The organism is Streptomyces europaeiscabiei, assembly GCF_001550375.1.
In the GTDB taxonomy this organism is placed as follows: domain Bacteria; phylum Actinomycetota; class Actinomycetes; order Streptomycetales; family Streptomycetaceae; genus Streptomyces; species Streptomyces europaeiscabiei.
In genome coordinates, this window is the sequence record NZ_LRTR01000167.1 from 1 (window position 1) to 50,148 (window position 50,148).

53 protein-coding genes, 1 tRNA gene, 1 pseudogene and 1 riboswitch are annotated in these 50,148 nt (G+C 70.2%); of the genes and pseudogenes, 25 read left to right on the forward strand and 30 right to left on the reverse strand.

The annotated features are described in order from the left end of the window. The 4 genes from AWZ10_RS07795 to AWZ10_RS07805 form a co-directional block, all read right to left on the reverse strand. The coding region (locus AWZ10_RS07795) for a sigma factor (RefSeq protein ID WP_279616618.1) at positions 1-237 on the reverse strand (237 nt) is incomplete at its 3' end. Positions 238-286: 49 nt separating this feature from the next. Next, positions 287-700, reverse strand: coding sequence for a YciI family protein (locus tag AWZ10_RS07800; RefSeq protein WP_046706336.1), 414 nt, complete (start codon positions 698-700; stop codon positions 287-289). 176 nt (positions 701-876) lie between these two features. After that, on the reverse strand, positions 877-1,233 hold the full coding sequence (locus tag AWZ10_RS55050; protein ID WP_078935477.1) for a hypothetical protein: 357 nt from the start codon (positions 1,231-1,233) through the stop codon (positions 877-879). Between the two features lie 105 nt (positions 1,234-1,338). Further along, on the reverse strand, positions 1,339-1,923 hold the full coding sequence (locus AWZ10_RS07805) for a dihydrofolate reductase family protein (protein ID WP_046706337.1): 585 nt from the start codon (positions 1,921-1,923) through the stop codon (positions 1,339-1,341). A gap of 143 nt (positions 1,924-2,066) precedes the next feature. Between AWZ10_RS07805 and AWZ10_RS07810 the strand changes: the two genes are divergently transcribed. Continuing rightward, entirely contained in the window at positions 2,067-2,657 is a 591-nt protein-coding gene (locus AWZ10_RS07810) for a TetR/AcrR family transcriptional regulator (RefSeq protein WP_046706338.1), read from the forward strand. A 292-nt stretch (positions 2,658-2,949) separates the two neighbouring features. Here the strand turns inward: AWZ10_RS07810 and AWZ10_RS07815 are convergent, their stop codons facing one another. Further along, positions 2,950-4,119 carry a family 2 encapsulin nanocompartment cargo protein polyprenyl transferase gene (locus AWZ10_RS07815; protein WP_408996569.1) on the reverse strand — a complete coding sequence of 390 codons (1,170 nt, stop codon included), beginning with the start codon at positions 4,117-4,119 and terminating at the stop codon, positions 2,950-2,952. Between the two features lie 489 nt (positions 4,120-4,608). After that, on the reverse strand, positions 4,609-6,015 hold the full coding sequence (locus AWZ10_RS07820) for a family 2B encapsulin nanocompartment shell protein (RefSeq protein ID WP_046706339.1): 1,407 nt from the start codon (positions 6,013-6,015) through the stop codon (positions 4,609-4,611). A 294-nt stretch (positions 6,016-6,309) separates the two neighbouring features. Between AWZ10_RS07820 and AWZ10_RS07825 the strand changes: the two genes are divergently transcribed. Both AWZ10_RS07825 and AWZ10_RS07830 read left to right on the forward strand, forming a co-directional pair. Beyond that, positions 6,310-6,900 carry an N-acetylmuramoyl-L-alanine amidase gene (locus AWZ10_RS07825; RefSeq protein WP_173531562.1) on the forward strand — a complete coding sequence of 197 codons (591 nt, stop codon included), beginning with the start codon at positions 6,310-6,312 and terminating at the stop codon, positions 6,898-6,900. A gap of 59 nt (positions 6,901-6,959) precedes the next feature. Further along, positions 6,960-7,907, forward strand: a complete 948-nt coding sequence (locus AWZ10_RS07830) for a 1-aminocyclopropane-1-carboxylate deaminase/D-cysteine desulfhydrase (RefSeq protein WP_060890757.1) — start codon at positions 6,960-6,962, stop codon at positions 7,905-7,907. Between the two features lie 10 nt (positions 7,908-7,917). Here AWZ10_RS07830 and AWZ10_RS07835 read toward each other — a convergent pair whose 3' ends face one another. Further along, on the reverse strand, positions 7,918-9,513 hold the full coding sequence (locus tag AWZ10_RS07835; RefSeq protein WP_046706893.1) for a Na+/H+ antiporter: 1,596 nt from the start codon (positions 9,511-9,513) through the stop codon (positions 7,918-7,920). A 59-nt stretch (positions 9,514-9,572) separates the two neighbouring features. Here AWZ10_RS07835 and AWZ10_RS07840 point away from each other — a divergent pair, with 59 nt between their 5' ends. From AWZ10_RS07840 to AWZ10_RS07850, 3 genes are all read left to right on the forward strand, one after another. Then, on the forward strand, positions 9,573-9,833 hold the full coding sequence (locus AWZ10_RS07840) for a UBP-type zinc finger domain-containing protein (protein ID WP_037695152.1): 261 nt from the start codon (positions 9,573-9,575) through the stop codon (positions 9,831-9,833). A 335-nt stretch (positions 9,834-10,168) separates the two neighbouring features. Continuing rightward, positions 10,169-10,582, forward strand: coding sequence for an ATP-binding protein (locus AWZ10_RS07845; RefSeq protein ID WP_037695150.1), 414 nt, complete (start codon positions 10,169-10,171; stop codon positions 10,580-10,582). After that, complete coding sequence (locus tag AWZ10_RS07850; RefSeq protein WP_078935517.1) at positions 10,579-11,745, forward strand: SigB/SigF/SigG family RNA polymerase sigma factor; 1,167 nt, start codon at positions 10,579-10,581, stop codon at positions 11,743-11,745. The genes AWZ10_RS07845 and AWZ10_RS07850 overlap by 4 nt, the downstream gene beginning before the upstream one ends. Positions 11,746-11,854: 109 nt before the next feature. On the opposite strand, the gene AWZ10_RS07855 is transcribed toward AWZ10_RS07850, so the two are convergent. Next, positions 11,855-12,307, reverse strand: a complete 453-nt coding sequence (locus tag AWZ10_RS07855; RefSeq protein ID WP_046706894.1) for a hypothetical protein — start codon at positions 12,305-12,307, stop codon at positions 11,855-11,857. Between the two features lie 121 nt (positions 12,308-12,428). On the opposite strand from AWZ10_RS07855, the gene AWZ10_RS07860 reads away from it, so the two are divergent. Both AWZ10_RS07860 and AWZ10_RS07865 read left to right on the forward strand, forming a co-directional pair. After that, positions 12,429-13,400 (forward strand): diacylglycerol/lipid kinase family protein, encoded by a 972-nt coding sequence (locus tag AWZ10_RS07860; RefSeq protein ID WP_037695143.1) that lies wholly within the window; start codon positions 12,429-12,431, stop codon positions 13,398-13,400. A gap of 318 nt (positions 13,401-13,718) precedes the next feature. Continuing rightward, positions 13,719-13,976, forward strand: a complete 258-nt coding sequence (locus AWZ10_RS07865; RefSeq protein ID WP_003992873.1) for a WhiB family transcriptional regulator — start codon at positions 13,719-13,721, stop codon at positions 13,974-13,976. Positions 13,977-14,209: 233 nt separating this feature from the next. Here AWZ10_RS07865 and AWZ10_RS07870 read toward each other — a convergent pair whose 3' ends face one another. After that, positions 14,210-15,685, reverse strand: a complete 1,476-nt coding sequence (locus AWZ10_RS07870) for a sensor histidine kinase (protein WP_078935518.1) — start codon at positions 15,683-15,685, stop codon at positions 14,210-14,212. Between the two features lie 807 nt (positions 15,686-16,492). On the opposite strand from AWZ10_RS07870, the gene nagB reads away from it, so the two are divergent. Next, the gene (gene nagB, locus AWZ10_RS07875) at positions 16,493-17,278 is read left to right on the forward strand and encodes a glucosamine-6-phosphate deaminase (protein WP_046706897.1); all 786 of its coding nucleotides are present in this window, start codon (positions 16,493-16,495) and stop codon (positions 17,276-17,278) included. Between the two features lie 205 nt (positions 17,279-17,483). On the opposite strand, the gene AWZ10_RS07880 is transcribed toward nagB, so the two are convergent. The 4 genes from AWZ10_RS07880 to AWZ10_RS07895 form a co-directional block, all read right to left on the reverse strand. Further along, positions 17,484-19,031, reverse strand: a complete 1,548-nt coding sequence (locus tag AWZ10_RS07880) for a glycoside hydrolase family 3 protein (protein ID WP_060890748.1) — start codon at positions 19,029-19,031, stop codon at positions 17,484-17,486. A gap of 8 nt (positions 19,032-19,039) precedes the next feature. Further along, positions 19,040-19,903, reverse strand: coding sequence for a carbohydrate ABC transporter permease (locus AWZ10_RS07885; protein WP_046706899.1), 864 nt, complete (start codon positions 19,901-19,903; stop codon positions 19,040-19,042). Continuing rightward, positions 19,900-20,892, reverse strand: coding sequence for a carbohydrate ABC transporter permease (locus AWZ10_RS07890; protein WP_046706900.1), 993 nt, complete (start codon positions 20,890-20,892; stop codon positions 19,900-19,902). Before AWZ10_RS07890 ends, AWZ10_RS07885 begins: the two co-directional genes overlap by 4 nt. A 244-nt stretch (positions 20,893-21,136) precedes the next feature. Beyond that, on the reverse strand, positions 21,137-22,417 hold the full coding sequence (locus tag AWZ10_RS07895; RefSeq protein WP_046706901.1) for an extracellular solute-binding protein: 1,281 nt from the start codon (positions 22,415-22,417) through the stop codon (positions 21,137-21,139). 368 nt (positions 22,418-22,785) lie between these two features. Here AWZ10_RS07895 and AWZ10_RS07900 point away from each other — a divergent pair, with 368 nt between their 5' ends. Next, positions 22,786-23,550: a GntR family transcriptional regulator gene (locus tag AWZ10_RS07900; protein WP_037695123.1), complete on the forward strand. Its 765-nt coding sequence runs from the start codon at positions 22,786-22,788 to the stop codon at positions 23,548-23,550. 242 nt (positions 23,551-23,792) lie between these two features. Here AWZ10_RS07900 and AWZ10_RS55715 read toward each other — a convergent pair whose 3' ends face one another. Beyond that, positions 23,793-24,056 carry a hypothetical protein gene (locus AWZ10_RS55715; protein ID WP_046706902.1) on the reverse strand — a complete coding sequence of 88 codons (264 nt, stop codon included), beginning with the start codon at positions 24,054-24,056 and terminating at the stop codon, positions 23,793-23,795. A gap of 124 nt (positions 24,057-24,180) precedes the next feature. Here AWZ10_RS55715 and AWZ10_RS07910 point away from each other — a divergent pair, with 124 nt between their 5' ends. From AWZ10_RS07910 to AWZ10_RS07935, 6 genes are all read left to right on the forward strand, one after another. Then, a complete protein-coding gene (locus tag AWZ10_RS07910) occupies positions 24,181-24,450 on the forward strand; it encodes a DUF3311 domain-containing protein (protein WP_078935519.1) in 270 nt (89 codons plus the stop codon). After that, on the forward strand, positions 24,447-26,072 hold the full coding sequence (gene mctP / locus AWZ10_RS07915) for a monocarboxylate uptake permease MctP (protein ID WP_060890749.1): 1,626 nt from the start codon (positions 24,447-24,449) through the stop codon (positions 26,070-26,072). The genes AWZ10_RS07910 and mctP overlap by 4 nt, the downstream gene beginning before the upstream one ends. A gap of 233 nt (positions 26,073-26,305) precedes the next feature. Beyond that, a complete protein-coding gene (locus AWZ10_RS07920; protein ID WP_060890750.1) occupies positions 26,306-27,295 on the forward strand; it encodes a nucleoside hydrolase in 990 nt (329 codons plus the stop codon). Between the two features lie 207 nt (positions 27,296-27,502). Continuing rightward, positions 27,503-28,009: a GNAT family N-acetyltransferase gene (locus tag AWZ10_RS07925; protein WP_060890751.1), complete on the forward strand. Its 507-nt coding sequence runs from the start codon at positions 27,503-27,505 to the stop codon at positions 28,007-28,009. A gap of 63 nt (positions 28,010-28,072) precedes the next feature. After that, positions 28,073-28,208: riboswitch (cobalamin riboswitch) on the forward strand. Positions 28,209-28,332: 124 nt separating this feature from the next. Continuing rightward, positions 28,333-30,759 carry a ribonucleoside-diphosphate reductase subunit alpha gene (locus tag AWZ10_RS07930; RefSeq protein ID WP_060890752.1) on the forward strand — a complete coding sequence of 809 codons (2,427 nt, stop codon included), beginning with the start codon at positions 28,333-28,335 and terminating at the stop codon, positions 30,757-30,759. Then, positions 30,759-31,769: a ribonucleotide-diphosphate reductase subunit beta gene (locus tag AWZ10_RS07935; protein WP_046707269.1), complete on the forward strand. Its 1,011-nt coding sequence runs from the start codon at positions 30,759-30,761 to the stop codon at positions 31,767-31,769. Before AWZ10_RS07930 ends, AWZ10_RS07935 begins: the two co-directional genes overlap by 1 nt. A gap of 19 nt (positions 31,770-31,788) precedes the next feature. Here the strand turns inward: AWZ10_RS07935 and AWZ10_RS07940 are convergent, their stop codons facing one another. Both AWZ10_RS07940 and AWZ10_RS52270 read right to left on the reverse strand, forming a co-directional pair. Beyond that, entirely contained in the window at positions 31,789-32,586 is a 798-nt protein-coding gene (locus tag AWZ10_RS07940; RefSeq protein WP_208618463.1) for a hypothetical protein, read from the reverse strand. A gap of 64 nt (positions 32,587-32,650) precedes the next feature. Next, entirely contained in the window at positions 32,651-32,821 is a 171-nt protein-coding gene (locus AWZ10_RS52270) for a hypothetical protein (RefSeq protein WP_162948290.1), read from the reverse strand. Between the two features lie 93 nt (positions 32,822-32,914). Here AWZ10_RS52270 and AWZ10_RS07945 point away from each other — a divergent pair, with 93 nt between their 5' ends. Then, positions 32,915-33,877 (forward strand): GlxA family transcriptional regulator, encoded by a 963-nt coding sequence (locus AWZ10_RS07945; RefSeq protein ID WP_046707266.1) that lies wholly within the window; start codon positions 32,915-32,917, stop codon positions 33,875-33,877. Positions 33,878-33,895: 18 nt separating this feature from the next. On the opposite strand, the gene def is transcribed toward AWZ10_RS07945, so the two are convergent. The 7 genes and pseudogenes from def to AWZ10_RS07970 form a co-directional block, all read right to left on the reverse strand. Next, positions 33,896-34,546, reverse strand: a complete 651-nt coding sequence (gene def, locus AWZ10_RS07950) for a peptide deformylase (protein ID WP_037695097.1) — start codon at positions 34,544-34,546, stop codon at positions 33,896-33,898. A gap of 153 nt (positions 34,547-34,699) precedes the next feature. After that, positions 34,700-35,707, reverse strand: a complete 1,008-nt coding sequence (locus tag AWZ10_RS07955; protein WP_046707265.1) for a tetratricopeptide repeat protein — start codon at positions 35,705-35,707, stop codon at positions 34,700-34,702. Positions 35,708-35,836: 129 nt separating this feature from the next. After that, a pseudogene (locus AWZ10_RS53535) lies at positions 35,837-36,389 on the reverse strand (metal-dependent phosphohydrolase); the annotation flags it as partial. Positions 36,390-36,644: 255 nt separating this feature from the next. Continuing rightward, entirely contained in the window at positions 36,645-37,034 is a 390-nt protein-coding gene (locus tag AWZ10_RS07960) for a roadblock/LC7 domain-containing protein (protein ID WP_046707264.1), read from the reverse strand. A gap of 219 nt (positions 37,035-37,253) precedes the next feature. Next, on the reverse strand, positions 37,254-37,739 hold the full coding sequence (locus AWZ10_RS51415) for a hypothetical protein (protein ID WP_159058231.1): 486 nt from the start codon (positions 37,737-37,739) through the stop codon (positions 37,254-37,256). Continuing rightward, positions 37,736-38,575: a DUF4388 domain-containing protein gene (locus AWZ10_RS07965; protein WP_060890754.1), complete on the reverse strand. Its 840-nt coding sequence runs from the start codon at positions 38,573-38,575 to the stop codon at positions 37,736-37,738. Before AWZ10_RS07965 ends, AWZ10_RS51415 begins: the two co-directional genes overlap by 4 nt. After that, positions 38,572-38,913, reverse strand: a complete 342-nt coding sequence (locus AWZ10_RS07970; protein ID WP_046703923.1) for a hypothetical protein — start codon at positions 38,911-38,913, stop codon at positions 38,572-38,574. Before AWZ10_RS07970 ends, AWZ10_RS07965 begins: the two co-directional genes overlap by 4 nt. A 187-nt stretch (positions 38,914-39,100) precedes the next feature. Here AWZ10_RS07970 and AWZ10_RS07975 point away from each other — a divergent pair, with 187 nt between their 5' ends. Then, positions 39,101-39,466, forward strand: coding sequence for a hypothetical protein (locus AWZ10_RS07975; protein WP_037695087.1), 366 nt, complete (start codon positions 39,101-39,103; stop codon positions 39,464-39,466). Between the two features lie 82 nt (positions 39,467-39,548). Here the strand turns inward: AWZ10_RS07975 and rsrA are convergent, their stop codons facing one another. The 4 genes from rsrA to AWZ10_RS07995 form a co-directional block, all read right to left on the reverse strand. Further along, positions 39,549-39,860, reverse strand: a complete 312-nt coding sequence (gene rsrA, locus AWZ10_RS07980) for a mycothiol system anti-sigma-R factor (protein WP_037695085.1) — start codon at positions 39,858-39,860, stop codon at positions 39,549-39,551. Beyond that, positions 39,857-40,528 (reverse strand): RNA polymerase sigma factor SigR, encoded by a 672-nt coding sequence (gene sigR, locus AWZ10_RS07985; protein WP_046703918.1) that lies wholly within the window; start codon positions 40,526-40,528, stop codon positions 39,857-39,859. Before sigR ends, rsrA begins: the two co-directional genes overlap by 4 nt. A gap of 269 nt (positions 40,529-40,797) precedes the next feature. Further along, positions 40,798-41,424 carry an alpha/beta hydrolase family protein gene (locus tag AWZ10_RS07990; protein ID WP_046703924.1) on the reverse strand — a complete coding sequence of 209 codons (627 nt, stop codon included), beginning with the start codon at positions 41,422-41,424 and terminating at the stop codon, positions 40,798-40,800. A gap of 37 nt (positions 41,425-41,461) precedes the next feature. Continuing rightward, on the reverse strand, positions 41,462-42,277 hold the full coding sequence (locus AWZ10_RS07995; protein ID WP_078935262.1) for an SOS response-associated peptidase: 816 nt from the start codon (positions 42,275-42,277) through the stop codon (positions 41,462-41,464). A 106-nt stretch (positions 42,278-42,383) separates the two neighbouring features. Between AWZ10_RS07995 and AWZ10_RS08000 the strand changes: the two genes are divergently transcribed. The 4 genes from AWZ10_RS08000 (at position 42,384) to AWZ10_RS08015 (ending at position 46,068) form a co-directional block, all read left to right on the forward strand. Next, positions 42,384-43,106, forward strand: coding sequence for a M50 family metallopeptidase (locus tag AWZ10_RS08000; RefSeq protein ID WP_046703920.1), 723 nt, complete (start codon positions 42,384-42,386; stop codon positions 43,104-43,106). Between the two features lie 157 nt (positions 43,107-43,263). Next, positions 43,264-44,595: a 3-phosphoshikimate 1-carboxyvinyltransferase gene (gene aroA, locus AWZ10_RS08005; protein ID WP_046703921.1), complete on the forward strand. Its 1,332-nt coding sequence runs from the start codon at positions 43,264-43,266 to the stop codon at positions 44,593-44,595. 16 nt (positions 44,596-44,611) lie between these two features. Next, positions 44,612-45,625 (forward strand): ribosome small subunit-dependent GTPase A, encoded by a 1,014-nt coding sequence (gene rsgA, locus AWZ10_RS08010; RefSeq protein ID WP_046703922.1) that lies wholly within the window; start codon positions 44,612-44,614, stop codon positions 45,623-45,625. Positions 45,626-45,744: 119 nt separating this feature from the next. Then, complete coding sequence (locus tag AWZ10_RS08015; protein WP_037695074.1) at positions 45,745-46,068, forward strand: DMT family transporter; 324 nt, start codon at positions 45,745-45,747, stop codon at positions 46,066-46,068. A gap of 42 nt (positions 46,069-46,110) precedes the next feature. Here AWZ10_RS08015 and AWZ10_RS08020 read toward each other — a convergent pair whose 3' ends face one another. After that, positions 46,111-46,734 carry a TetR/AcrR family transcriptional regulator gene (locus tag AWZ10_RS08020; RefSeq protein WP_046703925.1) on the reverse strand — a complete coding sequence of 208 codons (624 nt, stop codon included), beginning with the start codon at positions 46,732-46,734 and terminating at the stop codon, positions 46,111-46,113. Between the two features lie 392 nt (positions 46,735-47,126). On the opposite strand from AWZ10_RS08020, the gene hisN reads away from it, so the two are divergent. The 3 genes from hisN (at position 47,127) to AWZ10_RS08035 (ending at position 49,221) form a co-directional block, all read left to right on the forward strand. Continuing rightward, entirely contained in the window at positions 47,127-47,927 is an 801-nt protein-coding gene (gene hisN / locus AWZ10_RS08025; protein WP_037695072.1) for a histidinol-phosphatase, read from the forward strand. 233 nt (positions 47,928-48,160) lie between these two features. Further along, positions 48,161-48,553, forward strand: coding sequence for a CBS domain-containing protein (locus AWZ10_RS08030; protein ID WP_060890755.1), 393 nt, complete (start codon positions 48,161-48,163; stop codon positions 48,551-48,553). Positions 48,554-48,804: 251 nt separating this feature from the next. Beyond that, a complete protein-coding gene (locus tag AWZ10_RS08035; RefSeq protein ID WP_046706261.1) occupies positions 48,805-49,221 on the forward strand; it encodes a Fur family transcriptional regulator in 417 nt (138 codons plus the stop codon). A gap of 141 nt (positions 49,222-49,362) precedes the next feature. Here the strand turns inward: AWZ10_RS08035 and AWZ10_RS08040 are convergent. Beyond that, a tRNA-Met gene (locus AWZ10_RS08040) sits at positions 49,363-49,436 on the reverse strand. Positions 49,437-49,672: 236 nt separating this feature from the next. After that, positions 49,673-50,148 (reverse strand): SEL1-like repeat protein (locus tag AWZ10_RS08045; RefSeq protein WP_167365927.1); only part of this gene is annotated, 476 nt, incomplete at its 5' end.

The window sequence follows — 50,148 nt, forward strand, 5'->3', positions numbered from 1 at the left end:
CTCCCGCTGCCGCCGCGCGTCCTCACTGCGCAACGCGTCCGTCAGCCGCCGCGAGGCCACCTTGATCAGCCACCCGCGCGGGTTGTCGGGCACCCCGTTCGACGGCCACTGCCCGGCCGCCGCGAGCAACGCCTCCTGCACGGCGTCCTCGGCGGCGTCGAAATGCCCGTACCGCCGCACGAGCGCGCCGAGGACCTGCGGCGCGCAACGGCGCAACAGGCCCTCGACCTCGCTCATCCGACCTTCCGATGCTCTCCGGCGGAGGTTGCGGCCCCCTCCGACCGGCTCAGATGTCCCCCGCGCCGTCCAGTACCGGCCGGATGACCACCGGGTACTCCGCGAGCCCCTCGGGGCCCGGGCACCGGGCGACGCGGGCCGCGATCTCCGTGACCCGGTCCAGGCTCGCGCAGTCCAGGAGCCAGTAGCCGGCGAGCAGTTCCTTGGTCTCCGGGTACGGCCCGTCCGTGATCACCGGCTTGCCGTCGGCGTCGGCGGTGACGAACCGGGTCCGCGCCGGCTCGGCCAGCCCCTGCCCGTCGATCATCTCTCCGGTCTCGGCGAGGTCGTCGTTGATCGCGCCCATGTGGGCGTACATGGCCTGCAGTTGTTCCCGCGTCCAGGCCGGGGAGTGCTCGGACGCCTCGCCGCGCATGCCCGCGTAGTCCGCCTGCGTGCCCAGGACCATCATCAGGTACTTCATGAGTCCGCTCCTTCGCCTTCCTCGGGTCGAACCGCCCGTGGTGGGCAGCTCTCACAGGAGACGTCGGAGCCGCCCCGCGCTTCTCGACACAGCCGCGCGCCAGTTCCCCGAGTTCTTCTCCGGAGCCGCGGGACCACGGCTCGGGCCGCAGGCCGAACCTCCCCGGCGGGGGCCGGTCAGGCCTTCTCCTCGGTCCTCACCTCAGGGGTCCCAGGGGTCTCAGGGGCCTCCGTCGTCGCAGGCGGCACCCCGACCCGTGGATCGGCCTCGCCCACGCCCGTGTCAGGACCACCATGCGCTCCGTCACCACCATGCGCGCCGTGGCTCCCCTGCGTCCGCCGGGCCACCGCCCGGGGCTTCTTCGCGGCGGCCTCCGCGGCCTCGACGGCCTCGTCGACGTACGCCGCACACTCGTGATTCCTGCACGGACCCGGACTCCATACGGGTACCCACGCGCCCAGCGTCTTGTGCCGCCGTACGACCGTGGCCACAGGCTGTCCGCAGACCGGGCAGACATGCTCGTCGATGCCCATGCCTTCAGGGTATGACCGACGGGGTCGGGGCGCTCCCCGCCGTACCCGAACGAGCGGCGGCCGGCCACACCGGCGCGACGGCTCGACCGCGCGCCGAACCGCCCGTCAGCGCTTCCTGCTGTACGTCCGCACCAGCACCCCGTTGTCGAAACTCCGCACCTCGTCGAGCGTGAACTCGGAGACGGCGAAGCCTGAGCCGAACATCGGCATGCCGCTGCCCTGCACGACCGGATACGTCTTGATGATCAGCTCGTCGATCTCGTCGATCAGCGCCCCCGCGACGGCCGAGCCGCCGCAGAGGTAGATACCGAGTTCACCGTCCTCCGCCTTGAGCTCGCGGACCTTGCCGACCAGGTCGTCCGAGATGATCTCGACGTTCGGGTCGGGCGACTCCTTCAGCGTGCGCGAGGCGACGTACTCGCGCAGATGGGCGTACGGGCTGGTGATGCCCTCCTTCAGCGCCACGTCGTAGCTGGCACGGCCCTGGACGACCGTGTCGTACTTCTTGTTCGGCACGCCGTCGGTGCCGATGAGGCGACGCACATGGCTCGGGTTGATGTCCGGGTGCTCCGAATTGAGGTACTCGGCGAAGTCCCCGACGACGAAGGGGTACATGAACGACGCGTCGCCGTCCTGGTCCCCGATGAAGCCGTCGATCGAACAGGCGATGGCGTACGTGAGCTTGCGCAAACCGGTCTCTTTTCCTCGTCCGACAGGTGGTCACCACGTGACCACCACGCAACCACGGCAGTTATAGTACTTCAAACGTAGTGGTTGCAAGCCTTTTGTCATGCGGGCATCAGGCGTCAGGTACCAGGCATCAGGGAGCGCGGATGGTCAGGAACCCGGAGCGCAGGGCCGCTCTGCTGGACGCGGCGGTGGAGGTGCTGGCGCGCGAGGGAGCGCGCGGGCTGACGTTCCGGGCGGTGGACGTCGAGGCCGGGGTGCCGGTGGGCACCGCGTCGAACTACTTCGCCGACCGTGACGCCCTTCTCCACCAGATCGACGCCCGGCTGAAGGAACGTCTGACCCCCGACCCGGCCGTGATCGAGGACCTGCTCGCATCGCCGAAGGACCGGACCCTCGTCACGGCCTTCATGCGCGACCTGCTGGCCCGCGTCACCGGGGACCGCACCGGCTATCTGGCCCACCTGGAACTGCGCCTCGAAGCCACCCGCCGTCCGGCACTGCACGCCTCGTACACCGATTCGGTGCGCGGAGAGCTGGAGTTCGGAATGCGCTTCCACCGCGAGGCGGGCCTCCCCGGCGGCGACGAGACGGTCATGGTCCTCTTCCTGGCCATGCAGGGCCTCCTCCTCGAACACCTCACCCTGCCGGACGTGCTCGACCACGCCCTCCCCGGTGCCACCGACCCCGAGGCCCTGATGGGACGCATCGTGAAAACGATCGTCCCCGAGCACTGACCCCACGGCGGGCCCCGAAAGAGGCGCGAGAAACTGCGCGAGCAACCACACGCGATCCGCACCCGCCCACGAACCAGCATCCCCACGAGCTCTCAGGCGCAATGGGGGGTCGAAGGGGCACAGCCCCTGGGGCTGGGAATGGACAGGGGCGGCGGGGGCGAAAGCCCGGCGGGCCCCGCACACCGTGGGGATGTGCGGGACCCACCGACCGTCCGAAGGCACCGGCACCGCGCAGGGTCAGGTCAGCACGGCGCCACCGCCTCCGGAGCATCAACCACCGCTGGGCCTCACCTCAGCTGCTGCGCCGCGTCACGAACTCGGCCAGCGCCAGCAGCCCACCGGCCGACTCCGGATCCGGGACCGCACGGGAGAGTTCGTGCACGGCCCGGGCCATACGGTCGGCGGCCTGGACCTGTGCCCAGTCGCGCCCACCGGCCCGCTCCACCACGAGTGCCGTGCGTTCCAGATCTCCCTCCTCGTACGGAAGTCCGTAGAGCTCGGCGAGTTCGGCCGCCTCCGGGGTGCCGGAGGCGAGCGCGGCGACCACCGGGAGGGACTTCTTACGGACCATGAGATCCGCCCCGGCCGGCTTGCCGGTGCGGCTGGGGTCCCCCCAGATGCCGATCACGTCGTCGATGAGCTGGAAGGCGAGCCCGGCCTCACGCCCGAACGCGTCCAGGGCCTCGACGTCCTCCTCACCGGCGCCCGCGTACAACGCCCCCATCGCACAGGCGCAGCCGAGCAGTGCGCCCGTCTTCGCCTCGGCCATGGCGAGCACCTCGTCGAGGGTGACCTCCTCGGGCCGGCGTCCCTCCAGCTCGGTGTCCGTGTGCTGGCCGGCGCACAGTTCGACGACGCAGGACGCGAGCCGTGCGGAGGCCGCGGCCGATGCCGGATGCGGGTCCTCGGCCAGCAGTTGCTGAGCGAGGGCCTGCATCGCGTCCCCGGCGAGGATCGCGTCGGGGACACCGAACACGGTCCACGCGGTGGCCCGGTGCCTGCGGGTGGCGTCCCGGTCCATCACGTCGTCGTGCAACAGGGTGAAGTTGTGCACCAGCTCCACCGCGGCGGCGGCCCGTACGGCGGCGGACTCGCGCCCGCCGAGCGCGGCGACGGCGGCCAGGACCAGGGCCGGACGTATCGCCTTGCCCGCGTTCCCCGCGGCCGGGACGCCGTGCGCGTCCTCCCAGCCGAAGTGGTAGCGCGCGACCCGGCGCATCGAGCCGGGCAACGACTGGACGGCCCGGCGCAGTTCGGGGTCGACGGACTCCCGGGCCCGCTCCAGGATCCCCGCGGCCTCCTGCCCGTCGAACGCACTCGCCCCGCCCAGCCGCCCGGCCGGCCCTCGGTCAGCTGCAGGCGGCACCGGCGTCGCCGACTCGCCGGCTCCCTTCGGATCCGGAGCTCCGAGCCGGTCCCGGCCCCCGACCCCCGTCGGATCCAGGACTGTCCTCCGATCCACGGCTCCCGCCGACCCCGGGTGCCTGTCCGGCTCCGAGCCCCCCACCGGTGTCAGGGACCCGTTCACCTCCAACGCTTCTGTCCGGCCCGGGGGCTTCTCCGGCTCCGGGGCCCTCATCGGATCCACGATCGCCGGCGGTGCCACACCCCCCGCCGCATCCCGGACTCCCGGCTCGACCACGGCTCCCGCCGGGGCCACCACCTCCGACGGGTCAACCGCCTCCATGGCCCGCGTCGGCCCCACGGCCCCCGTCTGCTCTGGAGGAATCTTGACGGGGCTCCGCCTCTCCGGGATCTCGCCTTGCAGAGCGCCGCCGACCAGGGTCTCGCCGGGGCCCCGCTTCGTCTCCGTCATGAACTCACCCATGGGATCGCCTCGGAGAGCCGGCGGACGGTGAGGGCAACGGTGGCGGTTCCGCCGCCGATGGGCGCGTGCTCCCGCCGTGTCCCCGCCCTGACGGGCGGGGACACGGCGTCCGGTCGGACAAGGTCACCGCCAGCGGCCGATCTCGACGTTCTCCAGAACGCCGAGCGCGTCGGGGACCAGGACCGCGGCCGAGTAGTAGGCCGTCACGAGGTACTTGATGATCGCCTGCTCGTTGATGCCCATGAAGCGCACGGACAGGCTGGGCTCGATCTCGTCCGGGATGCTCGCGGCCCGCAGACCGATGACGCCCTGGTCGTCCTCGCCGGTACGCATGGCGATGATCGAGGTGGTCCTGGCCTCGGTCACCGGGATCTTGTTGCACGGGTAGATCGGCACACCGCGCCAGGTGGGGATGCGGTTCCCGGCGATGTCGATGGTCTCCGGGACGAGCCCACGCTTGTTCAGCTCGCGGCCGAACGCGGAGATCGCGCGTGGGTGGGCGAGCAGCAGCTTGGTGCCCCGGCGGCGGCAGAGCAGTTCGTCCAGGTCGTCCGGGCTGGGCACACCGTCGTGCGGCTGGAGCCGCTGGTCGTACTCGCAGTTGTGGAGGAGGCCGAACTCGCGGTTGTTGATGAGCTCGTGCTCCTGGCGCTCCTTCAACGCCTCGACCGTGAGCCGGATCTGCTGCTCGGTCTGGTTCATCGGCTGGTTGTAGAGGTCGGCCACGCGCGTGTGGATGCGCAGTACGGTCTGGGCGACGCTGAGTTCGTACTCGCGCGGCGCGGCCTCGTAGTCGACGAAGGTGTGCGGGATGTCCGGCTCACCACTGTGGCCGGCGGCGAGGTCGATCTCCTTCTCGCCGTACTTGTTGGTGCGCTGCGACGGGATCGCGCGCAGCTCCTGAAGGTGCTCGCTCAGGGTCTCGGCGCGCTCCGCGAGCTGCTCGACGGCCTGACGCGGCAGGACGAGCACCGTGCAGGCGGTGACCGCGCGGGCCGTGTACTCCCAGATCGCCTCGGGGTCGAGCAGGGACTGCTCACCGAAGTAGGCCCCGTCGGCCAGCACGCCGAGGGCCGCGTCGTCGCCGTAGGGTCCGGTGCCGATCTTCTCGACCTTGCCGTGGGCGAGCAGGAACACCTCCTCCGCCTGGCTGCCGAATTCGGCCAGCACCTCACCGGGCGCGAACTCCCGCTGTTCGCACCGCTGGGCCAGCTCGCTCAGCACGTCGATGTCCTCGTACGTCCGCAGGGCCGGCAGCTCGCCGAGCTCCGCGGGGATGACGGCGACCCGGTCGCCGGTCTTCACGAAAGTGACGCGGCCGTCGCCGACCGCATAGGTGAGCCGCCTGTTCACCCGGTACGTACCACCCTGCACGTTCACCCAGGGCAGGGTGCGCAGCAGCCAGCGCGAGCTGATCTCCTGCATCTGGGGGGTGGACTTCGTGGTGGTGGCCAGGTTCCGGGCAGCTGCCGTGCCAAGACTCTGCTGCGGCTTTTCCTGCTGCGAGCGAACCTCTTCGCCTACCGACATACGGATTTCCCCTCCGGGTGTGCACTGATATCGCGGTCACCGATCTCGCGACCACCCTCCCATCACGGAGCGTGCTCGTGCTATTACCCGAAAGAGGGGGAATGGATCTTAGAAGACTGGGCATATCCGTCGACTTTGTCGACCACTCGCGCCTCTGTCCGAGCCCTTCACGAATCTGACCGGATACGCCCGCACGCCCCACCGTCAACTCGCTTGCGCCCCGAGGCGGGGGTACAAGCCTGCGTACGAGGCGGCCACGACCAGCGGCCGTCGCACAGCACGAAGGAGTCGGTCATGGCCCCACCCATGTCCGCGGGCAGGTTTCTCACCGTCCTCAAGAACGAGGGCGTCCGGGTCGTCGAGGTCGGCGACTGGGAGCATCACAACCGCAATCACGTGGGCCCCTGGGGCCCCGTCCACGGTGTGATGATCCACCACACCGTCACCTCGGGCAGCGAACGCACGGTGCGCATCTGCCGTAACGGGTACTCGGGCCTGCCCGGCCCGCTGTGCCACGGCGTCATCACCAAGGACGGCCGCGTCCACCTCGTCGGCTACGGCCGCGCCAACCACGCGGGCCTCGGCGACGACGACGTCCTGCGGGCCGTGATCGCCGAAAGGGCGCTCCCGAAGGACAACGAGGCCAACACCGACGGCAACCGCCACTTCTACGGCTTCGAGTGCGAGAACCTCGGCGACGGCCAGGACCCCTGGCCCACGGCACAGCTCGACACCATCGAACGGGTCTCCGCCGCCGTCTGCCGGCACCACGGCTGGAACCAGCGGTCCGTCATCGGCCACCTCGAATGGCAGCCCGGCAAGGTCGACCCGCGGGGCTTCACCATGGCCGCCATGAGAAAACGCGTCAAGGACCGTCTGGCGTAGCGGTCACGATCGCGGGGGCGAACCCGACACCCACCGGTCACGTGTCCGACAATGGGCACGTGACCGGCCAGCCCTCCGCCCCCGACCCCGCCACCGCCCTGGACCCCCGGCTGCCCTCCCCCCTCCAGGAGGTCACGGACGAGCGCTTCGCGCGCCACGGCGTCCGGCTGCTCCTCAAGCGGGACGACCTGATCCATCCGCAGCTCGTCGGCAACAAGTGGCGCAAGCTGGCCCCCAACCTGCGCGCAGCGGCCGGCCGGCCACTGCTCACCTTCGGCGGCGCCTACTCGAACCACCTGCGCGCCACCGCCGCCGCGGGCCGGCTCCTGGACCTGCCCACCATCGGCGTGGTCCGCGGTCAGGAACTGGCCGACCGCCCCCTCAACCCGTCCCTGGCGCGCTGCGCGGCGGACGGCATGCGGCTGCTTTTCATCGACAGATCGATGTATCGCCACAAGTCCGACCCGGCCACCCTGGCCGCCGTCCTCCGCGCCGCCGACGCCGAGGACGCGTACGTGGTCCCCGAGGGCGGCAGCAACCCCCTCGCCGTCCGCGGTTGCCAGGACCTCGGCGCGGAACTGCGCGACCGGGCCGACGTCGTGGCCCTCGCCTGCGGCACCGGCGGCACCCTCGCCGGTCTGGCGGCCGGACTGGCCCCCGAGCAGCGCGCTCTCGGGGTTCCGGTTCTCAAGGGAGGCTTCCTCGAAGAGGAGATACGGCAGTTGCAGGACCGGGCCTTCGGCGGCCCGCGCGGCCATTGGAGTCTCGACGACCGATTCCACTTCGGCGGCTACGCGCGCACCACCCCCGAACTGGACGCCTTCGCCACCGACTTCGAGACCCGCCACTCCCTCCCCGTGGAGCGTCTCTATGTCGCCAAATTGCTCCACGGACTTGTCGCCCTGGCGGCGGAGGGCGCCTTCCCGCGCGGGACGACGGTCGCCGCGGTGATCACCGGCCGTCCCTTCGGGGAACTCGCGCCGAAGGACGGCCCCAGGACGGCCTAGTGCCGCGGTACTAGGACGCCTCCCGGTAGACCGCCGCCTCCTCCAGGTCCAGTCGCCGCAGCAGCGTGCGCAGCATCTCGTCGTCGATGTACCGCCCGTCCCGCAGCTTCACGAAGACGTGGCGTTCGGAGCCGATCATCTCCCGGGAGAGGCGGCTGTAGGTGTCGTCGGCGCTCTCCCCGGTCACCGGGTTCACCGCGCCGAGCCGCTCCCAGACGGCGTTGCGGCGCCGTTCCAGGACCGAACGGAGGCGGTCGACGAGCGGTGGCGGCAGTTCGTTGTGCTCGTTCGCGAGGAGTTCGTCGAGGCGGGCCTCGGCGGCGCGGGACGCCTGGGCCTGGGCGTTGGCCTCGGCGAGGGTCTCGGCCTGCTGGTCGCGTCCCGGCAGCTTCAGGACCCGGATGAGCGGCGGCAGGGTCAGCCCCTGGACGACGAGCGTCCCGATGACCGTCGTGAAGGTCAGGAAGAGGATCAGGTTCCGCCCGGGGAAGGCGTCCCCGCCGTTCACCGTGAGCGGGATCGAGAAGGCGATGGCCAGCGAGACGACGCCCCGCATGCCGGCCCAGGCGATGACGAACGGCGCCTTCCAGGTGGGGTTGTCCTCCCGTTCCCGGATGCGCTTCGACAGCATCCGCGGCAGGAAGGTCGCCGGATACACCCACACGAACCGGGATGCGACCACGACGAGGAAGACGGCCACGGCGTACCAGGAGGCGCGGACCCCTTCGTACTCGCCCAGCCCTTCGAGGACGACCGGGAGCTGGAGGCCGATGAGGGCGAACACGGCGGATTCCAGCAGGAAGGCGACCATCTTCCAGACGGCCTCCTCCTGGAGGCGGGTGGCGAAGTCGACCTGCCAGTTGCGGTAGCCGAGGTAGAGGCCGACGACGACCACGGCGAGCACCCCGGAGGCGTGCACCCACTCGGCGAGCCCGTAGGCGACGAACGGGATCAGCAGGGAGAGGGTGTTCTTGAGCAGCGCCTCCTTCAGGTGCGTGCGCAGCCAGTGCATCGGCATCATCAGCAGCAGCCCCACCGCGACGCCGCCGACCGCCGCCACCAGGAACTCCACGATCCCGCCGGTCCAGCTCGCGCCCTCGCCGATGGTGGCCGCGAGGGCCACCCGGTAGGCGGTGATCGCGGTCGCGTCGTTCACCAGGGACTCGCCCTGCAGAATCGTGGTGACCCTCGACGGCAGGCCCACCCGCCGGGCGACCGCCGTCGCCGCGACCGCGTCCGGTGGCGCCACGACCGCGCCGAGCACCAGCGCGGCGGTCAGCGGCATGCCCGGCACGATCAGGTAGGCGGCCCAGCCGACCGCGAGGGTCGCGAAGAGGACATACCCGACCGACAGCAGCGCCACGGGCCGGAGTTGGGCCCGCAGGTCGAGGTACGAGCTGTCGCCGGCGGCCGTGTACAGCAGCGGGGGCAGGATCAGCGGCAGGACGATCTCGGGGTCGAGTTCGTAGTGCGGCACTCCGGGCAGATACGACACCGCGAGCCCCGCCGCGACCAGCAGCAGCGGGGCGGGCACCGGCGTGCGCCGGGCGGCACCGGCGACCGTCGCGCTCCCGGCGACCAGCAACAGCAAGGGCAAGAAGTGCATCGCTTCCGCCGCCTTCGTTTCCGCGCGAGGTCCCGCGCACCCGTCGTAACCTGGCAATCATGAAACAGTGCACGCACACGGACGCGCTGCCGCACCCCGAGCCCGATCCCCTGACCGAGACCTGTCCGGAGTGCCTGGCCGCCGGGAGTCACCCGGTGCAGTTGCGGATGTGCCTGGAGTGCGGGCACGTGGGCTGCTGCGACTCCTCACCGATGCGGCACGCGACCGAGCACCACAAGGAGAGCGGCCATCCCATCATGCGTACGTTCGAGGCGGGCGAGACCTGGCGCTGGTGCTTCGTCGACCATGTACTCGTATGACGGACCATGTACGCGTATGACGCCCGGAGCCGGAACGCGCGCGACGGAACCATGTCACCCCGTGGCACGTCGACGTACTCGTGTGACACGGTTCGGCAGTCCGACGCCTGGGTACGTCAATCCGGCGCGCGCTCTTCCTATTTGAGGCCCGCAAACCTCTAGCCACCGAGCGTATTCATAGGCTTACTATGAGTGACAGCACGGGGTGGGGTCCCCAGGACCCCGAGGACACGGCGCTCGGTGGCGCGATAGCGTCACCGCTGAACCACGTAGCGCGTTACCCCGGGGGGCGACCCTCGGCCCCCGAAAAAGCTTGTACCACCTTGGAGGTGAGGGTGTCCCAGATCGCAGGCGAGCCCGGGACCCAGGACTTCGTGGAAGTCCGGCTGCCGGCCGCGGGTGCCTACCTGTCGGTGCTGCGTACGGCGACGGCCGGCCTCGCGGCCCGTTTGGACTTCACCCTCGACGAGATCGAGGACCTGCGCATCGCGGTCGACGAGGCCTGCGCGATCCTGCTTCAGCAGGCCGTGCCCGGCTCGGTGCTCAGCTGTGTCTTCCGTCTGGTCGACGATTCACTGGAGGTCACCGTCTCGGCCCCCACCACGGACGGCCACGCCCCCGCACGAGACACCTTCGCCTGGACCGTGCTGTCGGCCCTGGCGGGCAAGGTCTCCTCCGCGGTGGCCGACGACAAAACCGTTTCGATCAGCCTCTACAAACAGCGCGGCGCGGGACCCGGGCCGGCGTGAGGAACGGGGACGGGCCGGTGCGGGACGAAGAACGCGGCACACGGGAACTTCCCGCGGAGGACGACGGTGGTCCGAGCGGGCCGGCGCATCTGGCGGACGGCGTCGACGGCATCCCCGAGCAGGCCCGGCCGCACCCGGAGGACGAGTCCTCGGCGGCGGCCGGAGCCTCTCGGCGGACCGAGCCGGCCGACGGCGAGGAGCGCGAGGCGTCCTCCGACGGGCAACGGGATCCGGAGGGTGCCCTCCGGAACACCACGTCCTCACGAGGGCGGACTGGGGCCTCCCCCGCTCTAGCACAGTCGAGAGCTGAGGGAACGGTGACGGCGGGCGGGACTATGAGCGAGCACGAGCGACACGACGAGGCGGGTGCGCAGAACGCGCAGACCGTGCGAAGCACGCAGCACAACCCTCAGGACCGCAGCGGGGCGCGAGCCCTGTTCGTAGAGCTGCGTGCCCTGCCGGACGGCAGTGTGGAGTACGCGGAGCTGCGCAACCGGCTGGTCCGGATGCATCTGCCGCTCGTGGAACACCTCGCGCGCCGGTTCCGCAACCGCGGTGAGCCGCTGGACGACCTGACACAGGTCGCCACCATCGGTCTGATCAAGTCGGTGGACCGCTTCGACCCGGACCGCGGCGTGGAGTTCTCCACGTACGCGACCCCGACGGTCGTCGGGGAGATCAAGCGGCACTTCCGCGACAAGGGCTGGGCGGTGCGGGTGCCGCGCCGGCTGCAGGAGCTGCGCCTCTCGCTGACCACGGCCACGGCCGAGCTGTCCCAGCAGCACGGCCGCTCCCCGACGGTGCACGAGCTGGCCGAGAAGCTGGGCATCTCGGAAGAGGAGGTCCTGGAGGGCCTGGAGTCGGCCAACGCGTACTCCACGCTGTCCCTGGACGTCCCCGACACCGACGACGAGTCCCCGGCCGTCGCGGACACCCTCGGCTCCGAGGACGAGGCGCTGGAGGGCGTCGAGTACCGGGAGTCCCTGAAGCCGCTGCTCGAAGACCTCCCGCCGCGTGAGAAGCGGATCCTGCTTCTGCGCTTCTTCGGCAACATGACCCAGTCGCAGATCGCCCAGGAGGTCGGCATCTCCCAGATGCACGTCTCACGGCTGCTGGCGAGGACGTTGGCACAGCTTCGGGAGAAGCTGCTGGTGGAGGAGTAGCGCCCGCGCCCCGTCAGGGGCGCGGTGCCGTGTCGATACGGGGCTCCGCCCCGCGAGGGCGACCGGGCACCGACGGTCCACGGTTTCCCGGGCGCATTCCGGCGGAGCGCTACCGCTTCGTCTCCTCCGCCCGGCCCGGCCCCTGGATTCCGAGGGCCTGGGTCGTAGCCGGATTGATCAGCAGGACCAGCGCGGCGACCGCGATCACGGCCAGCACGATGCCCGCCGGGATCGCCACGCTGTCGGCGCGCAACAGGTTGTAGGCCACCGGCAGCGCCATGATCTGGGTGATGACGGCGGGCCCCCGGCTCCAGCTCCGCCGCAGCAGCAGCCCGCGCGCCGCGATCAGCGGCAGCAGGGCCAGCGCGAGGAGCGTGATCCCCCCGGTGACGCCGGTGCTCAGGTCGTCCGAGTCACCGGTGAGGCCCAGGACGAGCATGGCCCCGCCGCCCACCAGCAGGGCCACCCCCTCCAGCGCGGCCAGCGCGGCCGCGGCGGTCAGCCGCCCGGGGCGGGACGCGGCGTCGGAGATGTCCGGCGTGGGGGTCTGCTCAGAACTCACCCGTGAAGGGTAGCCCTCGCCCCTTCACGCGCCCCCACGTGCTCATCGTCACTACCCGATCTCCCCCTTGATCCGCACCTCGGTATGGGCCGGGTACCACCCAGTAGGTACCCTGCAACCCATGCGTGCACTTCTCGTGGTCAATCCAGCGGCTACCACCACCAGCGCACGTACGCGCGATGTGCTGATCCACGCCCTCGCGAGCGAGATGAAGCTCGAGGCGGTCACCACCGAGTACCGGGGTCACGCCCGGGACCTCGCCCGGCAGGCCGCGGAGGGCAAGGACGACATCGAACTGGTGGTCGCGCTCGGCGGAGACGGCACGGTCAACGAGGTCGTCAACGGCCTGCTGCACCACGGCCCCGACCCCGACCGCCTTCCTCGCCTCGCCGTGGTCCCCGGCGGCTCCACCAACGTCTTCGCACGCGCCCTGGGTCTGCCCAACGACGCCGTGGAGGCGACCGGCGTCCTGCTCGACGCCCTGCGCGAGAGCCGGGAGCGCACGGTCGGCCTGGGCATGGCCTCGGGCACCCCGGGCACGGAGGACGAGGCGGTGCCGTCCCGCTGGTTCACGTTCTGTGCCGGCCTCGGATTCGACGCGGGTGTGATCGGCCGGGTCGAGCAACAGCGGGAACGCGGACGGAAATCCACACACGCTCTTTACCTGCGTCAGGCCTTCCGGCAGTTTCTGGAAGAGCCCCACCGCAGACTCGGCACGATCACTTTGGAACAGGCCGGCCAGGACCCGATTTCCGATCTTGTGCTGTCCATAGTCTGCAACACGTCCCCGTGGACGTTTCTGGGTAATCGCCCGGTGTACGCGTCGCCTAAGGCCTCGTTCGATAAAGGCCTCGACGTGCTCGGCCTCAGCCGCATGTCGACGCCCGCGCTCGCCCGATATGGCACACAGTTGCTCACTTCGTCCCCCGAGCGCGGACCCCGTGGCAAGCACGCCACCACCCTGCACGACCTGACCGACTTCACCTTGCATTCGAAGGCCCCCCTCCCCCTTCAGATGGACGGCGACCACCTCGGACTGCGAACGAGCGTGACGTTCACAGGCGTACGTCGTGCACTGCGTGTGATTGTGTGAGCGGAACGGGCAAAAGTCCTTCCACTCGAACGTTTAGACCAGGGTCCACCCCATGGAAGTACGGCTGTGACGCAGTCGACACCGAGGAATCAAAAAAAACTTTCCGGTAGGGGTTGTATCCGCCGCTGAGGTTTGCGAGTCTCTACGTGGCGCTCGGGACAGCCCGCAATATCGGCTCAAGAGAGCGCCAGAATCCCTCCTCAATCCACAGGACCACACCAGTCCGTCTGGTGATCGGCCCTTCACTTGTTGAGGGATTCGTGAAAGCGTTCACATTCACAAGCAACGTGCATGTAATACCAAGGAGAGGTAGCAGCCATGGACTGGCGTCACAACGCCGTTTGCCGCGAGGAAGACCCCGAGCTCTTCTTCCCCATCGGCAACACCGGTCCTGCGCTGCTGCAGATCGAGGAAGCCAAGGCTGTCTGCCGTCGCTGCCCGGTTATCGAGCAGTGTCTGCAGTGGGCGCTTGAGTCCGGCCAGGACTCCGGCGTCTGGGGTGGTCTCAGCGAGGACGAGCGCCGCGCCATGAAGCGCCGCGCCGCCCGCAACCGGGCCCGTCAGGCATCCGCCTGACATCCCACCCAACAATAGCCTGAGCTTGGCGGCGCGCACAGCGAGTGCGCTTCTCCCGCCCCCGAGCCGCAGCGCGCAGTGCCCCCGATGCGCTTAACAAGCCACGAGCCCGAGCCCCGGACCACATGATGGTCCGGGGCTCGGTGCTTTTTTCCGCGGGACAGCAATGGTGGCCACGACTTTCCGTGGGACAGCGATGGTGGCCACGACGACTTCGGCCGTCGTACGCGCCGCTACGTCTGGGCCCGCACCGGGATGTCCAGGATCACCTGGGTGCCCCGCTCCGGAGCCCGGACCATGTCGAAGGTGCCGCCCAACTCGCCCTCCACCAGCGTCCGTACGATCTGCAGGCCGAGATTGCCCGAGCGGTGCGGGTCGAAACCGTCGGGGAGGCCGACGCCGTCGTCCTGGACGGTGACGAGGAGGCGGGTCTCCTTGGTGGTGCCGCCGCGCACGGCCGAGACCTCCACGGTGCCGGAGTCGCCTTCACGGAAGCCGTGTTCGAGCGCGTTCTGCAGGATCTCGGTGAGGACCATCGAGAGCGGGGTGGCGACCTCCGCGTCCAGGATGCCGAAGCGTCCGGTGCGCCGGCCGACGACCTTGCCCGGTGAGATCTCGGCGACCATGGCGAGCACCCGGTCGGCGATCTCGTCGAACTCCACCCGCTCGTCCAGGTTCTGGGACAACGTCTCATGCACGATGGCGATCGACCCGACCCGTCGCACCGCCTCTTCGAGGGCCTCGCGGCCACGCTCGGACTCGATACGCCGGGCCTGAAGGCGCAGCAGTGCGGCGACGGTCTGCAGGTTGTTCTTCACCCGGTGGTGGATCTCCCGGATGGTCGCGTCCTTGGTGATCAACTCGCGCTCTCGGCGCCGCAGTTCCGTCACGTCCCGCAGCAGCACCAGCGAACCGATGCGCGAGCCCTTGGGCTTGAGGGGGATCGCGCGGAACTGGATCACTCCCTCGACGGACTCGATCTCGAACTCACGCGGCGCCCACCCGCTCGCCACCTTGGCCAGCGCCTCGTCCACCGGCCCCCGGGAGGGGGCGAGTTCGGCGGTCGTACGGCCGAGATGACAACCGACGAGGTCGGCGGCGAGGCCCAGGCGGTGGTACGCGGAGAGGGCGTTCGGCGAGGCGTACTGGACGATGCCGTCGGCGTCGAGCCTGATGAGGCCGTCGCCGACGCGCGGCGAGGCGTCCATGTCGACCTGCTGGTCGGGGAACGGGAACGCGCCCGCGGCGATCATCTGGGCCAGGTCGGAAGCGCTCTGGAGGTACGTCAACTCCAGCCGGCTCGGGGTCCGCACGGTGAGCAGATTGGTGTTGCGCGCGATGACGCCGAGCACCCGGCCCTCCCTGCGCACGGGGATGGACTCGACCCGCACGGGCACTTCCTCACGCCACTCGGGGTCACCCTCGCGGACGATGCGGCCCTCGTCGTGGGCGGCGTCCAGGAGGGGGCGGCGGCCTCGGGGGACCAGGTGGCCGACCATGTCGTCCTGGTAGGAGGTGGGGCCGGTGTTGGGGCGCATCTGGGCCACGGAGACATAGCGGTTGCCGTCGCGCGTGGGGACCCAGAGAACCAGGTCGGCGAAGGAGAGGTCGGACAGCAGCTGCCACTCCGACACCAGCAGATGCAACCACTCCAGGTCGGAGTCGCTGAGAGCGGTGTGCTGGCGGACGAGTTCGTTCATGGAGGGCACGTGTGCGAGCGTACCTGGCAGTACGGACATGACCGGAAACAGTGGTGGGAGTGGCCGGTACGGGCTCTGGTACCGGCTGCCGCAGGGCTCCGGAGACACCCGCGGGCCGCGGCGCCTGAGAGGGACCCTCAGCCCTCCCGGCACCGCAGCCCGGAGCAACATCGGCCGTGGGGTGTGCGGTCCCAGTCGGCCGAAGGTGAGGATCCGGTGCAGTCAGGGCAGAGAGCGCCGGGTCCTCGGTCCGCCTTCCTGTGCGGGGAAGACGGAGGCTTGTTCTTTGTTCGTGTGCGATCGTCGGCGGCGAGCCACTGATCGATCAAATGCCCTACCACGCATTGTTGACTAGACCACTGCGTGTGTCCATGCGTTGGCGGATGTTTGTTGTTGTTCCATTGTCCGACATCCGCCGACGACTCACACGCAGAGTAGCCCGCTTCGGCCCGAGGGCGGGCCGGAATGCCGCGGCCGGCCCCGTGACCGGCCCCTTGGCCGGCCCCTTGGCCGGCCCCGTGGAGCGTCGGGCTCGGGGCCGTCTCGGTCCTCAAGCACTTCGGCACGGCCTCCGACGTCGCGGACGTGGTGGCTTTCCCGGCCTCGCCCGACTCCCGCCGGATCACGGGTCGGGTCGGCATCCCGACGCGACGGGGGCTCCCTGCTGCGCCTGCGCTGAACGACCCTCGACCGGTCGACCCCTGTGGGGCAGGAGCCACCCCTGCTAGATTGGTCTACACCACATGGGAGTGCTTGACCCCGCAAGCGCCGGTCGAGTCTTCTTGAGTCCTTACTTTCCAGATCGGCAGGCACAGCGTGGAAGTTGTCATCGTTCCGGATGCCAAGGCGGGTGGGCGGCTCATAGCCGAGGCGATGGCGGAGCTGCTCCGGCGCAAGCCCGAGGCGCTGCTCGGGGTGGCCACGGGGTCGACCCCGCTGCCCATCTACACGGCGCTCGCGGAGAAGGTGCGGTCCGGTGCCGTGGACGCCTCGCGGGCGCGGGTCGCGCAGCTCGACGAGTACGTGGGGCTGCCGGCCGAGCATCCGGAGTCGTACCGCTCGGTGCTGCGGCGGGAGGTGCTGGAGCCGTTGGGGCTGGCCCTGGACGCGTTCATGGGGCCCGACGGGACCGCCGAGGACGTGCTGGGGGCGTGCGAGGCGTACGACAGGGCGCTGGCCGAGGCGGGCGGTGTGGATCTGCAACTGCTCGGCATAGGGACCGACGGGCACATCGGGTTCAACGAGCCATGCTCCTCGCTCGCCTCCCGGACGCGGATCAAGACGCTCACCGAACAGACCCGGATCGACAACGCGCGGTTCTTCGACGGCGACATCGAGCAGGTGCCGCACCACGTCATCACCCAGGGCATCGGCACGATCCTGGAGGCGCGGCACCTGGTGCTGCTCGCCACGGGCGAGGGCAAGGCGGACGCCGTCGCGGCGACCGTGGAAGGGCCGGTGGCAGCAGTGTGTCCCGCCTCGGCGTTGCAGTTCCACCGCCACGCGACCGTCGTGGTGGACGAGGGCGCCGCGTCGAAGCTGAAGCTGGCGGACTACTTCCGGCACACGTACAGCAACAAGCCTGACTGGCAGGGGATCTAGGGCGGCCGGGGAGCGCGGAGGCGCCACGGCCCGGTGAGAAGGGCTGTGGCGCCTCACTTGTGTGGAACTGCGGGTTGTCTTCGGGCGGGGGTGGCGGGGGTGGCTGCCGGGCCCGCGGTACCGGCGGCTTCACGGAGTCCTTGCCGCCCCCCGGTCCTCTGCCCCCGACCCTGTGCCGCCCCGGTCCTCGTTTCGCGCTGGGCCTCTATCGCACCCCGGCGATGACCTCCGCCGCGGCTCTTCCGCAGACCCTCGCCGCGCCGTGGGTCGCGATGTGGAGGGAGCCTCGGGGTGGGGACTGGGGGACGCCCATCTCCACGACGATCGTGTCGGGGCGGGTGGCGAGGAGGGTGTCGAGGGCGGTGGTCATCCAGGGGTGGCGGTGTTCGTCGCGGACGACGGCGACCATGCGGCGGTTGCCGGCGACCGCCAGGGCGGAGGCTCCGGCGCTGTCGCCGGCGAAGGTGCCCGTCTCGGTGCCCGGGAGGAGGCGGGCCAGTTCCGCTCCGACACCCCAGGGGGTCTCGTCACCCACGGCGATGTTCGCCACCGGGGTGAAGGCCGCGACGTAGAGAGGCTGGGTGGGCGTCTCGTGGGGCTTCGCACGGGTCGTCGTGAGGGCACGGCGGGCTGCCACGAGACCGACGTTCCCATCGGCGCGACCGGTCTCCCCGATGGTTGCGCGCTCCGTCCCGTCACCGTCTCCCGCTCCCCCCGCCGCCGACCGGGTCCACTTCGCCAGTGCCCGGACCCGGTTCGCCGCGTCCGCGAGACGTTCCTCCGCCAGGTCGCCGTCACGGACGGCGGCGACGAGGGCGTCGCGGAGGCGGCGGACGGTCTCGTCGTCGGCGAGGCCGCCGCCGACGCAGATGGCGTCGGCTCCGGCGGCGAGGGCGAGGACGCTGCCGTGTTCGATGCCATAGGTGCCGGCGATGGCCTGCATCTCCATGCCGTCGGTGACGATGAGGCCGTCGTAGCCGAGTTCACCGCGGAGGAGGTCCGTGAGGATGCCGTGGGACAGCGTTGCCGGGAGGTCGGGGTCCAGGGCCGGAACCAGGATGTGGGCGCTCATCATGGCGCGCGAACCGGCGGCGATGGCGGCGCGGAAGGGGGCGAGGTCCCGGGAGGCCACGAGTGAGCGGTCCGCGTCGATGCGGGGCAGGGAGAGGTGGGAGTCGACGGCGGTGTCGCCGTGCCCCGGGAAGTGCTTGGTGCAGGCGGCGACGCCCGCGGCCTGGAGGCCGGTGACATAGGCGGCAGTGTGGCGGGCGACCAGGTCGGGGTCGGCGCCGAAGGAGCGGACCCCGATGACCGGGTTGGAGGGGTTGGCGTTCACGTCGGCCGACGGGGCCCAGTTGAGGTTCACGCCGCACTCCGCCAGGCGGCGGCCCAGGGCGAGGGCGACCTCCCTGGTCAGGTCCACGTCGTCGACCGCGCCCAGGGCGTGGTTGCCCGGGAAGGAGGAGCCGGTGCGGACCTCCAGTCGGGTGACGTCGCCGCCCTCCTCGTCGATCGCGACCAGGACGTCCTCGTGCTCGGCACGCAACTGTGCGGTGAGGGCGGCCAGCTGTCCGGGCGAGGTGATGTTGCGGCCGAAGAGGCCGACGGAGGCGAGGCCCTCGCCGAGGCGGCGCAGCAGCCAGTCGGGGGCGGTGGTGCCCGTGAAGCCGGGCTGCAGCACCGTCAGCGCGTCCCGCGCGAGGCTGTCCTGCCCTGAAGAAGAACCGGGCGAGCCGGTGGCGAATGTCGTCATCGGGGTGGTTATCCCTTCACGGCGCCCGCGGTGAGGCCCGCGGCCATCTTGCGCTGGACGAGGAGGAAGAGGACGACGATCGGCACGGCCATCATGGTGGAGCCGGCCATCATCGGGGCGTATTCGGTGCCGTGCTTGGTGGTGAAGTTGCCGAGCCAGACGGTCGCGGTCTGGTTCTGCTGGCTCATCAGCATCAGGGCGTAGAGGTACTCGTTCCACGCCTGGATGAAGCCGTAGACCGAGGTCGCCACCATGCCCGGCGCGAGCAGCGGGAACACCACGCGGAGGAAGGCGGTGGTGCGGGAGCAGCCGTCGACCATGGCCGCCTCCTCCAGTTCGCGCGGGATGTTGACGATGAAGCCGCGCAGCGTCCACACGGTGAACGGAAGGATGAAGGTCAGGTAGGTGATGATCAGGCCGGTCAGACGGTCGTACTGGCCGAGGTCGTTCAGGAGCAGGAAGACCGGGATGATCATCGCGACGAGCGGGACCATCTGCACGGCCAGGATGCCGACGATGACCACTTTCCGGCCGCGGAAGGCGAAGCGGGAGATGGCGAGGGCGGCCAGCATGCCGACGACGATGCCGATCACGACGACCGTGAGGGAGACGATCAGGCTGCGGCCGACGGGACCCCAGAAGTCGGCGATGTCCAGCGCCCGGCCGAAGTTGGCGAAGGTGATCGACGTGGGCAGCAGGCTGGGGTCGGGGTCGATCGCGTCCTTGGCGGGCTTGAACGCCGTGTTGAGCATCCAGTAGACGGGGAAGCCCGCGGTGACGAAGACGAACAGGCCGAGGAGGTTCCAGCCGAGCTTCGGCTTCCGGCGCCCCGAGCGGCTTCCCCGGGTGGCGATCGTGCTCGTGCCGCTCATTCGACTTCTCCGATCTTCAGCATCTGGCGCATGTAGACGCCGATCACGCCGAGCAGCAGCACCACGGTCAGCAGTGCGATCGCCGAGCCCTGCGCGTAGTCGTTGACGACGAACGCCTTGTCGTACGAATAGGTCGTGAGCAACTGGAACTCGGCCTCCGGGTGGCCGTTACGCATCACGAAGACCTGCGGGAAGACGCCCATGTCCCAGATGACGGAGAGGGTCGTGAGCATCACGATGATCGGCTTGAGGATGGGGAGGGTGACATAGCGGAACACGCCCCACGCGCCGGCGCCGTCGAGGCGGGCGGCCTCCTCCAACTCCTTGGGGACCTGGGTGAGTCCGGCGCCGAGGGTGATGACGACGAACGGCACCGCGCCCCACACCACGAGGAGTGTGATGACGGCCAGGCCCTCGGGTCCGCTGGCGAACCAGTTGTGGCCGATCATGTCGACGCCGGGGAGCTTGCTGAGGAGCGCGTTGAAGATGCCGTAGTCGGAGTCGAAGAGCCACTTGAAGACGGTGGTGGCCACGATGATCGGCATGCCCCAGCTCGCCACGAGCGCGATGTTGATGAGCGTCTTCACCCAGCCGGAGACCCGCTGGAGCAGCAGGGCGATCGCCATGCCGATGACCATCGTGAGGATGACGGAGGCGGCGGCGAAGACGATGGTCCGGACGACGACCGCCCAGAACTCGCTGTCCCCCAGCACCTTGGAGAAGTTGTCGAAGCCGACCGACTCGGCGGGCTTGAACCCCCACAGCTGGGACTGGCCGAACTCCTGGAAGGACAGGGTGACGAGGCGGACCAGCGGATAGCCGAGGACGACGGCGAGAATCAGCAGGCAGGGGGCCAGGAGAGCCCAGGGGACAGCGGATCCGCCTGCCGAACGCTCGGCCGAACTCCGGGTGCCCACCGGCGGAGGTGGCGGCGGCGCCGGCCGCGCGGGCGGCACCTTCACCGGGGCAGTCGTGTCTGCGGCACTCATCGCGCGCTCCTAAGGAGATGAAGGAGGGGCCGGCAGCGGGCGCCCCGAAGGGGCGCGGGGAACTGCGCGACCAGCCACGACGCACGGGCAGCGAGCCGACCACCCATCGCGGCACTTTCTGGTGTCACCCACCGGCATGTGTCACGCACCGGTCCGTGGCATGCGCCGGTCCGTGTCACGCACCGGTTTGTGACGCCCCCGGTCGGGCCCGGCACCGTCCGCCGGGCCCGACCGCAGGCCACCCTCACTCGTTGTTGATGACCTTGTCGATCTCGGCGTCCGCTTCCTTCGCGGCCTCCTCGACCGACTGCTTGCCGGTGCCGATGGACTGCAGCATCGTCTGCAGGATCTGGGCCTTCTCGACCTGGCCCCAGCCGGGCGCCATCGGGACGAACCAGTTGGACTCGGCCGCGGTGGCCGGGACCGCCGTCGCCGGGTCGTCCTTCAGGGTGGCGAGGTCGGTCTTGTTGTTGGGCAGGTTGCCCTTCTCGATCAGGCCCTTCTGGCCGGAGGGGCCGGTGAAGGCGTTGATCCACTCGGCGGCGACGGTCTGCGCGTCGGACTTCACCGGGACGGCGAGGTCGCTGCCGCCGAGGAAGACGGGCAGGTTCTTGCCGGACGGGCCGGGCATCACGAAGTTCTCGACGTTGCCTTCGAGCTTGCCGGTCTTGTCGTTCTCCTTGGCCGCGGCGGTCGCGCCCTCCCATGCGGGGGCGAAGATCATGCCGGACTTGCCCTGGCCGTAAACGATGTACCGGTCGGACTCGTCCTTGGTCTTGTCGCCGTGCATGTACGTGTCGACGACGTTCTTGAACGCGTTGAGCCCCTTGACGGACTCGGGCGAGGAGAGGCTGGCCTTCCACTTGCCGCCGGACTCGACGGCTATGGAGCCGCCGGCGTCGTAGACGAAGGACATGGCCGCGTACCAGTCGCGGGTGGGCTGGTACCAGGCGCTGAACTTGTCGCCCCGCTTCTTCTGGACCTTGTCGAGGGCGGCGGTGAGCTCGTCGTACGTCTTCGGGGTGGATTTGACGCCCGCCGCGGCGAAGACGTCCTTGCGCCAGTTGGCGACGCGGCCACCGGCGTAGTACGGGACGCCGTAGGTCTTGCCCTCGTAGGTGACGGAGGCCTTGAGGCCGTCCAGCCAGGCGTCGGAGTGGTCGAACTTCGCCGCGTCGAGGGGGGCGAAGGCGCCCTTGACCATGTAGGCGAGCATCTCCGTGTTGCCCATCTCGACCACGTCGGGGGCCTTGTCGGTGGCGAGGACGGCGTCGAGCTTGGCGTTCTTGTCGGGCCAGCCGTAGTACTCGTGTGTGATGGTGATGCCGGGATGCTTCTTCTCGATCGCCGCGTCGGCGGCCTTGACCAGTTCCGGCCAGTTGTTCTGCGCGTCCACCGTGAGCCAGACCGTCAGCTCCTTGGTGTCCGCGCCGGTGTCCGCACTCTTCTTCTCGCCGCCCCCGCACGCCGCGATGGAGACCATCATGCCCGCGATACAGACCGCGATCGTCAGCTTCCTCTTCACGCCACCCTCCTCAGGGATGCCATTGCTCAGGGATGCCACAAACCCCCCTGCTCCCCGCGGTGACAGACGTACCGCCCATGGGGCCAGGACCTGGACCAATGGTGTAGACCAGTACGCCGGAGCTTGGCTCAGACCATTCGCCGTGTCAAGGCCACTCGAACCCCCTCTCACCAGCCGTTATGCGACCTACATATGCAGGAACCTTTATGTAATAAGCCAGCGAAAACCGCGGGCTTGAGCCACACTCTCCGGGTAGACCACTGCACCCTCGCGGAGTGGACCAGCGAAGACCCTTCCGTGGACTAGACCAGCGGGGCCTGCGAAGGTATACAGAGGGATCACGCCACGAGGAGCCGGGAAGGCGGAGCATGAGCACCGACGTCAGCAGTGCGGAGAACGAGAACGGGGCGACCGTCCGTACCGCACGCGTGCCCAAGTACTACCGCCTGAAGAAGCATCTGTTGGACATGACCGAGACACAGGCGCCCGGCACGCCGGTACCTCCCGAGCGCACCCTCGCCGCCGAGTTCGACACTTCGCGCACGACCGTGCGACAGGCGCTGCAGGAGCTGGTCGTCGAGGGACGGCTGGAGCGCATCCAGGGCAAGGGCACGTTCGTCGCCAAACCGAAGGTCGCCCAGACGCTGCAACTCACCTCGTACACCGAGGACATGCGTGCCCAGGGTCTCGAACCCACCTCCCAGCTGCTGGACATCGGCTACATCACCGCCGACGACACCCTGGCGGGGCAGCTCGACATCACCGCCGGCGGCCGGGTCCTGCGCATCGAGCGCCTCCGCATGGCGAACGGCGAGCCGATGGCGATCGAGACGACCCATCTGAGCGCCAAGCGCTTCCCGGCCCTGCGCAGGTCGCTGGTCAAGTACACCTCCCTCTACACCGCGCTCGCCGAGGTGTACGACGTCCGTCTCGCCGAGGCCGAGGAGACCATCGAGACCTCACTGGCCACCCCGCGCGAGGCCGGCCTGCTGGGCACGGACGTGGGCCTGCCGATGCTGATGCTCTCCCGGCACTCGCTGGACCAGGAAGGGCAGCCGGTGGAATGGGTACGGTCGGTGTACCGAGGTGACCGGTACAAGTTCGTGGCGAGGCTCAAGCGCCCGCAGGACTGAGCCGCTTCAGGGCCGCCGGAGGAGAACGTGTCGGCGGCCAGTGGACCTCTCCGGCTTGAACGTGGTCGAGCCGGGGAAGGCCGCAGCCACGCCGGAGTCGTACGCGATCGCCCACCGCCGCTACGCCCGACCTGGTCGCGTGCAGGGACTCGAAGGCGTCCCCGGTCCCGGGCCCACCCCGGCCGATCGGCTCGACGACGGCATCGGCTCCCGCCCGTCCGACCGCCGGGAGCCGGACGCCATCACGTCGCCGCACGGAGGGTCTGCCCGTGTCCCTTCGACCTGGCCTGTGATGCGGCCAGACGGTCGGTGCCGGGCAGCGCGATCGGGGCGGCCAGGGGTGCGCGCCGATACATACGGGAGCTGATCGGCGAGTCGGCGTACGACCGCTGCGTGGACATCCGTGCACCCATGCCCCCGACGCTCCCGTGCCGCCCCGACGGGAGTTCGAGCGCATGCGGACGGATCGACAGGAAGCGGACCTCCACCAGCGGTTCCGCTGCCACTGAACACACAACCTCCGCATCCGTTATCCGGACAGGGGGTTCCATACGACGGAACCCGTCCCTTACATTTCCTGCGCGTTGCGCAGGTGACCAGTGGCGATCAGTGAGGGGACGGAACCGGGACATGTCAGAAACGCCTGAAGTGAGACCACCGGTGGTGACACCTGTCAGGGTGGTCATCGCCTTGTGCCTGCTAGCCCCGTTCGTGGCGATGCTCTGGGTCGGTTCGTACGCCAAGACGGACCCGGCGTTCATCGGAATCCCCTTCTTCTACTGGTACCAGATGGCCTGGGTGTTCATCTCCACCGCGCTCACGGCCACCGCGTACGTCCTGTGGCAGCGCGACCAGCGCTCCCGCAAGTCCGAGACCCGGGCCGGGGGTGCCGCGAAGTGAAGGACGGCGTGAACGGCGTGGCACTCGCCGTCTTCATCTTCTTCTTCCTGGCCGTCACGGTCATGGGCTTCCTGGCCGCGCGCTGGCGCAAGGCCGAGAACGACAGCCTCGACGAATGGGGGCTCGGCGGCCGGTCGTTCGGCACCTGGGTCACCTGGTTCCTGCTCGGCGGCGACCTCTACACGGCGTACACCTTCGTCGCCGTCCCCGCGGCGATCTACGCGGCGGGCGCGGCCGGCTTCTTCGCCGTGCCGTACACGATCCTCGTCTACCCGCTGATCTTCACGTTCCTGCCCCGCCTGTGGTCGGTCTCCCACAAGCACGGCTACGTGACGACCTCGGACTTCGTACGCGGCCGCTTCGGCTCGAAGGGCCTGTCGCTGGCGGTCGCCCTCACCGGCATCCTGGCGACGATGCCCTACATCGCCCTCCAACTCGTCGGCATCCAGGCCGTGCTGGACGTGATGGGCGTGGGCGGCGGCGAGAACACCAACTGGTTCATCAAGGACCTGCCGCTGCTGATCGCGTTCGGAGTCCTGGCGGCCTACACCTACTCCTCCGGTCTCCGTGCCCCCGCACTGATCGCGTTCGTGAAGGACACCCTGATCTACATCGTCATCGCGGTGGCGATCATCTACATCCCGATCAAGCTCGGCGGCTTCGACGACATCTTCGCCAAGGCGGGCGAGGCGTACGGCCAGACCAACCCGGCGACGGACAAGCCGCGCGGCGCCCTCGTCCCCGGTGACGCCAACCAGTGGACGTACGCGACGCTGGCCCTCGGCTCGGCACTGGCGCTGTTCATGTACCCGCACTCGATCACGGCGACGCTGTCGTCCAGGAGCCGCGAGGTCATCCGCCGCAACACGACGATCCTGCCGCTGTACTCGCTGATGCTGGGGCTGCTCGCCCTGCTGGGCTTCATGGCGATCGCGGCCGGGATCCAGGTGCAGAACGGCCAGCTGGCGATCCCGCAGCTGTTCGAGACGATGTTCCCCGACTGGTTCGCGGGCGTCGCCTTCGCGGCCATCGGCATCGGGGCCCTGGTCCCCGCGGCGATCATGTCCATCGCGGCGGCGAACCTCTTCACCCGCAACATCTACAAGGACTTCATCAAGCCGGACGCCACGCCCGCGCAGGAGACCAAGGTCTCCAAGCTGGTGTCCCTGTTGGTGAAGGTGGGCGCGCTGGCCTTCGTCCTCACCATGGACAAGACGGTCGCCATCAACTTCCAGCTCCTGGGCGGCATCTGGATCCTCCAGACCTTCCCGGCCCTCGTCGGCGGCCTCTTCACCCGTTGGTGCCACCGCTGGGCCCTCCTCGCCGGCTGGGCCGTCGGCATGCTCTACGGGACGATCGCCGCGTACGGCGTGGCCTCCCCCACGCAGAAGCACTTCGGCGGCTCCTCCGCGGAGATCCCCGGCATCGGCGAGATCGGCTACATCGGCCTGACGGCCTTCGTCCTCAACGTCGTGGTCACGGTGGTCCTCACCTTCGTCCTACGGGCGTTCAAGGCCCCCGAAGGCATCGACGAGACCAAGCCGGAGGACTACACGGCGGACGCGGGCGACAAGGGCGTCCAGGTCGAGCTGCCGCCGGCGACGGCGGGGGCGGGGCACTAGACGGCTGCCGGGTCCCGGGGCGGCGCGGGGTGGTTTCTCAGCCCCCGCCGCTCCTTCGTCCCCCATCCGCGCCCCCGAAGGGCCGCAGGCCCGTCAAGGGGCGCGGGGAACGGCGCGAGAAGCCCCCACCACCCGCATCGACAACGAGCCCCTCGGGGTCGAAGGGGCAGAGCCCCTGGGGATGGGACGGGTAGGGGCGGCGGGGGCGCAAAACACCCGGCTACCCTGACCAGGTGACCGCTCGCACCCCGATCGTCCTGGACAGCGACCCCGGTATCGACGACGCCGTGGCCCTGCAGTACCTCCTCGGCACAGGCCTGTGGGATCTCAAGGCGTACACGTCGGTCGGCGGCAATCTCCCCGCCGAGTCGACCTACGCCAACGCCCGCGCCCTGTCCCGCGCCCTCCGCATCGACGGCGACGTCCCGGTGCACCGAGGCGCGGGCCGCCCCCTGTCCCGGCTCCCCTACCGGGAGGCCTCCGCCTTCCACGGCCCGGCAGGCCTCGGCGACGAGACACTGCCCGACTCGACGGCCCCGCACTCGAAGGAGTCGTCCGCACAGGCGCTGCTCCGGCTCTCGCGGGAGTACGAGGGTGAGCTGACGGTGTGCGCCACGGGCCCGCTCACGAACGTGGCCGTGGCACTGCTGGAGGACCCGGACTTCGCCCACCGCGTCGGCAGGTTCGTGTTCATGGGCGGCGCCGCCCAGGTGCCGGGGAACTTCACCCCGGTCGCCGAGTTCAACATCTGGGCCGACCCGGACGCCGCCGAGATCGTGCTCTCCTCCGGCATCCCGTTCACCATGGTCGACCTGGATGCCTCGCACCGCTGGCTGTTCCGCCCCGCCGACCTCGCCGCACTGGAGGCCGCGGGCCCGGGGACGGCCCTCGCCGCCCGGCTGATGCGCACCTACATGGACGCCTACACCCGCCACGGCGGAGACGGCACCTGTCCGCTGCACGATCCGCTGGCCGTGGGGGTCTGTGGGGACGAGGCGTTCGTCGAGGCCGCCGAGGGGGCCGTCGTCGTGGAGTGCGCGAGCGAACTCACGCGCGGCCAGACCGTGTTCGTGCCGGCCGCCGCCCGGCGCGTCTACTACTCCGAGTCCCCCTCCCTGAGCGCCCGCCTCCGCGCCACCGGCCGCGTCGCCCTGGGGCCGGGCACCCGCGACTTCACCAAGGACTTCGTGGCCACGCTGCCGCGGTGGCCGGCGGTGAGCTGACCCGGTCCGATCGTCCATGGACCGACGGCTCGGATCGTCCGTGGACCGGCAGCGGCTCGGATCATCCAAGGGCCGAGCGGCTCGGATCATCCGTATACCGAGCGGCTCGGATCACCCAGGGACGAGCAGATCGGATCATCCGACAAGCGACGGCCCCTGTGGAAAACCGCGGCCCCGCAAAGCCGCCCCTGATGCAAACTGCGACGCATGGACATCACGATCAGGCACGTGGCCCCCGATGAGTACGCCACCCTCGGCGAGATCACCGCGCAGGCCTACCTCGGCGACGGACTGCTGGACTTCGGGGAGAGCGATGTGTACCTCGGTGAGCTGCGGGACGTGGCGAAGCGGGCCGCCGCGGCCGACGTGCTCGTGGCCCTGGCGGACGGCCGGGTGCTCGGCGGTGTGACCTTCGTCCCGGCGGGCGGCCCCATGGCCGACATCGCCTCTGCGGGAGAGGCCGAGATACGGATGCTCGCGGTTGCCCCAAAAGCGCGCGGGCGAGGCGTCGGCGAGGCCCTCGTCCGGGCCTGTGTGGAGCGCGCCCGGACCGTGGAGGGCTGTGTACGCGTCGTGCTGTCGACCCACCGCACCATGCGCGCGGCCCATCGGATCTACGAACGCCTGGGCTTCACTCGCACACCGGAGCGCGACTGGAACCCCCTCCCCGACGTCCTGGACATCTCGCTGATCACCTATGAGTTGACGCTCTGACACCCTGCGAAGCCGAATGCGACACAACATGTGGGGGTGCCATCGCGACCCGGCACTAGATGTATGCTCATGCTCGCTGTCGCCGCAGGGGAATCCGGTGCGAATCCGGAACTGTCCCGCAACGGTGTACTCGCATGCGTACATACCTATTTGCGCACGCCTGTTCAGTCCGAACACCTGCTGACAGCGCGCCCGGCCGTCCGGTCCGGGTGCCTGACGTCCGGGCCTCGCGGAATGGGCCGGTGGACGCGACGCCCCCGCGCGTTCGTGTGCTGCCGCCTGCCCTCCGCAAGGCCCCTTGCCGAGCGAGGGAGAGCCCCCACGTGACCATCGCGCCAGCCGACCCGGTTTCAGCCGACCTGGCTTCAGCCCACCTGGCTTCAGCCACCCCGGCGACGGAGACCGACGGTCCCGGTACCGCGTTGCTGCGGACCCTGACCGAGCTGACCGTCGACCTCCCCGACGCCGACCCCGGCCGGGTCGCCGCCGCCGCATTGCGCGGCCGGTCCGCGAGGGCCGACGAGGCGGAGCTGCGCGAGCTGGCCACGGAGGCGGCCGCGGGCCTCATCTCCGAGGACCCCGCCTACTCGAAGCTGGCCGCCCGTCTGCTGGCCATCGGCATCCGTGCCGAGGCCGCCTCGCAGGGCGTCACGACCTTCACCGGGTCCATCGCCGTGGGCCACCGGGAGGGCCTCGTCGCCGACCGTACGGCGGAGTTCACGCGCATCCACGCCGGGCGTCTGGACGCCCTGGTCGACCCGGCCGGCGACGACCGCTTCGGCTACTTCGGCCTGCGCACCCTGCACAGCCGCTACCTGCTCCGGCACCCCCTCACCCGCAAGGTCATCGAGACGCCCCAGCACTTCATGCTGCGCGTGGCGAGCGGTCTGGCCGAGGACGACACCACCCGTGCCGTGGACGAAGTCGCCGCGCTCTACAGCCTCATGAGCCGCCTCGACTATCTCCCCTCCTCCCCCACGCTCTTCAACTCCGGTACACGCCACCCCCAGATGTCGTCCTGCTACCTCCTCGACTCCCCGCTGGACGAGCTGGACTCCATCTACGACCGCTACCACCAGGTGGCCCGTCTCTCGAAGCACGCCGGCGGCATCGGCCTGTCGTACTCCCGTATCCGCTCGCGCGGTTCGCTGATCCGGGGCACCAACGGGCACTCCAACGGCATCGTGCCGTTCCTGAAGACGCTGGACGCCTCGGTCGCCGCCGTGAACCAGGGCGGCCGGCGCAAGGGCGCGGCCGCGGTCTACCTGGAGACCTGGCACTCCGACATCGAGGAGTTCCTGGAGCTGCGCGACAACACCGGTGAGGACGCCCGGCGTACGCACAACCTGAACCTGGCGCACTGGATCCCGGACGAGTTCATGCGCCGGGTGAACGCCGACGAGCCGTGGTCACTGTTCTCCCCGGCCGACGTGCCCGAGCTGGTCGACCTGTGGGGCGAGGAGTTCGAGGCCGCCTACCGCAAGGCGGAGGCGGGCGGCCTGGCGAAGAAGACCATCCCGGCCCGTGATCTGTACGGCCGCATGATGCGCACCCTCGCGCAGACCGGCAACGGCTGGATGACCTTCAAGGACGCGGCCAACCGCACGGCCAACCAGACGGCGGAGCCGGGTCATGTCGTCCACTCGTCCAACCTCTGCACGGAGATCCTGGAGGTCACGGACGACGGGGAGACTGCGGTCTGCAACCTGGGCTCGGTGAACCTGGGCGCGTTCGTCGACCGGGCGGCGGGCGACATGGACTGGCAGCGGCTGGACGAGACCGTCCGCACCGCCGTCACCTTCCTCGACCGCGTGGTCGACATCAACTTCTACCCGACCGAGCAGGCCGGCCGCTCCAACGCCAAGTGGCGCCCGGTCGGCCTCGGCGCGATGGGCCTGCAGGACGTCTTCTTCCAACTGCGCCTGCCCTTCGACTCCCCCGAGGCCAAGGCGCTGTCCACGCGGATCGCCGAGCGCATCATGCTCGCCGCGTACGAGGCCTCCGCCGACCTCGCCGAGCGCAACGGCCCGCTGCCGGCCTGGGAGAAGACCCGCACGGCCCGTGGTGTGCTGCACCCGGACCACTACGGCGTCGAGTCCACCTGGCCGGAGCGCTGGGCGGCGCTGCGCGAGCGCGTCGCGACGACGGGCATGCGCAACTCCCTGCTCCTGGCCATCGCGCCGACGGCCACCATCGCCTCGATCGCCGGTGTGTACGAATGCATCGAGCCGCAGGTGTCCAACCTGTTCAAGCGCGAGACGCTGTCCGGCGAGTTCCTCCAGGTCAACTCGTATCTGGTGAAGGACCTCAAGGAGCTGGGCGTCTGGGACGCCCGCACCCGTGAGGCGCTGCGCGACTCGAACGGCTCGGTGCAGGACTTCGCGTGGATCCCGGCCGACGTACGGGACCTCTACCGCACGGCCTGGGAGATCCCGCAGCGCGGGATCATCGACATGGCCGCCGCCCGCACCCCGTATCTGGACCAGTCTCAGTCGCTCAACCTGTTCCTGGAGACGCCGACCATCGGCAAGCTCTCCTCGATGTACGCGTACGCCTGGAAGTCGGGGCTGAAGACCACGTACTACCTGCGCTCCCGCCCGGCGACCCGCATCGCCCGCGCCGCCCAGGGCCAGGCCCAGGCGCAGGCCCCGGCACAGCCCGAGAAGACCATCCCCCTCCAGCAGGCGGCCGACCCGGATGCCGTCGCCTGCTCCCTGGAAAACCCCGAGTCCTGCGAGGCCTGCCAGTAATGCCCAGCAACCAGAATCTCCTCGACCCCGGCTTCGAGCTGACTCTCCGTCCCATGCGCTACCCGGACTTCTACGAGCGCTACCGGGACGCGATCAAGAACACCTGGACCGTCGAGGAGGTCGACCTCCACTCGGACGTCGCCGACCTGGCGAAGCTGTCCGAGGGTGAGCAGCACATGATCGGCCGGCTGGTCGCGTTCTTCGCGACGGGCGACTCCATCGTGGCGAACAACCTCGTGCTGACGCTGTACAAGCACATCAACTCCCCCGAGGCGCGCCTGTACCTGAGCAGGCAGCTGTTCGAGGAGGCCGTGCACGTCCAGTTCTATCTGACACTGCTCGACACCTATCTCCCCGACCCGGCGGACAGGGCGGCGGCCTTCGACGCCGTCGAGAACATCCCGTCCATCCGGGAAAAGGCCGGGTTCTGCTTCAAGTGGATGGACTCGGTCGAGAAGCTGGACCGGCTGGAGACCAAGGCCGACCGCCGCCGCTTCCTGCTGAACCTGATCTGCTTCGCCGCGTGCATCGAGGGCCTGTTCTTCTACGGCGCCTTCGCGTACGTCTACTGGTTCCGCAGCCGGGGTCTGCTGCACGGTCTGGCGACCGGCACCAACTGGGTGTTCCGTGACGAGACGATGCACATGTCCTTCGCCTTCGAGGTGGTGGACACCGTGCGCAAGGAGGAGCCGGAGCTCTTCGACGACCAGCTTCAGCAGCAGGTCACGGACATGCTGAAGGAGGCCGTCGAGGCCGAGCTGCAGTTCGGGCGCGACCTGTGCGGTGAAGGCCTCCCGGGCATGAACACCGAGTCGATGCGGCAGTACCTGGAATGCGTCGCCGACCAGCGCCTGACACGCCTGGGCTTCGCGCCGCTCTACGGCTCGGAGAACCCGTTCTCCTTCATGGAGCTGCAGGGCGTCCAGGAGCTGACCAACTTCTTCGAGCGGCGCCCGTCCGCGTACCAGGTCGCGGTGGAGGGCACCGTCGACCTGGACGAGGAGTTCTAGGGACTTCCGGGCACCGAGGTCACTTGAGTGTGACCGCGTCCCCGGCCGACGTGACCCTCGCGGTCGTCGTCGTGCCGGGGAAGTACCAGCGCCAGCTGCCCGCCGCCGTGGCGGTGACCTTGGTGCCGATCTTCCCGGCGCTGCCCGTCTTCACCGTCTTGACGGTGGTGTAGCGGGCGGCGCCGTTCTTCCTGAACTGGAGCTGAACCGACTGCCCGGTGAACCCGTGGTACTTGAGGGTCTCCCAGTCGGCCCGGGCCAGACGGCCGGCGACGGTGATCTTCGTGCCCTTGGCGACCTTCTCGGGCTTGATGACCGTCGTGAGGTTCGAGGCACGCTTGACCTTGTACCGGGCGATGTTGTCGGAGATCCAGTAGTCGCCGTCGTTGGCCTTGACGGTGGCGTTGACCTGCCAGACACCGGCGACGCGATTGGAATCGATGTCGTCGCTGTCGGCGATCCAGCCGGGATCGACCGTCATGGTGCCCGTGCACACCGAGGTCGTCGAGCTCTTCCTGGCGCAGGACGAGTCGCCGTCCCAGGTCATGAAGCCATAGCCGTTGGACCTGTTGAACGTGCTGAGATCCGTGATCTTCCTGGCGCCCGAGTTGTCCTTGACGGTGACGGCGACCGGGAACCTGATGGTCTTCGATGTCCCGATGATCACGTTTCCGCCACCGTTGACGACCGTCTTGGTGACGCGGACGTCTCCCCGGCCCTCCGCGTGGGCCCCTGTCGCCGCCAGCAGCACCAGGGCCGCCGCCCCGCCCGCCACGGCCAGGGTCCGGCCGTGTGCGGGGCGCGTTCTGTGTCTCATGATCCTCCCCTTGGGTCGAGGAGAGGCTACACAGGGAGTCGACCGCTGTCGTACAGATATGCGATCAGGCGGCGCGGGCGATGCCATGCGACGTCCGCCGCTCCTCCGCCCGCCTGAGCTGACGGTCCACGCGCCAGTCGTGCACGACGCCGACGATCGCCGGCAGCGCGACCAGGGCGAGCAGTCCGAGGACGGCCAGGGTTCCGATGAGTCCTTGCAGCTGTGTCGTATCCATGGACACCACTGTCGCGCCGAACACTCCTGACAAACAGTGGCAGGACTGCCGCACCCCCTCGAATTACTGCCACATCCGAGGCACACTGGCAGCATGCTGAAAAACGTGGCCACCGTCCTCATGGAGGGCGTGCATCCCTTCGAACTGGGTGTCGTCTGCGAGGTCTTCGGCCTCGACCGCAGCGACGAGGGCCTGCCCGTGTACGACTTCGCGGTCGCGTCGGCGGAGGGGCCGACCCTGCGGACCCACGCCGGGTTCACGATCTCCACGCCGTACGGCCTGGACCGGCTCGAAGAGGCCGACCTGGTCGTCGTACCGGCGGGCGAGAGCTATGTGCGGCGGATCTACCCGGCCGAGCTGCTGGACGCGCTGCGCCGGGCCGCCGACCGGGGCGCCCGGGTGCTGAGCGTGTGCTCGGGAGTGTTCGTGCTCGGCGCGGCCGGCCTGTTGGACGGGCGGTCGTGCACGGTGCACTGGCGGCACGCCGAGGAGCTGACCCGACAGTACCCGCGGGCGGTGGTCGAACCGGACGTGCTGTACGTGGACGCGGATCCGGTGATCACCTCGGCGGGCACGGCCGCCGGAATCGACGCCTGCCTGCACATCGTCCGCAAGGAACAGGGACCCGAGGTCGCCAACAAGATCGCCCGGCGGATGGTGGTGCCGCCGCACCGCGACGGCGGCCAGGCGCAGTACATCGAGCGACCGCTGCCCCGCTCGCAGTGCGACACGGTCGGAGAGGTGCTCGTGTGGATGGAGCAGCACCTCGACGAGGAGGTCACCGTCGAGCAGCTCGCCGCCCGCGCGCACATGTCCCCGCGCACGTTCGCCCGCCGCTTCCAGCAGGAGACCGGGACCACGCCGTACCGCTGGATCCTGCGCCAACGGGTGCTGCTGGCCCAGCGGTTGCTGGAGGCGACGGACGAGACGGTGGACGCCATCGCCTGGCGCACCGGCTTCGGCACCGCCGCCGCCCTGCGCCATCAGTTCGTACGGTCACTGGGCACGACCCCGCAGGCCTACCGCCGGACCTTCCGGGGCCCGGAAGCCGCCTGAGGGCAGGGCCGGCGCGGCTCAGTCGTTCGCGACCACGGGGTACCGGGGCTCGCTTTCCGCCATCTGCCGCAGCGCGTCCTTGCGGTCACGCTTGGAGAGCCGGTCGATGTACAGGTAGCCGTACAGGTGGTCGGTCTCGTGCTGCAGGCAGCGTGCGAAGTAGCCGGTGCCGCGCACCTTGATCGGGTTGCCCTTCTCGTCCTGCCCGGTGACCTCGGCGTAGTCGGGGCGGGCGAGCGGCATGTACGCGGTCGGCACCGACAGGCAGCCCTCGTTGCTGTCGTCCAACCGGCGCGTCTCGGCGGGCAGTTCGACCAGCTTGGGGTTGCAGATCACACCGGTGTGCCGCTTGCCCTCGTCGTCCGGGCAGTCGTACACGAACACCTTCAGATCGACGCCGACCTGGTTCGCGGCCAGGCCCACGCCCTCCGCCGTGCGCTGGCTGGCGAACATGTCGTCCACCAGCTTCGCCAGCTCGTCGCCGAACTCCGTGACGTCCTTGCACTCCTTGTGCAGCACCGGGTTCCCGACCACGGTGATCGGCAGCGACGTGCCGCGCTCCCGGTACGCCTGCTCGCGCTCCTCGCAGTCCTCCGTGTCGACGACGAACCCCTCGTCATCGACGGGGAGCACGCCCACGTGCTGCTGATCGGTGTCCTGCTGGGCCATGACAGACGTACGCCTTCCTAGAAAACAGGGGGTTGTGATGCTGATACAGGGTACGGGGATCGCGCGGGTCGAGGGGCCCCTGTCAGGTAGCGCCCCGTGAGGGGCGCGGGGAACCGCGCGACCAGCCACGTAGGGCACGCACCCGGACGACGCCTAACAGACCTCTTCCAGATCCCGCCAGTCACGGGAATCCGGGCTGTCCGCGACCCACCCGTCCAGCAACCCCCGGACCAGCGAAGCCGGCGCGGCGATCCCGCACTCCCGCTCCGGCGCCCACAACTGCCCGTCCGTCACATGCCCCAGCGGCCCGGGATGCCCCGGCTCACTGTGATCGTGCGGATCGAGATGCTCACCGTCCCCCTCGTCGGACGGCATCCGCGACTCGGAACACAGCCGGCACAACAACCGCACCGACGACGACCAGTCCTCCGCCGCGAACCCGGCGTCCGCCGCGAGCCGCTCCAGCGCGTCCCGGTCCGCCTCGGTCGCGGCCTCCAGCAGCACCACCCACGTCGGCACAGGAGAAGGCGCCCACAGCTCGATCTCGTCGAACACCGGATAGGCGTGCCCGACGGCCGTGGTCCGCTCCCCGTGCGGTACCCCGTCGTGCAGGACGACCTCGCCCCAGCGCCGTCCGGACGACGGCAGCGGGATGGAGAGGACCTCGATCCGGGCGGGGTCGAGCCGCCGCCCCCACACGACCTCGGCCTCACCCTCCGGCGAGAGCCGTACGGCCGCGCTGCCGAGGTCCATGCCCACCGGCTCCCCGTTGTCGCCGGGGCCGCTCCCGGGCCTCGGCCGGGAAGCACCGCCGGGCACCCGCAGCCCGTACGCCTGCCAGGCCCGGCGGGCCAGCGGCCAGTCCTGCAGGGCGGTCGCGGCGATGCCCACGTTCCACCAGTCGGGCGCCCCGGTCTCCCGGTCCAGTAGTGCTACGGCCCTGAGCCCCGCCGCCCGCGCCTGCTCCCAGTCGTGCCGGAACTTGTGCAGCAGGGCGAGGTTGAACCAGGACTCGGACAGCCACGGCTCCAGGTCCGCGGCACGTGTCAGCAGCGCGCCCGCGTCCTCGTACCGACCGTCGCCGATCAGCGTGAACGCACGATCGGTCGCCTGCCGCCAAGAGGCGGAGGGCCGATGCCGTCCCTTGCCGAAGATCCTCACGATTCCCGCCTGCCAGTTACGGTTCCCGCCTGCCAGTTCCGTCGGAGTGGGCTGGCCGTCGCCCCCGGTACACCCTCTCTCCCTCGCATCCAACCACGACCGCGTGGAGGGCCGCTCATTACCCATGGGTTACCCCACAGTGGGCAGGGTCAGACAGTCTCCCGACAGTACCCTCGCGCGCGATTCCGCCACCTCCGGGCGACAGTCCCGTGCCGTCCCCGGCCGCAGTTCCGCCAGCGCCCTGAGCGTCCCACCGGGCCCTGCTTCCCGGACCTTCTCCTCGTATGCGTGCACAGCCCGTGCGATCTGCGCGCCGCCAGACTGCTCACGGTACGGATCCGCCTGCCGCTCCACCACCGCCGCGACCTCGGCGTCCACCCCCGGTCTGCCGTACGACCGCGCCGCCCGGCCGCGCGATCAGGCGCTGTTCGGCCGCCCGGAGCCCGGCGGTGGCCCGGCCGGCACGGGGTCGAGGAGGCTCGGCCGACCGATGCCGTGCATCGGCACCGCGTGCTCGGGACGGTGGGCTCCGGCTCGCCGAGCCCCAGCTCACGCCCCACCTCACGACTGAGCGCGGCCGCGCGCCGGGCGTGCCCGGCCGGGGTGTACCCGGCGATCTCCGTGGCCGGGCGGGCGAGACGCTGCTCTGCCGGTAGGTGGTCCGCACGGCCGCGTACTGCCGTAACCCTCCCCCACTGCCCCAAGGGCGTGGGAGGGGCCGCCTACGGGTGAACCCATGAAGCCAGCATGGCCGGATTAGCTCTTTCGAGTGAGCCGCCGTGCCGGCGAAGCGGCTCTCCGGCCTGGTGACGTTCCCACGACGGCCCTTCCGAAAGCGGCCACGGAGGCCGTCCTCCCACAAACGAACCGCACGGGCGACGAGATCCGACGGCCGGCACCGCACCGGCGGTCCACGAAACCGTCGACACCGCTCGGCTCAGTGCGCCACGTCCGCCGCGAGCACCTTGTTGAGCTGCTCCACGGTCGCCGGGGACTCTCTCTGGAAGGCGGCGAAGTCGAGGCCGTCGTCGCCCATGACCGTCAGGAGGGTGCGCTCGCCGACGGCGATGACGATGACGTGCCCGGCACCGCACCGGACGACGACCTCGCGGAGCGCGCCGACGCCGGACTGGTCGGCCATGCGGCGGCTGACGCCGAGGGTGGCGGCGGCCAGCGCGGCGACGGACTCGGCGTGGACCTTGTCGACGTCGGCGACGACGAGAAGCCCGTCCACGGTGGACAGGACGCTCTCGGTGACGCCCATCACCCGGTCACGCAGCGAGGCCAGGATGCCGGTCAGCGATTCGGTCGATGCGTGTGTGGTCATGGGCACGTGCTCCTTGGTCCAGACGTCTGCGGTGGGGTGTGCGGTCCGAGCGGCAGGGGGTGGCGTGAGAGTCCTGTGCGGTGCCCGCGGTGTCCGGTGGGTGGCCTCGGTGTGCCGGACGGAGGCCCTCGTAGCTGGGCTACTCGTGGCCCCTGGCCGGTGCGGCGAAGGTACGTGCCGGGTGCCGCAGGTGCTGTGCGGACTTTCACCGCACCCCCCTTAGTCGGAGAGGTGCCGGTCGGACTCGGGAAGAGCCCGCAGCCCGCGGCGGACACGCCGCAGCATTTCGAGGGAGGGTTGGTCGGCGAGCAGTTCCTCGGCCGACAGCAGGGACAGGGGCGGGAAGGGGGGCGGCACGGCCGGGTTGTCCGGCGTGTCGTTCCCGGCCTTCGCGGGAACCCTTGCGGCGCCCCGGACGGGTAACGGCGGCGGTCCCGCTTCAGCGCCACCGGGCTCGGCGCGCGACGGCCGTGGTGCGGCAGCGGCGCCGGACGGAGCGGAAGGTGGTTGGTCGGCCGTCGTGCCACCGGCCTCGGTGGACGGCGGCGGTGGTGCGGCCGTGGGGACGGGCGCGGCGGGCGGTGGGGTTTCGGCGGGTGGGACCGGCTGGTCGTCCGCGGCTGTCCTCGGGGCCGAACGCCGTCGGAGGCGGGCGGCCTTGCTGCGTATGCGGCGCTTGCGGGCCGGGTCTTTGTCGGGGCTCACTGCCCGTCCTTCGCTCCGAGGTCTCCGCTGGGAGAGCCTCCACCGGGCCTGCGTCTGGGCAGGGGACCGGCTCTCGGTGACGGCTCGTCGGATACCGGGTGCCCCTGTGGGATCCGGGGCGCGGTGCTGGGCCGGCTGTCGGGCTCGGTCCTGGTCTCCCATCGGACGGCCTGGAGCGACTCCAGTCGGATGAGGTCCAGCATCACCGCGTAGAGGCCGCGCCCCCGGGCGAAGGCGATGTCACGCGGGGTGCGGCGGCCGTTGACGCTCTCGACGAGGTCGCGGTGGCGTCGGGTCAGCCGGCCGTCGTGTTCCGGGGTGGCGTGGCCGGAGACCGGTTCGGGCCGGGCGCGGGCCAGTTCGCCCGCGGGGCCCCACAGCCGGGTCAGCAGCGCCATGCGGCGAGTGGTCTCCTCGGCCAGCGGTCGCGGCTCGACGCCCGGCCGGGCGAGGAGGGTGGGCTGCCGTGCGGTCAGCTCCCAGCCGCCGGGCGGGCTGAGCGCCATCGCGAAGGCCCCGTCGAACACGGCCGCCGTGCAGACGACCTCCAGTTCGGCGGCGCCGATCAGACCGGCGGCCGCCAGGTGCAGGTCGAGCCGGTCGGCGTCGGGTTCGGCCGCGGAGGCCGCCAGCCAGGCGTCGTCGTCGATCCGGCCCGAGGCGAGGAGCGTGGACGTCGCGGTCGGCGCGCCCGGTGTCTCGATCGCGCCGATCAGGCCGTCCCGCAGGTGAATCGTGCCACCAGGGGCACCGGAGACTCGCACCGTGCCGGTGTGGCCCTCCTGGTGCAGTGCCTGCAGAAGCGCGGGTACGTTGCGCGCCGAGGGAGTCTTCACGCCAGCACCTCTCGGGCCCGGTCGCCGAGGCTGCGCAGCGCCAGGGCCACGTTGGACCGGTCGCGGTCGAGACCGGCCGCCAGCAGCAGCGGGTCGCCGGCCGACCGGTCCACGGAGAGCAGCACCTGATGGCGTCTGCGGCTGGTCATGACCACGCTTTCCAACTCCCCCTCGGCCCCCGCCGCGCCGAGCCGCTCGGAGATGAGGGTGGCGAGATCGGAGCACTCCGCCCCCGTCCCCGCCTGGGTGTCGTCACCCGCCGCGGCGTAGGTGAGACCCGTGACCGCGTCGACAAGGGCGACACCGGTGACGCCGGGAGAGTCGAGAAGCCGGTTCAGGGAGGCCTGGAGCGCTGTCACCCGTTCCCCCATTCGCCCTCCACGTGCACGCGCCGCACAGTATTTTGAACGCCAACTTCCGTAACACACAAAAAAGTTGATGTTTGTGACCAGCGGGTCACTCGCGTTCGATCGTAGTTGGCCGGACAGTGACCGGTCAGCAGCACTGAGGAATTGGGGCAGCAATATGAACATCGAGACCGCGCTCAAGGAAGCCATGACCCTCGACGGTGCGATCGGTGTCGCGCTGGTCGACTACGAGAGCGGTATGTCGCTCGGCACCCTCGGCGGCGGGCAGCATCTCGACCTGGAACTCGCGGCGGCCGGAAACACCGAGGTGGTGCGCTCCAAGATGCGCACGCTCGCCTCGCTGGACATGAACGACGTGATCGAGGACATCCTGATCACGCTGGGCCGGCAGTACCACCTGATCCGCCCGCTGACCAGCAGCAAGGGCTCGCTCTTCCTCTACCTGGCGCTGGACCGCGGCCGCAGCAACCTGGCACTGGCCCGGCACGGCCTGAAGCGCATCGAGAACGGCCTGGAGGTCTGAGCCCGTTCCACCCCACGACGACTCGACGACTGAGCCCGTTCCATGAACGGCGAAACGGCCGCTCCCGGAACGGGCTCAGTGATCAGGTCTCCTGCGGTGCGGCCGGCGAGGCCGTCACATCGTGCTCGGGCACGGTCTGTCCCGACCGGATCAGATCGATCCGGCCCATCACCTTGGCACGCAGGTCGGTGGGGACGTCGTCCTGCCCGCAGCACCGCTTGACCAGCTTCTTGACGGCCTGTTCGAGCCCGTACTTCTCCAGGCAGGGCGAGCACTCCTCGAAGTGGTGCTCGAACTTGGTGCAGTCGGAGTCGGGCATCTCCCGGTCGAGGAACTCGTAGAGATGATCGAGGATTTCGCTGCAATCCGTCTCATGCGGCTCTCCGCAGCTCATGAGCCCGAGCCTTTCACTTCGTTCGACTCTCCGGCACCGGCCGGGACAAGCCCACGGTCACGGGCGTAGTCCTCGAGCATGCCGCGCAGTTGACGGCGGCCCCGGTGCAGCCGGGACATCACCGTACCGATGGGTGTCCCCATGATGTCGGCGATCTCCTTGTACGCAAAGCCCTCGACATCGGCGAGATAGACGGCGATGCGGAACTCCTCGGGGATCGCCTGCAGCGCTGACTTCACGTCCGAGTCGGGCAGGTGATCGAGCGCCTGCGACTCGGCGGAACGCAGCCCGGTCGACATGTGCGACTCGGCGCGCGCCAGCTGCCAGTCCTCGATCTCCTCGGCCGCGGAGCGCTGGGGCTCGCGCTGCTTCTTGCGGTACGAGTTGATGAAGGTGTTCGTGAGGATGCGGTACAGCCAGGCCTTCAGGTTGGTGCCCTCACGGAACTGGTGGAAGGACGCGTACGCCTTCGCGTACGTCTCCTGCACCAGGTCCTCGGCGTCGGCCGGATTGCGCGTCATGCGCAGCGCGGCCGAGTACATCTGGTCGAGGAATTCCAGAGCGTCCCGCTCGAAACGGGCGCTGCGCTCCGCTGCGGTCTCGGTGCCCTCGGGCTGCTCCGCCTGGCCCCGTTCGGTCCCTGCGTCGGTCCCAGTGACCGGACCCACCTCCTCCAGCGTCTGTGCGGTACCGAAATCGGTACCACCAGAATCGGAGGATAGACGACGATCCATGCCCGCCGCCGCCCGAACGGGGCCGCTCTTGGCCACGTGCAGCACCGTCCAGTCCAGGTCGGCGCGGCTGCTGCGGCTCGGGCAATAGGTCGAACCCATGCGGCGGACTTCCTCTCCTACGACGGGTCAGCACGGTCTTTCGCGCTGTCTGATCCGCACAACAGAGGCCCGCCGCTCAGCATTCCCAGCCATCGCCCGGCCCGTCATCCGAGTGACGCGATCCACTCCACGACACCGTCGGTGAGCACTCTCAGCGCCTCCTCCTGCCCGAGGGGCGCCCGCTTCGGTACGGCGAACCCGTGATCGCCGTACGGCACCTCCACGAGCCCGTACGAGCCCTCCGGGAACTCCTCCGGCCTCCCGAACGGATCGTTACCGCCCTGGACGACGAGCGTGGGCACCCCGGCCCCGAGCAGCTCGTCGGCCCGTGACTTCTCCGGCTTGCCCGGCGGGTGCAGCGGAAAGCTCAGCGCCAGTACGGCCGCCGCGCCCAGCTCCGTCGCCGTACGGCAGGCCACCCGGGCCCCGGCGCTCCGCCCGCCCGCGATCACCGGCAGCCCCGGCTTCGCCAGCGCGGGCCACAGCCCCCGCCAGCCCAGATCCAGCGTCCTCGGTGCGGGCGCGAGCTTCTTTCCGGCCACCCGCCACGGCTGCTCCACCAGGGCGACGGTCACGCCGTGCGCCGGGAGCGCGGCGGCGAGGGCCCGCAGATCCCGCGCCTCGATCCCACCGCCCGCGCCATGACCGACGGCGAGGACGATTTTCGGCCGCTCGGCTTCGCTCCAGGTGACACGGGCCGTACCGGCCTCGGTGTCGACCTCTTCTCCCACTGCCCTGCTCTCGTCCCCTGCCTTGTTGTCGCTCACGTCAGAAGAGTGTGCCCTCCTCGGGCCCCTCCAGCTCCTTCAGCAGCTCCGGGCCGTTGTTGCGGACGTTGCTGACGGCCGTGGAGACGGGGTAGGCACGCATCAGCCCGACGGGCGGCGGTGCGAGCAGACCACGCAGGTCGTCCAGGTCCGTACGGGCCGGATCGAGCCATCCGTCCCAGCGGTCGGGCGTGAGCATCAGGGGCATCCGGGGGTGGATCTCGGCCAGCGCGTGCGGACCGTCCTGCGGGGCCACAGCCAGCGGAGACGTCTCGGCCTCCGTCGTGATCACCGAGCAGGTCGCCCACCAGGCCAGCGGATGATCGTCCGGCAGCGTCCTGTCCCGCCAGAACTCGTACAGCCCGGCCATCGCGAAGACCGACCCGTCGGCCGGGAGCACGAAGTACGGCTGCTTGCGCGGTCGCTTCTTCTTCCCCTCGACCTCCAGCTCCCGCTCGCCCGTACCGGTGACCCACTCGAAGTAGCCGTCGGCGGGCAGGATGCAGCGCCGGGTGGCGAAGGCACGGCGGAACGACGGCTTCTCGTGCACGGTCTCCGCACGGGCGTTGATCATCCGGGCGGCGCCCTCGGGGCTCTTGGACCAGGACGGGACCAGACCCCACTTCAGCTTCCGCAGCTGGCGAACCGGTCTCTTGTCGTCTGCGTCCTTCAAAGGGCGGTCGAGAACCGCGTAGACCTCCTTGGTGGGAGCCACGTTGTAATCCGGCTCCAGGGTCTCCTCCGGCTCCCACTTCTCGATCTCAAAGACTCCTGCGAGATCCTCGGGCCTACGACTCGACGCATACCGTCCGCACATAAGTGCCACACTGCCAGGCCCACCCGTCACCCGACCACCACTCCCCCGACGACGGCGCTCCGCGCCGGCCCCTGTCGATCGCGACCCCGAGGAGTCACCGCAGAACATGGAAAGCACCGCAGCCACCTCGCTGGCGAGCCTGTGGGACGAGGTCTTCGGCACTCAGCCGGACCCCGACCTCTGGGTCGTCATAGCCACCGCCGTCGCCGCGCTCGCGGCGATCGTCCCGCACGGCGTCTGGCGGCTCTCGCGCAACGCCATCACCATCGCGCACGAGGGCGGCCACGGTCTGATCGCGCTGCTCACCGGTCGCACCCTGACCGGCATCCGGCTGCACTCCGACACCAGCGGCCTCACGGTCAGCCGCGGCAAACCCACCGGCCTCGGCATGATCCTCACCGCCGCAGCCGGCTACACCGCTCCCCCGCTCCTCGGCCTCGGCGGCGCCGCCCTCCTCGGCTCCGGCCGCATCACCCTCCTCCTCTGGCTCGCCACGATCCTGCTGATCGCCATGCTGGTCATGATCCGCAACGCCTACGGCGCCCTGACGGTCGTCCTCACCGGCGGCACCTTCGTGGTCGTCTCCTGGCTGGCGGGCCCCCAGGTCCAGGCCGCCTTCGCCTACGCGGTGGTCTGGTTCCTGCTGCTGGGGGGCGTACGCCCGGCGTTCGAACTCCAGGCGAAGCGCCGCCGGGGAGGCGCCGGCGACTCGGACGCGGACCAGCTGTCCCGCCTGACCCACGTGCCGGCGACGGTATGGCTCGTGATGTTCCACGTGGTGTCGGTCTGCGCACTGCTCGGCGGTGGCCGCTGGCTGCTGGGCCTGTGAAAACTCTTTGATGCCCGAACTTTTCGACCCCGCCCGAGGTGCGCCCCGTAAGGGGCGCGGGAAACTGCGCGACCAGCCACGACGACACCGAACCCGACAGGCGACGCACGTCAACCGGCTGAACCCGGCGATGCGAACCCCCACTAAAGTGGGCCCCATGGCCCTGAACGCACAGCCCGCCCTCTGGCCCGCCCCCCACGCGAGCGGAGCCGTCGACGCGACGGTCCACGTCCCGGGGTCCAAGTCGGTCACCAACCGCGCCCTCGTCCTCGCCGCCCTCGCGAGCGAGCCCGGCTGGCTGCGCCGCCCCCTGCGCTCCCGCGACACCCTCCTGATGGCGGCCGCGCTGCGCGCGATGGGCGTCGGCATCGAGGAGACCGTCTCGTCCAGCTCATCCGTCGCGGGCGGCTCCGGAGAGGCCTGGCGCGTCCTGCCCACCGGCCTGCACGGCCCGACCACGGTGGACGTCGGCAACGCGGGCACGGTCATGCGCTTCCTGCCCCCGGTGGCCGCCCTCGCCGACGGCCCCATCCGCTTCGACGGAGACCCCCGGTCGTACGAGCGTCCCCTGAACGGCGTGATCGACGCCCTGCGCGTCCTGGGCGCCCGGATCGACGACGACGGCCGGGGCGCCCTGCCGCTGACGGTCCACGGCAGCGGCGCGCTGGACGGTGGCGCGGTGACGATCGACGCGTCCTCGTCCTCACAGTTCGTGTCGGCGCTGCTGCTGTCCGCCCCCCGCTTCAACCAGGGCGTCGAGGTCCGTCACATCGGCTCGACGCTGCCCTCCATGCCGCACATCCGGATGACCGTCGACATGCTGCGCTCGGTCGGCGCGCAGGTGGACACCCCGGAGTCGGGCGGCGAGCCGAACGTCTGGCGGGTCACGCCGGGCGCGCTCCTCGGCCGCGACCTGACGATCGAGCCGGACCTGTCCAACGCCCAGCCGTTCCTGGCGGCGGCCCTGGTGACCGGCGGCAAGGTCGTCATCCCCGACTGGCCCACGCGCACCACCCAGCCCGGTGACCAACTCCGCGAGATCTTCACGGAGATGGGCGGCACCTGCGAACTGACCGAGTACGGCCTGGTGTTCAGCGGTTCGGGTTCGATCCACGGCATCGACGTGGACCTGGGCGAGGTCGGCGAGCTGACCCCGGGCATCGCGGCGGTCGCCGCCCTCGCCGACTCCCCCTCGACCCTGCGCGGCGTCGCCCACCTCCGCCTCCACGAGACGGACCGCCTGGCCGCGCTCACCAAGGAGATCAACGAACTCGGCGGCGACGTCACCGAGACCGCCGACGGCCTCCACATCCGCCCCCGCCCCCTGCACGGCGGTGTCTTCCACACGTACGACGACCACCGCATGGCCACGGCCGGTGCGATCATCGGCCTGGCCGTGGAGGGCGTGCGGATCGAGAACGTGGCGACGACGGCCAAGACCCTGCCGGACTTCCCCGAACTGTGGGCCGGGATGCTCGGGAAGAACTGACGGGCGGACCGGGATCATGCGCCGTTACGGCAAGCACACCGACGAGGACGACATCCCCAGCCGCCCGAACCGCAAGGGCAACCGTCCCCGTACGCACATCCGTCCGAAGCACGAGGACGCCGCCGAGGGCATGGTCCTCACCGTCGACCGGGGCCGCCTGACCTGTCTCGTCGAGGACCGCGTGGTCTTCGCGATGAAGGCCCGCGAACTGGGCCGCAAGGCCGCGGTCGTCGGCGACACCGTCGCCCTCGTCGGCGACCTCTCCGGCAAGAAGGACACCCTCGCCCGGATCGTCCGCATCGCCGACCGTACGTCGGTGCTGCGGCGCACGGCCGATGACGACGACCCGTACGAGCGCGTCGTCGTCGCCAACGCCGACCAGCTCGCCATCGTCACGGCCCTCGCCGACCCGGAACCGCGTCCCCGGCTGATCGACCGCTGCCTGGTGGCGGCGTACGCCGCCGGCCTGTCTCCCCTCCTCGTGCTCACGAAGTCGGATCTGGCCTCCCCCGACAAGCTCCTGGAGCTCTACGGCGACATCGACATCCCGTACGTCGTGACGAGCCGCGAGGAACTGGAGACGGGCGGCGCCGCCGACCGCGTACGCGGTCACCTCGCCGGCAAGGTCACGGCGTTCGTCGGCCATTCCGGCGTGGGCAAGACGACCTTGGTGAACGCCCTCGTCCCCGAGGACCGCCGCCGTACGACGGGCCATGTGAACGCGGTGACGGGCCGCGGCCGGCACACCACGACCTCCGCGCTGGCCCTGCCCCTGGCGGACTCGGACGGCGGCTGGGTGGTGGACACCCCGGGCGTACGGTCGTTCGGGCTGGCCCACGTCGACCCGTCCCGGGTCATCAACGCCTTCCCGGACCTGGTGCCGGGCACGGAAGGCTGTCCGCGTGCGTGCAGTCACGACGAACAGGACTGCGCGCTGGACCAGTGGGTGGCGGACGGGCACGCGGACCCGGCCCGGCTCTACTCCCTGCGTCGGCTCCTCTCGACGCGCGAACGACGGGAAGGCGACTGACCTCCGCGTTGTTTGCGCCCCCTCCCACCCGGTAAGTGCATAATCGCACCGAGTCGGAGCCCGACCAGACGAGAGCACACGAAGCGGTCACGGAACGTGGGGACACGGGAGGACGAGACATGGCGTGGCTGCTGGTTGTCGTGGCGGGGCTTCTTGAGACCGGATTCGCCGTCTGCCTGAAGCTCTCGCACGGATTCACCAGACTCTGGCCCACGGTCGCCTTCTGCGTCTTCGCGCTCGGCAGCTTCGGCCTGCTGACCCTCTCCCTGAAGAAGCTCGACGTCGGCCCCGCCTACGCCGTCTGGACGGGCATCGGCGCGGCCGGCACCGCGATCTACGGGATGATCTTCCTCGGCGACATCGTGTCGATCCTGAAGATCGTCTCGATCAGCCTGGTGATCGTGGGGGTCGTGGGACTGCAACTGTCGGGTTCGGCGCACTAGTTCGCGCGAGTTCCCGCTCCGGCTACAGATGTCGTCTGTCGCCTACAGGTGGTTGAGGGAACGGTTGGGCTGGCGGGGCAGCGCGGTCCGCACGAGATCCGTGACTCCGCCCTCACTCGGGGGTGCCGCCACGCAGGACAGGGCGAGCCGCACGGTGAGTTCGCAGGAACGGGCCAGTTCCACCGTGTCCGACTTCGGGGTGCCGGGCGCGGACAGGACGGCGACGGCCCGTTCGCGTACCAGGGCCACGAAGTCGGCGGGCGCGGGCAACGGTCCGTCCGCGCGGCGCTGCGCGGGCACCGCGGAGGACGAGGGCACCGCCGAGAGCGTCGGCGAGGGCAGACGCTCGCTCCAGCAGCCGGTGAGCATGGCCCGAACAAGTGCGTTGTTCCGGGATGCCGCCACGGTCCACTCGGCGGTCGCCGCCAGCCGGTCCCGGGTGTCCGCGGGGGTGGCCAGCGCCCGGTCGACGCCCGCCAGATAGCCGTCCGCCGCCCTCCGGACCAGGGCCCTGGCGAGCCCCTCCTTGCTGCCGAACTCGTTGTACAGCGTCTGACGTGACACTCCGGCCACCGCCGCCACGTCCACCATGCGCACGGCGGACCACGGCCGGCGCACCAGCGCCGTGTAAGCGGCGTCCAACAAGGATTCCCGCGCTGCAGGCATCATCGCCTCCCTAAAAGCGAGCGGGCGGCTCTGGCCCTCAGATTTGACGCGCATCAAGTCACTGTCAAGGGTTCGCGGCGGCTCTCAGGGGCGCACATCAGCCAACGTGCGCGGCGTACTCCGACCCCACCCTGCCCGGCCGCCCCGGCCTTAACGCCACGCAGCGACGCGACGCGACACACCTCGTGTGCCCGTACTCGACTGCGGGCAATCGTGCCGCTGGGGCGGCACGGGTGGGCTCGGCGGCACCCGGCAAGCGCCGGTGAGCGAAACCCACCCCGCCCGGCCGAAGCCGCCGGGTGCCCATCGATCCCCGCCCCGTCCCCGGCACCCCCAACCGACCTCCGGCCCCCTGTAGCCCCGTACCGACCTCGACAGATACCGTTCGCCACATGGCCGACTACCTCGACGACCTCCGCTTCGCCCACGTCCTCGCGGACGCCGCCGACGCGACCACCATGGCCCGCTTCAAGGCCCTCGACCTCAAGGTCGAGACGAAGCCGGACATGACCCCGGTGAGCGAGGCCGACAAGGCGGCCGAGGAACTCATTCGCGGCCAACTCCAGCGCGCCCGCCCCCGGGACGCGATCCTCGGTGAGGAGTTCGGCCTCGCCGGCACCGGCCCCCGCCGCTGGGTCGTCGACCCGATCGACGGCACCAAGAACTACGTGCGGGGCGTTCCCGTCTGGGCCACCCTGATCTCCCTGATGGAGGCGGCCGAGGGCGGCTACCAGCCCGTCGTCGGTGTCGTCTCCGCCCCTGCCCTGGGCCGCCGCTGGTGGGCCGCGAAGGGTCACGGCGCCTTCACCGGCCGCAGCCTCAGTTCGGCCTCCCGCCTGCGCGTCTCCGGTGTCGCCGAGCTGTCGGACGCCTCCTTCGCGTACTCCTCCCTCAGCGGCTGGGAGGAGCGCGGCAGCCTCAACGGCTTCCTGGACCTGACCCGCGAGGTGTGGCGCACGCGCGCGTACGGCGACTTCTGGCCGTACATGATGGTCGCCGAGGGTTCCTTGGACATCTGCGCCGAACCCGAGCTCTCGCTCTGGGACATGGCCGCCAACGCGATCATCGTCACCGAGTCGGGCGGCAGTTTCACCGGTCTCGACGGCCGCCCCGGCCCGCACAGCGGCAACGCGGCGGCCTCGAACGGCCTGCTCCACGACGAGTTGCTGGGGTACCTGAACCAGCGCTACTGACCGGCCACGCCGTCCCCCTTCCGCCTCCTCCCGTCACCCCTCCTCCCGTCACCTCCCGCCTCCTTCGGATGCGTACGGGACCCCGAAGTGATCCCGGGGCGCCCCGAACTGGCCACGCACGCCCCCTTGTTGACCTCCGCTTTACCTGCCACATTGAGAGTCCCCCCACTTGTGAACTTGTGAATCCCTGAACTATCCGTTCGCCGGGATTCCCTAGGAGGTGGCTGAACTCCATGCTCGTCCGCGACGCCATGAGCACAGTGGTCCTGACCATCGGCCCCGATCACACCCTCCGGCAGGCCGCCGCCCTGATGTCGGCCCGCCGGATCGGCGCGGCCGTGGTCCTCGACCCGGACGCCGGCGGACTCGGGATACTGACCGAACGCGACGTCCTCAACTCCGTCGGCCTGGGCCAGAGCCCCGACGCCGAGCGGGCCCACGCCCACACCACCACCGACGTCGTGTTCGCCACGCCGTCCTGGACCTTGGAGGAAGCGGCCCGCGCCATGACCCACGGCGGCTTCCGCCACCTGATCGTCCTCGACCAGGGCGCCCCCATAGGCATCGTCTCGGTCCGCGACATCATCCGCTGCTGGACCCCGGCCCGACAGCACGCGACGGCCTAGCCGACCCCGAACGCACGAACGGGCCGGGAACCTCCAACGAGATCCCGGCCCGTCCTCAACGACAAGCGGTCCAACCCCGGCCAGCCGCACAGAGCCTGGACGGCGGCCTCCAGGCGCTTGCCGAAGCCTTGACCGATCGACAGTCTCTACCGATCGCACCCGATCCTATATTGGACTAAATCCAAGTCAATCAATCTTCTAAAGTCACACCTGTTCGGGATCTGTTCTCTCATGCTGTTACGCTGACCGGTATGAGTGACCTTCTGGAGCGGCTGCGCGGACGCGGATGGCGCATGACCGCGCAGCGGCGCGTCGTGGCGGAGGTCCTCGACGGCGAACACGTCCATCTGACGGCCGACGAGGTGCACACACGCGCTGTCGCCAAGCTGCCCGAGATCTCCCGGGCGACCGTCTACAACACCCTGGGTGAGCTGGTCGTCCTCGGCGAGGTGCTCGAGGTCGCCACGGACAAGCGGGCCAAGCGGTACGACCCCAACGCGCACCGCCCGCACCACCACCTGGTCTGCGCCCGGTGCGGCACGATCCGGGACGTCCACCCCACCGGGAACCCTCTCGCCGACCTGCCCTCCTCCGAGCGCTTCGGCTTCACCGTCTCGGACGTGGAGGTCACCTACCGAGGTGTCTGCCCGACCTGCACGACGGCATAGCCTCACCGGCACACGACAGAGCCCCCGGCAGCGGAACCGCCGGGGGCTTCTCTCTGCCCGCCATGACAACTGATCGATACATCGCCACAGCGACACACCCAGGGCCCGGAACCTGATCGGTTCCGGGCCCTGGGTCTTCAGTAGCGGGGACAGGATTTGAACCTGCGACCTCTGGGTTATGAGCCCAGCGAGCTACCGAGCTGCTCCACCCCGCGTCGACAGACTGAACACTACGTCACGGCCACCGACCAGCGCAAATCCCTTGAGAGCGACCCGGCCGCGGCAGGCGCGCGCCCGGCTGTCACGGTGCGGGCAGTCGTGTCGCCAGGGGCGGCACGGGAGGGCGCGGCGGCACCCGGCGAGCGCCGGTGAGCGACACCTGCCCCCGCCCAGCACCGCCCCCGGGCACCGTCACGCCACCGGCCCTCACAACCGCCCCGGCCGAGAACGGCTACGCCGACATCTCGTCCCGCAACGCATCCCGCAACCGCGCGGCCCGCTCCACGACCTCCGCCGGCCCGAGCGCAACGGCCCGGTCGGCCCACCGCTTCCCCTCCACCAGCTCACCCCGACGCGCGTAGACGAGGGCAAGTCGCAAAGCCGCCCGCCCATGCCCCGCGTCGGCGGCCCGAGCCCACCACAACGCGGCCTCCGGCTCACTCCCCTCGCGGGCGAGCAGGAGCCCCAGATTGAACGCCCCGTTGCGCGACCCGGACTCCGCCGCGACCCGGTACCACCGCGCCGCCTCCGCGACGTCCCCCCGCCCCGCGGCCAGCATCCCGACCCGTACCTGCGCCCGCCGATGCCCCTGCGACGCGGCCCTCTCGTACCACTCCTCGCACTCGTTCTTCTCCCGTACCGGCTCACCCAGTTCGTGCGCGGGCGCGGGCGGCCGACGCGCGTCGAGCACCGCGGCCAGCCGGTACG

What these genes read in the sequence shown, in the direction of transcription:
- AWZ10_RS07800 (WP_046706336.1), bottom strand. Translation starts at nt 700, where the DNA reads ATGAAGTACCTGATGATGGTCCTGGGCACGCAGGCGGACTACGCGGGC.
- AWZ10_RS55050 (WP_078935477.1), bottom strand. Translation starts at nt 1,233, where the DNA reads ATGGGCATCGACGAGCATGTCTGCCCGGTCTGCGGACAGCCTGTGGCC.
- AWZ10_RS07810 (WP_046706338.1), top strand. Translation starts at nt 2,067, where the DNA reads ATGGTCAGGAACCCGGAGCGCAGGGCCGCTCTGCTGGACGCGGCGGTG.
- AWZ10_RS07820 (WP_046706339.1), bottom strand. Translation starts at nt 6,015, where the DNA reads ATGTCGGTAGGCGAAGAGGTTCGCTCGCAGCAGGAAAAGCCGCAGCAG.
- AWZ10_RS07825 (WP_173531562.1), top strand. Translation starts at nt 6,310, where the DNA reads ATGGCCCCACCCATGTCCGCGGGCAGGTTTCTCACCGTCCTCAAGAAC.
- AWZ10_RS07835 (WP_046706893.1), bottom strand. Translation starts at nt 9,513, where the DNA reads ATGCACTTCTTGCCCTTGCTGTTGCTGGTCGCCGGGAGCGCGACGGTC.
- AWZ10_RS07840 (WP_037695152.1), top strand. Translation starts at nt 9,573, where the DNA reads ATGAAACAGTGCACGCACACGGACGCGCTGCCGCACCCCGAGCCCGAT.
- AWZ10_RS07860 (WP_037695143.1), top strand. Translation starts at nt 12,429, where the DNA reads ATGCGTGCACTTCTCGTGGTCAATCCAGCGGCTACCACCACCAGCGCA.
- AWZ10_RS07865 (WP_003992873.1), top strand. Translation starts at nt 13,719, where the DNA reads ATGGACTGGCGTCACAACGCCGTTTGCCGCGAGGAAGACCCCGAGCTC.
- AWZ10_RS07880 (WP_060890748.1), bottom strand. Translation starts at nt 19,031, where the DNA reads ATGACGACATTCGCCACCGGCTCGCCCGGTTCTTCTTCAGGGCAGGAC.
- AWZ10_RS07885 (WP_046706899.1), bottom strand. Translation starts at nt 19,903, where the DNA reads ATGAGCGGCACGAGCACGATCGCCACCCGGGGAAGCCGCTCGGGGCGC.
- AWZ10_RS07890 (WP_046706900.1), bottom strand. Translation starts at nt 20,892, where the DNA reads ATGAGTGCCGCAGACACGACTGCCCCGGTGAAGGTGCCGCCCGCGCGG.
- AWZ10_RS07900 (WP_037695123.1), top strand. Translation starts at nt 22,786, where the DNA reads ATGAGCACCGACGTCAGCAGTGCGGAGAACGAGAACGGGGCGACCGTC.
- AWZ10_RS07910 (WP_078935519.1), top strand. Translation starts at nt 24,181, where the DNA reads ATGTCAGAAACGCCTGAAGTGAGACCACCGGTGGTGACACCTGTCAGG.
- AWZ10_RS07925 (WP_060890751.1), top strand. Translation starts at nt 27,503, where the DNA reads ATGGACATCACGATCAGGCACGTGGCCCCCGATGAGTACGCCACCCTC.
- AWZ10_RS07935 (WP_046707269.1), top strand. Translation starts at nt 30,759, where the DNA reads ATGCCCAGCAACCAGAATCTCCTCGACCCCGGCTTCGAGCTGACTCTC.
- AWZ10_RS07940 (WP_208618463.1), bottom strand. Translation starts at nt 32,586, where the DNA reads ATGAGACACAGAACGCGCCCCGCACACGGCCGGACCCTGGCCGTGGCG.
- AWZ10_RS52270 (WP_162948290.1), bottom strand. Translation starts at nt 32,821, where the DNA reads ATGGATACGACACAGCTGCAAGGACTCATCGGAACCCTGGCCGTCCTC.
- AWZ10_RS07945 (WP_046707266.1), top strand. Translation starts at nt 32,915, where the DNA reads ATGCTGAAAAACGTGGCCACCGTCCTCATGGAGGGCGTGCATCCCTTC.
- def (WP_037695097.1), bottom strand. Translation starts at nt 34,546, where the DNA reads ATGGCCCAGCAGGACACCGATCAGCAGCACGTGGGCGTGCTCCCCGTC.
- AWZ10_RS07960 (WP_046707264.1), bottom strand. Translation starts at nt 37,034, where the DNA reads ATGACCACACACGCATCGACCGAATCGCTGACCGGCATCCTGGCCTCG.
- AWZ10_RS07975 (WP_037695087.1), top strand. Translation starts at nt 39,101, where the DNA reads ATGAACATCGAGACCGCGCTCAAGGAAGCCATGACCCTCGACGGTGCG.
- rsrA (WP_037695085.1), bottom strand. Translation starts at nt 39,860, where the DNA reads ATGAGCTGCGGAGAGCCGCATGAGACGGATTGCAGCGAAATCCTCGAT.
- AWZ10_RS07995 (WP_078935262.1), bottom strand. Translation starts at nt 42,277, where the DNA reads ATGTGCGGACGGTATGCGTCGAGTCGTAGGCCCGAGGATCTCGCAGGA.
- AWZ10_RS08000 (WP_046703920.1), top strand. Translation starts at nt 42,384, where the DNA reads ATGGAAAGCACCGCAGCCACCTCGCTGGCGAGCCTGTGGGACGAGGTC.
- aroA (WP_046703921.1), top strand. Translation starts at nt 43,264, where the DNA reads ATGGCCCTGAACGCACAGCCCGCCCTCTGGCCCGCCCCCCACGCGAGC.
- rsgA (WP_046703922.1), top strand. Translation starts at nt 44,612, where the DNA reads ATGCGCCGTTACGGCAAGCACACCGACGAGGACGACATCCCCAGCCGC.
- AWZ10_RS08015 (WP_037695074.1), top strand. Translation starts at nt 45,745, where the DNA reads ATGGCGTGGCTGCTGGTTGTCGTGGCGGGGCTTCTTGAGACCGGATTC.
- AWZ10_RS08020 (WP_046703925.1), bottom strand. Translation starts at nt 46,734, where the DNA reads ATGCCTGCAGCGCGGGAATCCTTGTTGGACGCCGCTTACACGGCGCTG.
- hisN (WP_037695072.1), top strand. Translation starts at nt 47,127, where the DNA reads ATGGCCGACTACCTCGACGACCTCCGCTTCGCCCACGTCCTCGCGGAC.
- AWZ10_RS08030 (WP_060890755.1), top strand. Translation starts at nt 48,161, where the DNA reads ATGCTCGTCCGCGACGCCATGAGCACAGTGGTCCTGACCATCGGCCCC.
- AWZ10_RS08035 (WP_046706261.1), top strand. Translation starts at nt 48,805, where the DNA reads ATGAGTGACCTTCTGGAGCGGCTGCGCGGACGCGGATGGCGCATGACC.